Origin of the sequence: Streptomyces sp. NPDC093795 (assembly GCF_044764665.1) — a bacterium.
Taxonomy (GTDB): domain Bacteria; phylum Actinomycetota; class Actinomycetes; order Streptomycetales; family Streptomycetaceae; genus Streptomyces.
The window spans coordinates 180,172-236,630 of sequence record NZ_JBIWIO010000013.1 but is presented as its reverse complement, the minus strand read 5'-3'; the positions used below and the strand labels follow the sequence as shown (position 1 = coordinate 236,630).

49 protein-coding genes, 1 tRNA gene and 3 pseudogenes (2 of these 53 only partly in view) are annotated in these 56,459 nt (G+C 70.0%); 20 read left to right on the top strand and 33 right to left on the bottom strand.

Features of this window, described 5'->3' with window-relative positions:
• Positions 1-558 carry the 5' portion of a VOC family protein gene (locus ACIRB7_RS30355; protein WP_403604901.1) on the bottom strand. 15 nt of this gene lie to the left of the window's left edge, so the window shows 558 of its 573 coding nt (coding positions 1-558); it begins with the start codon at positions 556-558; its stop codon lies off the left edge, out of view.
• 107 nt (positions 559-665) lie between these two features.
• On the opposite strand from ACIRB7_RS30355, the gene ACIRB7_RS30350 reads away from it, so the two are divergent.
• On the top strand, positions 666-1,220 hold the full coding sequence (locus tag ACIRB7_RS30350; protein WP_403604899.1) for a YdeI family protein: 555 nt from the start codon (positions 666-668) through the stop codon (positions 1,218-1,220).
• 47 nt (positions 1,221-1,267) lie between these two features.
• Here ACIRB7_RS30350 and ACIRB7_RS30345 read toward each other — a convergent pair whose 3' ends face one another.
• On the bottom strand, positions 1,268-1,714 hold the full coding sequence (locus tag ACIRB7_RS30345; protein ID WP_403604897.1) for a hypothetical protein: 447 nt from the start codon (positions 1,712-1,714) through the stop codon (positions 1,268-1,270).
• Between the two features lie 919 nt (positions 1,715-2,633).
• The gene (locus tag ACIRB7_RS30340) at positions 2,634-3,296 is read right to left on the bottom strand and encodes a TetR/AcrR family transcriptional regulator (RefSeq protein WP_403604894.1); all 663 of its coding nucleotides are present in this window, start codon (positions 3,294-3,296) and stop codon (positions 2,634-2,636) included.
• Between the two features lie 108 nt (positions 3,297-3,404).
• Between ACIRB7_RS30340 and ACIRB7_RS30335 the strand changes: the two genes are divergently transcribed.
• Positions 3,405-3,980 (top strand): class I SAM-dependent methyltransferase, encoded by a 576-nt coding sequence (locus ACIRB7_RS30335; RefSeq protein WP_403604891.1) that lies wholly within the window; start codon positions 3,405-3,407, stop codon positions 3,978-3,980.
• A 699-nt stretch (positions 3,981-4,679) separates the two neighbouring features.
• On the opposite strand, the gene ACIRB7_RS30330 is transcribed toward ACIRB7_RS30335, so the two are convergent.
• Positions 4,680-5,666, bottom strand: a complete 987-nt coding sequence (locus ACIRB7_RS30330) for a GNAT family N-acetyltransferase (protein WP_403604888.1) — start codon at positions 5,664-5,666, stop codon at positions 4,680-4,682.
• A gap of 52 nt (positions 5,667-5,718) precedes the next feature.
• On the opposite strand from ACIRB7_RS30330, the gene ACIRB7_RS30325 reads away from it, so the two are divergent.
• The 3 genes from ACIRB7_RS30325 to ACIRB7_RS30315 all read left to right on the top strand — a co-directional run bounded on the left by ACIRB7_RS30325 (position 5,719) and on the right by ACIRB7_RS30315 (position 7,788).
• A complete protein-coding gene (locus ACIRB7_RS30325) occupies positions 5,719-6,363 on the top strand; it encodes a TetR/AcrR family transcriptional regulator (RefSeq protein ID WP_403604885.1) in 645 nt (214 codons plus the stop codon).
• 136 nt (positions 6,364-6,499) lie between these two features.
• Complete coding sequence (locus tag ACIRB7_RS30320; RefSeq protein WP_403604882.1) at positions 6,500-7,048, top strand: putative immunity protein; 549 nt, start codon at positions 6,500-6,502, stop codon at positions 7,046-7,048.
• A gap of 398 nt (positions 7,049-7,446) precedes the next feature.
• Entirely contained in the window at positions 7,447-7,788 is a 342-nt protein-coding gene (locus tag ACIRB7_RS30315) for a hypothetical protein (protein ID WP_403604879.1), read from the top strand.
• Between the two features lie 363 nt (positions 7,789-8,151).
• Here the strand turns inward: ACIRB7_RS30315 and ACIRB7_RS30310 are convergent.
• A pseudogene (locus ACIRB7_RS30310) lies at positions 8,152-8,628 on the bottom strand (ATP-binding protein); the annotation flags it as partial.
• A gap of 213 nt (positions 8,629-8,841) precedes the next feature.
• Here ACIRB7_RS30310 and ACIRB7_RS30305 point away from each other — a divergent pair.
• Positions 8,842-9,294 (top strand): hypothetical protein, encoded by a 453-nt coding sequence (locus tag ACIRB7_RS30305; protein WP_403604876.1) that lies wholly within the window; start codon positions 8,842-8,844, stop codon positions 9,292-9,294.
• Between the two features lie 104 nt (positions 9,295-9,398).
• Here ACIRB7_RS30305 and ACIRB7_RS30300 read toward each other — a convergent pair.
• The 3 genes and pseudogenes from ACIRB7_RS30300 to ACIRB7_RS30290 all read right to left on the bottom strand — a co-directional run.
• Positions 9,399-9,557 (bottom strand): annotated as a pseudogene (locus ACIRB7_RS30300) (SMI1/KNR4 family protein); the annotation flags it as partial.
• Positions 9,558-9,676: 119 nt separating this feature from the next.
• Complete coding sequence (locus ACIRB7_RS30295) at positions 9,677-10,780, bottom strand: NAD(P)H-dependent flavin oxidoreductase (protein WP_403604873.1); 1,104 nt, start codon at positions 10,778-10,780, stop codon at positions 9,677-9,679.
• A complete protein-coding gene (locus tag ACIRB7_RS30290) occupies positions 10,777-11,391 on the bottom strand; it encodes an NAD(P)H-dependent oxidoreductase (protein WP_403604870.1) in 615 nt (204 codons plus the stop codon). Before ACIRB7_RS30290 ends, ACIRB7_RS30295 begins: the two co-directional genes overlap by 4 nt.
• Positions 11,392-11,509: 118 nt before the next feature.
• Here ACIRB7_RS30290 and ACIRB7_RS30285 point away from each other — a divergent pair, with 118 nt between their 5' ends.
• Complete coding sequence (locus ACIRB7_RS30285; RefSeq protein ID WP_403604867.1) at positions 11,510-12,109, top strand: TetR/AcrR family transcriptional regulator; 600 nt, start codon at positions 11,510-11,512, stop codon at positions 12,107-12,109.
• Here ACIRB7_RS30285 and ACIRB7_RS30280 read toward each other — a convergent pair.
• Positions 12,106-13,287: a serine hydrolase domain-containing protein gene (locus ACIRB7_RS30280; RefSeq protein WP_403605078.1), complete on the bottom strand. Its 1,182-nt coding sequence runs from the start codon at positions 13,285-13,287 to the stop codon at positions 12,106-12,108. The genes ACIRB7_RS30285 and ACIRB7_RS30280 overlap by 4 nt on opposite strands.
• Positions 13,288-13,498: 211 nt before the next feature.
• On the bottom strand, positions 13,499-14,401 hold the full coding sequence (locus ACIRB7_RS30275) for an alpha/beta hydrolase (protein ID WP_403604864.1): 903 nt from the start codon (positions 14,399-14,401) through the stop codon (positions 13,499-13,501).
• Between the two features lie 107 nt (positions 14,402-14,508).
• Between ACIRB7_RS30275 and ACIRB7_RS30270 the strand changes: the two genes are divergently transcribed.
• Complete coding sequence (locus tag ACIRB7_RS30270; RefSeq protein WP_403604862.1) at positions 14,509-15,543, top strand: helix-turn-helix domain-containing protein; 1,035 nt, start codon at positions 14,509-14,511, stop codon at positions 15,541-15,543.
• A gap of 639 nt (positions 15,544-16,182) precedes the next feature.
• On the opposite strand, the gene ACIRB7_RS30265 is transcribed toward ACIRB7_RS30270, so the two are convergent.
• A complete protein-coding gene (locus tag ACIRB7_RS30265) occupies positions 16,183-16,551 on the bottom strand; it encodes an STAS domain-containing protein (RefSeq protein ID WP_403604859.1) in 369 nt (122 codons plus the stop codon).
• On the bottom strand, positions 16,548-17,966 hold the full coding sequence (locus tag ACIRB7_RS30260) for a PP2C family protein-serine/threonine phosphatase (protein ID WP_403604856.1): 1,419 nt from the start codon (positions 17,964-17,966) through the stop codon (positions 16,548-16,550). The genes ACIRB7_RS30265 and ACIRB7_RS30260 overlap by 4 nt, the downstream gene beginning before the upstream one ends.
• A gap of 1,313 nt (positions 17,967-19,279) precedes the next feature.
• Between ACIRB7_RS30260 and ACIRB7_RS30255 the strand changes: the two genes are divergently transcribed.
• Positions 19,280-20,776 carry a hypothetical protein gene (locus tag ACIRB7_RS30255; RefSeq protein WP_403604853.1) on the top strand — a complete coding sequence of 499 codons (1,497 nt, stop codon included), beginning with the start codon at positions 19,280-19,282 and terminating at the stop codon, positions 20,774-20,776.
• 75 nt (positions 20,777-20,851) lie between these two features.
• Positions 20,852-21,732, top strand: a protein-coding gene (locus tag ACIRB7_RS30250) for an IS5 family transposase (RefSeq protein ID WP_403605075.1) whose coding sequence is annotated in 2 segments (ribosomal slippage) — positions 20,852-21,215 and positions 21,215-21,732 — 882 coding nt in all. Because the reading frame shifts where the segments join, the coding sequence is not laid out codon by codon here.
• Positions 21,733-21,746: 14 nt separating this feature from the next.
• Here the strand turns inward: ACIRB7_RS30250 and ACIRB7_RS30245 are convergent.
• The 8 genes from ACIRB7_RS30245 to ACIRB7_RS30210 form a co-directional block, all read right to left on the bottom strand.
• Positions 21,747-22,262: a DinB family protein gene (locus tag ACIRB7_RS30245; RefSeq protein ID WP_403604850.1), complete on the bottom strand. Its 516-nt coding sequence runs from the start codon at positions 22,260-22,262 to the stop codon at positions 21,747-21,749.
• A gap of 391 nt (positions 22,263-22,653) precedes the next feature.
• Positions 22,654-23,391, bottom strand: coding sequence for a hypothetical protein (locus tag ACIRB7_RS30240; RefSeq protein ID WP_403604847.1), 738 nt, complete (start codon positions 23,389-23,391; stop codon positions 22,654-22,656).
• Positions 23,392-24,154: 763 nt separating this feature from the next.
• Positions 24,155-24,228, bottom strand: a tRNA-Met gene (locus tag ACIRB7_RS30235).
• Positions 24,229-24,436: 208 nt separating this feature from the next.
• On the bottom strand, positions 24,437-24,955 hold the full coding sequence (locus ACIRB7_RS30230) for a hypothetical protein (RefSeq protein ID WP_403604844.1): 519 nt from the start codon (positions 24,953-24,955) through the stop codon (positions 24,437-24,439).
• 929 nt (positions 24,956-25,884) lie between these two features.
• Entirely contained in the window at positions 25,885-26,463 is a 579-nt protein-coding gene (locus ACIRB7_RS30225; protein WP_403604842.1) for a hypothetical protein, read from the bottom strand.
• Positions 26,464-26,605: 142 nt separating this feature from the next.
• Complete coding sequence (locus tag ACIRB7_RS30220; RefSeq protein ID WP_403604839.1) at positions 26,606-27,910, bottom strand: hypothetical protein; 1,305 nt, start codon at positions 27,908-27,910, stop codon at positions 26,606-26,608.
• 1,043 nt (positions 27,911-28,953) lie between these two features.
• Entirely contained in the window at positions 28,954-29,970 is a 1,017-nt protein-coding gene (locus ACIRB7_RS30215) for a hypothetical protein (protein WP_403604836.1), read from the bottom strand.
• 512 nt (positions 29,971-30,482) lie between these two features.
• On the bottom strand, positions 30,483-30,824 hold the full coding sequence (locus ACIRB7_RS30210; RefSeq protein WP_403604833.1) for a hypothetical protein: 342 nt from the start codon (positions 30,822-30,824) through the stop codon (positions 30,483-30,485).
• 457 nt (positions 30,825-31,281) lie between these two features.
• On the opposite strand from ACIRB7_RS30210, the gene ACIRB7_RS30205 reads away from it, so the two are divergent.
• Positions 31,282-31,701 carry a hypothetical protein gene (locus tag ACIRB7_RS30205; protein WP_403604830.1) on the top strand — a complete coding sequence of 140 codons (420 nt, stop codon included), beginning with the start codon at positions 31,282-31,284 and terminating at the stop codon, positions 31,699-31,701.
• A gap of 36 nt (positions 31,702-31,737) precedes the next feature.
• Here the strand turns inward: ACIRB7_RS30205 and ACIRB7_RS30200 are convergent, their stop codons facing one another.
• The 7 genes from ACIRB7_RS30200 to ACIRB7_RS30170 form a co-directional block, all read right to left on the bottom strand.
• Complete coding sequence (locus ACIRB7_RS30200) at positions 31,738-32,604, bottom strand: IS5 family transposase (RefSeq protein ID WP_403604827.1); 867 nt, start codon at positions 32,602-32,604, stop codon at positions 31,738-31,740.
• 7 nt (positions 32,605-32,611) lie between these two features.
• Positions 32,612-33,025: a hypothetical protein gene (locus tag ACIRB7_RS30195; RefSeq protein ID WP_403604824.1), complete on the bottom strand. Its 414-nt coding sequence runs from the start codon at positions 33,023-33,025 to the stop codon at positions 32,612-32,614.
• A gap of 3 nt (positions 33,026-33,028) precedes the next feature.
• The gene (locus ACIRB7_RS30190) at positions 33,029-33,928 is read right to left on the bottom strand and encodes a DUF6192 family protein (RefSeq protein WP_403604821.1); all 900 of its coding nucleotides are present in this window, start codon (positions 33,926-33,928) and stop codon (positions 33,029-33,031) included.
• A gap of 669 nt (positions 33,929-34,597) precedes the next feature.
• Positions 34,598-35,626 carry a hypothetical protein gene (locus ACIRB7_RS30185; RefSeq protein WP_403604818.1) on the bottom strand — a complete coding sequence of 343 codons (1,029 nt, stop codon included), beginning with the start codon at positions 35,624-35,626 and terminating at the stop codon, positions 34,598-34,600.
• Between the two features lie 663 nt (positions 35,627-36,289).
• Positions 36,290-37,597, bottom strand: coding sequence for an MFS transporter (locus ACIRB7_RS30180; RefSeq protein WP_403604815.1), 1,308 nt, complete (start codon positions 37,595-37,597; stop codon positions 36,290-36,292).
• A gap of 126 nt (positions 37,598-37,723) precedes the next feature.
• Positions 37,724-38,893: an acyl-CoA dehydrogenase family protein gene (locus ACIRB7_RS30175; protein WP_403604812.1), complete on the bottom strand. Its 1,170-nt coding sequence runs from the start codon at positions 38,891-38,893 to the stop codon at positions 37,724-37,726.
• Positions 38,894-38,911: 18 nt separating this feature from the next.
• Complete coding sequence (locus tag ACIRB7_RS30170) at positions 38,912-40,468, bottom strand: long-chain fatty acid--CoA ligase (RefSeq protein WP_403604809.1); 1,557 nt, start codon at positions 40,466-40,468, stop codon at positions 38,912-38,914.
• Between the two features lie 113 nt (positions 40,469-40,581).
• Between ACIRB7_RS30170 and ACIRB7_RS30165 the strand changes: the two genes are divergently transcribed.
• The 4 genes and pseudogenes from ACIRB7_RS30165 to ACIRB7_RS30150 all read left to right on the top strand — a co-directional run bounded on the left by ACIRB7_RS30165 (position 40,582) and on the right by ACIRB7_RS30150 (position 44,648).
• Positions 40,582-41,208 carry a TetR/AcrR family transcriptional regulator gene (locus tag ACIRB7_RS30165; protein ID WP_403604806.1) on the top strand — a complete coding sequence of 209 codons (627 nt, stop codon included), beginning with the start codon at positions 40,582-40,584 and terminating at the stop codon, positions 41,206-41,208.
• A 256-nt stretch (positions 41,209-41,464) separates the two neighbouring features.
• The gene (locus tag ACIRB7_RS30160; RefSeq protein ID WP_403604803.1) at positions 41,465-41,818 is read left to right on the top strand and encodes a hypothetical protein; all 354 of its coding nucleotides are present in this window, start codon (positions 41,465-41,467) and stop codon (positions 41,816-41,818) included.
• A gap of 792 nt (positions 41,819-42,610) precedes the next feature.
• Positions 42,611-43,183: a HutD family protein gene (locus ACIRB7_RS30155; protein ID WP_403604800.1), complete on the top strand. Its 573-nt coding sequence runs from the start codon at positions 42,611-42,613 to the stop codon at positions 43,181-43,183.
• A gap of 248 nt (positions 43,184-43,431) precedes the next feature.
• A pseudogene (locus ACIRB7_RS30150) lies at positions 43,432-44,648 on the top strand (IS110 family transposase).
• On the opposite strand, the gene ACIRB7_RS30145 reads toward ACIRB7_RS30150, so the two are convergent.
• Positions 44,645-45,067 (bottom strand): hypothetical protein, encoded by a 423-nt coding sequence (locus tag ACIRB7_RS30145; protein WP_403604798.1) that lies wholly within the window; start codon positions 45,065-45,067, stop codon positions 44,645-44,647. The pseudogene ACIRB7_RS30150 and the gene ACIRB7_RS30145 overlap by 4 nt on opposite strands.
• 320 nt (positions 45,068-45,387) lie before the next feature.
• Here ACIRB7_RS30145 and ACIRB7_RS30140 point away from each other — a divergent pair, with 320 nt between their 5' ends.
• A complete protein-coding gene (locus ACIRB7_RS30140) occupies positions 45,388-45,801 on the top strand; it encodes a hypothetical protein (RefSeq protein WP_403604795.1) in 414 nt (137 codons plus the stop codon).
• Positions 45,802-46,086: 285 nt separating this feature from the next.
• Here the strand turns inward: ACIRB7_RS30140 and ACIRB7_RS30135 are convergent, their stop codons facing one another.
• Positions 46,087-46,809 carry a DUF4230 domain-containing protein gene (locus tag ACIRB7_RS30135; protein ID WP_403605072.1) on the bottom strand — a complete coding sequence of 241 codons (723 nt, stop codon included), beginning with the start codon at positions 46,807-46,809 and terminating at the stop codon, positions 46,087-46,089.
• Between the two features lie 170 nt (positions 46,810-46,979).
• On the opposite strand from ACIRB7_RS30135, the gene ACIRB7_RS30130 reads away from it, so the two are divergent.
• From ACIRB7_RS30130 to ACIRB7_RS30115, 4 genes are all read left to right on the top strand, one after another.
• Positions 46,980-47,654: a VanZ family protein gene (locus ACIRB7_RS30130; protein ID WP_403605069.1), complete on the top strand. Its 675-nt coding sequence runs from the start codon at positions 46,980-46,982 to the stop codon at positions 47,652-47,654.
• A gap of 230 nt (positions 47,655-47,884) precedes the next feature.
• Positions 47,885-48,430: a 2Fe-2S iron-sulfur cluster-binding protein gene (locus tag ACIRB7_RS30125; RefSeq protein WP_403605066.1), complete on the top strand. Its 546-nt coding sequence runs from the start codon at positions 47,885-47,887 to the stop codon at positions 48,428-48,430.
• On the top strand, positions 48,427-49,431 hold the full coding sequence (locus ACIRB7_RS30120; protein WP_403604793.1) for an FAD binding domain-containing protein: 1,005 nt from the start codon (positions 48,427-48,429) through the stop codon (positions 49,429-49,431). Before ACIRB7_RS30125 ends, ACIRB7_RS30120 begins: the two co-directional genes overlap by 4 nt.
• Positions 49,428-51,554 carry a xanthine dehydrogenase family protein molybdopterin-binding subunit gene (locus ACIRB7_RS30115; protein ID WP_403604790.1) on the top strand — a complete coding sequence of 709 codons (2,127 nt, stop codon included), beginning with the start codon at positions 49,428-49,430 and terminating at the stop codon, positions 51,552-51,554. The genes ACIRB7_RS30120 and ACIRB7_RS30115 overlap by 4 nt, the downstream gene beginning before the upstream one ends.
• 43 nt (positions 51,555-51,597) lie before the next feature.
• Here ACIRB7_RS30115 and ACIRB7_RS30110 read toward each other — a convergent pair whose 3' ends face one another.
• The 4 genes from ACIRB7_RS30110 to ACIRB7_RS30095 form a co-directional block, all read right to left on the bottom strand.
• On the bottom strand, positions 51,598-51,987 hold the full coding sequence (locus ACIRB7_RS30110; protein WP_403604787.1) for a VOC family protein: 390 nt from the start codon (positions 51,985-51,987) through the stop codon (positions 51,598-51,600).
• Positions 51,988-52,025: 38 nt separating this feature from the next.
• Complete coding sequence (locus ACIRB7_RS30105; protein ID WP_403604784.1) at positions 52,026-54,158, bottom strand: PE-PGRS family protein; 2,133 nt, start codon at positions 54,156-54,158, stop codon at positions 52,026-52,028.
• 185 nt (positions 54,159-54,343) lie between these two features.
• Positions 54,344-55,204, bottom strand: coding sequence for a hypothetical protein (locus tag ACIRB7_RS30100; protein WP_403604781.1), 861 nt, complete (start codon positions 55,202-55,204; stop codon positions 54,344-54,346).
• A 270-nt stretch (positions 55,205-55,474) separates the two neighbouring features.
• Positions 55,475-56,459, bottom strand: the 3' portion of a protein-coding gene (locus tag ACIRB7_RS30095) for a sensor histidine kinase (RefSeq protein ID WP_403604778.1). It continues 449 nt past the right edge of the window; the window shows 985 of its 1,434 coding nt (coding positions 450-1,434); its start codon lies off the right edge, out of view; it ends in the stop codon at positions 55,475-55,477.

Sequence of the window (56,459 nt, the reverse complement as noted above, 5' to 3'; positions counted from 1 at the left end):
TTCCTCATTCTCGTCGGGGTGAGTGGTCGGGCCGGTGATGCCGATCTCGGCGAGGTTTCGCGCCTCCTGGCTGGCGGGGTCGTACGGCTTCGCCGCCGTGAGGACGACCCGGGCCTTCTCCGGGGTGCTCACCTCGACGTCGCGGGTGTTCCAGGGGGTGTCCCGGGGGCTGTCGGCCGAGACGGAGTCGGGGCGGACCGCCCGGCAGGCGTCGACGATCCCGTCGATCTGGCCGAGTACGCACGCGAAACTGACGCTCATCGCCGGGGCCTCGACGGGGGCCGAGTCCGCCGCGACGAGCAGGACGTCCTGGAATGCCCAGCGACGCAGGTGCACCAGGGTGCCGGGGACCGAGAACAGCTCGAAGAAGCCGAGGCCACGGGTCCAGAAGTCCAGGGAGGCGGCCAGGTCGGTGGTGGGGACGGTGACGAAGGCCGGCATGCCGTAGATGCCGTGGAAGGGCTCCGGCGGCACGGCGTCGGGGCCGGGGGCGGGTACGGGGCTGACCTCGAAGGCGTCGTAGGGGTTGCCGTTGGTGTTGGTGTTCTGGTCGGTCATGTCCTTCACCTTTCAGCCTCACGTTGCGTGAGGGTCAAGTCCGGGAATGACCGGCCTCGTCCCCGTCGGTGTGGTTGGCTGCCGGGGTGACTCAGGAGCTGGAGACCATGGCGTTCGATTCGGCCGAGGCGTTCGCGGCGTGGCTCGCCGAGCACCACTCCCTCCGGCCGGGCATCTGGCTCAAGATCCGCAAGAAGGTGCCCGGAGTCGTCGCCCTGGACTACGCCCAGGCGCTCGACGTGGCGCTCTGCTACGGCTGGATCGACGGGCAGAAGGCGAAGTTCGACGAGGAGTGGTGGCTCCAGCGGTTCACCCCTCGCAAGCGCACCAGCAAGTGGTCCAAGATCAACCGCGACAAGGCGACTGCCTTGATCGAGCAGGGCCGGATGCGTCCGCCCGGGCAGGCCGAGATCGACCGCGCGAAGGCGGACGGCCGCTGGGAGGCGGCGTACGACGGCGCGAGGGCCGCCACGGTGCCGGACGATCTCGCGTCGGCCCTCGCGGCCGAACCTGCCGCCGCGGCTTTCTTCGAGACGCTCGACCGCCAGAACCGTTACGCCGTCCTCTACCGGATCCAGAACGCCAAGCGGGCCGAGACCCGGGCGCGCCGGATCGAGAAGTACGTGGTGATGCTGGCCAAGGGGGAGAAGCTGCACCCGTGACCCCTGCGGTCTGAGCGCGGGCGACGTCCGGAACCCGGACCGGTGGGTCAGAGCTTGGTGAAGCACATGGTGTAGTCGAACCCGCGGGACGCCGTGTGCTGGATGCCGTAATCGAACTTCGGCCCGCACGACATGCCCTCGCCGGGCAGGATCTCGCCGGTCTTGTACTCTGCCTCCGCCGAACCGCAGTCGACGATCGTCGGCACCGGCTTGCCCTGCGGGTCCTGCACCTTGACGCAGTCCCCGACCTGCGGCTCGTGAGTCTTGTCTTCCTTGTGCTGGGCGACAGCCTCGGCTTCCTTCTTCGCCTGACCGCCGTTGGGGTTGGTGTTGTAGTCGTACACCCAGTAGCCGCCACCACCGACTATCGCCAGGAAGATGACCATAGTGAGGAGCAGCTGGAGCACGTTCCCTTGCCGCGGCCGGTTCGGGGCCCCGGGCGCCGGCTGTTGGGGCTGTCCGTAGGGCTGCTGGTAGGACGGCGGTGTGGACATGGTGACCCCCATGGATCGGATACGGCAAGGGAAGGGTCGCAGCGACGACCGCTCGCAGGCTACAGCCCGGGGACTTACGCCCCGACCAGCCGCCCTTGGCCCAACTGCGGTGTGCGGACGCAGCGGTTGGCCCAAGATCGGTGCGCGGGAAGACGTAGGCGCCGGGGCGCCGGCGCCAGATGCGTGATGACTAGTTCCGCCGCTGCCAGGCGTAGCCGAGCGACTCGGCCAGCTCCCGGCCCCCGCCCGTCAGCGTGGCATACGTCGTGGGGTCGGTGCTCACCAGCCTCCACCGCCGCCGCGGCCTGTGCTCGGCCGGGCGGCCGTCATCGGGCAGCCGCCACTCGAAGACTTGGCCGGGGCCGTCCCCCTCTCCCGGTCCCGGCGGCGCCGGGACGGGCGTGCGGAGGAAGGTCACGCTGACGGTGTCCGGGTCGCGCCATCCGGTGGCCGCATCCGCCGGATGCCCCAGCGGGCCGTCAGCTCCGGCCGCTCCCGCAGGGCCGCCGTGATCCGCCGGGCGGTGCCGCGGGCCGGCCAGCACCACGCGTCATCGTCCGGGCCGTAGGACCTCGACTTCGTAGGCGGCGGTGTCGAAACGCAGCTCGGGCGGGGCGGTCCGGCCGCCCCGCGCCAGCCGCCCCAGACGGCCTCGTCGCCGTCGCGGCGGACGTCACGTAGACCACCGAGTAGTACGTGAACATCGTCGGATACGCCCAGTCATGGGCGAACCTGCGCGCTTTCCACCACCACAACTCCGGCGGACCGCTCTCCCGGCTATGACGTCCCACGGACCCCACGCCTGCTTCAGACCACCAGGACGGGCCAGGCGCCCCGGGCACCGGTTCTTCGGACCCGACCCGCGCCGAGCCCGGAGCGTTCGACCTCCCGGAAGGAACGGAAGCATAGTCCCGGTGGCCTACTCGTGGTCTGTGCAGAGGTGGGCGCTCAGGGCCGCACATGCCCACTCTTCCCAGGCGTCGGGGGACCAGCCCCGGTCGCGGACAAAGATCAGGTATAGCTCCGGACTGAGCAGCCCGTACAGCAGGTCGGCGGCGCGGGCGGTATCGACGTCGGGGCGCGCGTCGGGCTTGGAGGTCAAGGCCTTCGCTGCGGCGTGCTGGACGGTATAGCGCGGGTCAGGGCCGACGGGCCACTGCGCGGCGATCTCCGGGTCCGTGGCCGCCGCAGCCGCGATCAGCGGCATGATCGGGGCGACCCGGCCGAGGATGTCGCGTACGCCCCGCACGTGGATGCGCAGCTGCCCGGCCGCAGTGGGTTCGGCGCACGCCGCGCGGAACCAGTCTCGGTCCATCGTGGCGACCGGCTCGGCGTCGCCCGCGATCGATGTGTCGACGACGTCCTTGAACAGCGCGCGCTTGTTACGGAACACGAAGTACACGGTCTGGACTGCCACGCCCGCGCGATCCGCAACCTCCTGAAGGCTTGTCGCACCGTACCCCTGCGCGACGAACAGCTCCCGCGCCGCCGCAACGATCTTCTCGCGGGTACGCCGCGAGCGCTCAGCCCTCTTGTCGGGGCGCTTGACGTTCTGTCCGTCGGATCCCTTGACCACATCCATGCCGAGAGTCTATCTCTAGAGTCAGACATTAGAGATGGACTCTAATTTCTTGGAGGGGTAACGATGAGTGAGACTCGGACTGCTGCAGAACTCGACCAAGAGGCCTCTGTGCGCGGCGTGTTGGAAGACTTCTACCGAGACGGTAAGCCGCCGTGGGACAGCGGTGTCACGCCGCCCGAGCTCGTGGCCCTGGTAGAGGGGCCCGGCGCGATGACGGCGGGCCGGGTGCTCGAACTCGGCTGTGGCACCGGGACCAACGCGGTGTACCTGGCCCAGCACGGCTGGCAGGTGACCGCCGTCGACCTGGTCGACCGCGCGGTCCGGCAGGCGAGGGAGAAGGCGGCCGCGGCCGGAGCGGACGTCACGGTGCTGTGCGCGGACGCCACCCGGCTCGACGAGGTGGGCGTGCCCGGGCCGTACGACCTGTTCTTCGACCTGAGCTGCTACTGCGGGATTCCACCGCACCGCCGCGACGCCTACACCGCCGGCGTCACCAAGCGCGCCGCCCCCGGTGCACGATTGCTGATGTTCGGATACGGGCCCGGGGCGTTTGACGACTCGTGGTCCGGCGTCACTGCGGACGAACTCAACACCAGGTTCGCTGGATGGCAGCTGGTCGACGTGACGCCGGGCACGAACCCGGTCCCGACTTTCTGGTTCACACTGCGCCGCGCCGCCGCATGAGTTGGGGCTGGCCGCGCCGCTGTATGAGTTGGGGCTGCAAAAGAAGCAGCGTGACTCCGATCATGGCGGATTACACCTGTGACCAGCGGAAACATAGCAACACCGTCCGAGGCGGGGGGGGCCGCGTCGGCGGGCATGGATGACCGGTTCCCCAACGAGCTTCTGGCCGTGCCGTCTGTTGTCAGGCTGCGGCGACGCGGGTGAGGGCGGCTTGGAGCCGGCGGATCGCGGCTTCGCTGCCGTGTACTGCTGGAGGGCCGACGGAACGGCGCCGAGGGCGGGGCCGTCTGCGGCGGGCATGGCGCGCCAGTGCAGGATTGGCGTGAGGACGGTGACAGCTGCCCCGAGGAACCAGGCCAGGCATCCGTGGACGTGGGCGATGGCGACAGCAGCGAATGCTTCCCCGCAAGTGTTCCAATCGGTCAACTCCTGGGAGCGTCTGCCGGGACTGCGGGGGGCCACCGACACCGTGCAGATCGGCGGCGGCCTTTGCCGCGACGGTACGGTCAGCGGGTGTCACGGCCCACGCCTGATCCCGAATCAGCCGTCCGGCCTCCTCCACCAGTCCTTTGATATCCGACCACCATGTGTCCGCGGCCGTCACGCACGCAGTCGGTGAGCGCGCTCACCGACTGGCGGGCTGCCGGTGCGCTCACCGGCGCCGCTGGCCGGGGAGCGCACGCGCACGTGACCGTGTAGTCATGCCGTAGTGGTTGCCGCCACGTCGTCCCAGGCCAGCGAGGCGATACGCCATCCTGCCGGAGTTCGAAGGAACTGGGTGGTCTTGTGGCCGGAGCCCTGGAACGCCTCACCATGGTGGATGCCGGACTTGCGGTATCGGCTGAACCGGTGCGCAATCGATCCGAGGATCTCGGTACTTTCGGATACCTCCCATTCGGAGAACTCCGTCAGCGTCCCGTCCGTGAGCATCTTCCGCCGGGGCTCGATGAAGGCGTCGAGGTCGTAGATCACGGGCTTGTCGCCGACGTTCGAGATGATCCTGCCTTGGGGGATGAAGACGTCGCGGATGACGTCGAGATCAGGGCGGTTGCCGCCGGTGTTGGTAAACGCGCCGGCGAACACTGCCATCAGCCGATCGAGCTCGGCCTTGACACCGGCCTCGGGCGCTTCGGACGCCTCACCGGGGCAGGGCCATTCCTCGGAAAGGACCGACCAGACTTCGCTGTCGTGCCGCACACCGCGGTGGGCAGAGCGCCGCCGCAGCACTCCTTCACGGGCCATACCCAACCGCTGTGCGACATCGATGCTGCGGGTGTTGCCCGCCGCGACCCACCATTCGACGCGGCTCATCCCGCGTGTACGGAAGGCCCAGTCGATCAACGCCCGGCAGGCCCGGGTGACCAGACCCCGCCCCTCCGCCGCCCGTTCCAGCCAGCAGCCGAGCTCGCAGACCCCGGAGGCACTGTCGAAGCGGGTGAACATCACCCCGCCGACCAGTGTGCTGTCGAGCCAGATCCCGTAGATCCGGCCGGTGTCCAGGGCCGCACGGTCGGCATAGCGCTGGAGGGTGGCCGTAGCCGAGTCACCGTCGGTACTCAACGACGCCCAGGGTATCCACGGATCCACGGTGTCCCGCGCGCGGTCCATATGAGCGAGGAACTCCTCGGCCTGCCAGGGCTCGAGCGAGCGGAGATGGGCCCGGTCGCCGAGCGGCATGGTGAACATGGAAGCCTCACTCTCGGGTGCGTAACAAGCGTTCGGTACGTAAGCTAGCAGCATGCCACCCGCACCCGGAGACCGAGAAGCCCGCCGCCAGGACGTTTCCGAGGCCGTCTGGCGCGTCATGGCCGACAAGGGATTCGGTGGCCTGACCCTGCGTGCGGTCGCCGCCACCATGGACGTCTCGACCGGAATGCTCATGCACTACTTCCCGACGAAACGAGCCCTGATCCAACATGCCTTGGACCTGCTGGAGCACCGCACCGCACAGAGGCCCCGCCGCGCACGTCCCGGACCCGGCCTCGCCACCGTACGCGCCGCCCTCCTGGACATTCTGCCGCTGACCTCGGACGACACCGCCCGAAACCGCATCTGGGTCAGTTCCTGGGACCTCTCCCTCGCCAACGATGAACTGGCCAGGCAACAGGCCGACCGATACACCCGCCTCCGCTCGGCCATCAGCCCCCACTTCGAGGTCGCGCGCGACCTCGGCCAGCTGCCCGCAGCCGCCGATCCGGAACAACTGTCGGCAGGCGCCGTCGCCTTCACACACGGCCTCGTCGTGCAGACCCTCTTCGACCCCGGCCGATTCCCTGAAGACGTACAAATCGCCATGCTCGACGACTTCCTCACTGCGATCGCACGGCCACGGGTCGACAGCGACGGCAGCCGAGCCGCCCCGGATGCCTTTGAACGGCCCTGACGTGGGACGGTCAGTTGATCGGATGTGTCTGTCCGGTTGGTGATCACCGAGCCTTTGCCACCTTGAATTCGCTGGTGAAATGCCGCCGGAGCCGCCCCTACCTTGCGGTCCAGCGCAGTCGATGAAGACGGAACCCATGACAGAGGACCGAAGCGAGATCGTTCTGACCAAGCAGGACCTTCGTGAGATCGCCGCGTTCGCTGCGGCCTGTGCTGAGGCGGCGCTTGAGGTGTTCGAGGCCGATCAGCCGGACGACTCCCGGCCTCGAGACGCTGTCTGTGCCGCGTGGGAGTTCGCTCGGGGCGGCGAACGCGGGAAGTCTCTGCGCGACACAGCATCCGCCGCCCTCAAAGCGGCCAAGGACGCGGACACTGCCGCTGCCCGAGAGGCAGCGTGGGCTGCGATGTCCGCGGCCGGCGCCGCCTACCTGCATCCATTGGCCAAGGCCACCCAGGTCAAGCACATCCTCGGAGCCGGCGCCTACGCGGCCAGAGCAGCCGAACTCGTCGCCGGCGAGGACCGGAGCGTTGGCGCCGAAAGCATCGAGCAGACGGCGCGTCGTGCGACACCAGTCGTCATCGACGTGCTCAAACGCTTCCCGGCGGCGCCGCGTGGCGGCGGACGGGTTGGCGAGTTGATCCGCATGCTGGACGCCGACCTTCGTTCACTCACCATCGCTGAGTGACTTTCAGCGCACGGCGCCCTGATCCGCCCCGTGATGTGGGTACCCGCCTACGGCTTCACCACCGCGATACACACCTGGGGCGGCGTGACGGCTGGCACCGCGAAGTTGGTCTACCGGCCCGCCGCCACCCCGCTCCCATCGGCCGGCAGCGGCGTCTGGCGTTGGCCGAGCGCGACCGCACCTGTCGCGGGTCAGCAGGGGCAGGGTCGTGGTGGCCACGGTGAGCCGGTAGTTCACGCTCCCCACCCTGCGGCGATGCCGATCCCGAATCTTCCTCAGAGCTACTCTTCGCCCCAGTTGGTTCACGGAGTGAACCAACTGGGGAACGTGGGGAGCGGAGAGCCGGCGTGACGTGCGTTTCTTCGACTGGTGTCAGAGCTGTGGGGCATGATCGGGCCATGCTGCAAGCGAGAGACGAGCACGGTCGTCAGGTGAGGAGTCCGGGGCCCACGGCCTTGAGCCGGATGGTGGCGAACCTCGGGCGGGGCAACGCCTTCGTGATCGTCGAGCGAGTCGGCGATGAGGCGGCCGGTGATTGGTATGTGCAGGTGTGGCTGAGGGATGACAACACCTATCAGCTGGAGTTCCGTGACGGGACGGCGGCAGAGCACTACCAGACCCGGACGATCTCCCAGGAGAAGGTGATCGTCGCGCTGAGCGGCTGGGCCAAGGGGCGTCCGGACTGGCAGGACGCCTTCATGTGGAACAACATCGGGGCCTCGTTCGAAGACGCCGACTGACCCTGGGGCCGACAAGGTCAGTGACGTGCGTCCGCTCAGCTGAGACGCATGGGGAAGACGTCGGGACTTGCTGCGGGGATGGTGGGCCGCGCGGCCTCGGGGGTGGCGAGAAGCGCGACGATGGTGACGGGGTTTGTCGCAGTGCGGGCAGTTGCGGATAGCTGTGGGCGCCAGGGGTGTGGGCGCAGGTGACTGCCGCGTGACCACCGCGGTTTCCGCTGTATTGATGGCTTCGTCGCGTTCACGGCGTCGCCGCCTGGCCGCTTCGGCTTTGCAGCGGGGGGTGCAGTAGGTGTGGCGGGTTGCCTGGGGAGTGACCTGGAACTGGGTCCAGCAGATGGGGCAGGCGCCTTCGGCGACGGTCGCGTCGCCGAAGGCGCCTGCCCAATCTGCAACACCGACATTGGTCGTGAGGATCGTGCTCGACTTCAGATACCTCTGGTTGATCACCTGGAAGAGGGCCGAGGCGCCGTCGCCCGGCAGCGGGAGGTATCCGAGTTCGTCGATCACGAGCAGGCGGGGTCCGGCGAAGAACCTCATGATGCTCGACCAGCGGCCTTCGAGTGCGGCCTTGTGGCACTCGGCGGCGAGTTCGGCGGCAGTGGTGAAGTAGACGCGGTGGCCGGCATCGACCGCGGAGCGGGCGAGTGCGACGGCCAGCATCGTCTTGCCGACGCCGGGCGGACCGACCAGCAGGACGTTGGAGGCATTGTCGAGGAACCTCAGGGTGGCCAGGTCGCGGATGAGTTTCTCGTCGACGCCTGGCTGGGCGGCGAAGTCGAAGTCGTTGAGGGCCCATGGTTCTGGCAGGCAGTCAAATCGCAGCCGGGAGGAGAGTTTGCGTGCTTCGGTGTTTGGGAGGCGGGAAGCCCACGAGACGGGGCGGAATGTTCACGAGATTCAGCAGCACCACCAGGGGGAGGCCGGGGCGGGCACCGAGCCCTGACGTACGTGTGAACCTATGACGCGCACTCCGAGATCCCGGCTGGTGGCCCAGTGAGCGGCTGAGGGGCCTACCTGGAGGAACGGACCTGCCGAGAGGTCGATGCCGACGTGCTGCGTGACAGCCGGCTGTCGGCGGGCAGGTCCGTCTGGGAGGCGCTGCGCCCGTTGGGGCTGGGCCTGCACGAAGCCGAGCGGGTGGTCCACGCGCGATACGAGGCCCTGGGCGACCGCGTGCAGCGCACGCCGCCTGATCCGCTGGACCTTCCCTCGCTCGCAGCCCGCGCCGCCACTCTCCCGGGCCGTGTGGCAGCGGTGGAGGCGCTCTGGGACGGCGATACAGTGCGCGACTGGTTCGTGCTCCTGATCGCCCCGGACGGGGAGGGCCACCTGGCGACCGTCTACCACCGATCCGACGGCCCTCCTCCTGGTGCTGCCGCCGCCGAGGCCGGCCGGGCGCTGGCCGGCTACCTTCGCGTGCCCTTCCACTTCGCGTCTCCGGATGTCCCTGATGACGACGCCCCGCGCTGGAGGACGATCCAACGGTTGGCGGAAGGCCCGTGACTGGGGGCACGGACGGAGCGCGGTGACCACAAGGAGGCCGGACCACCTGATGCCTCCCGTTCTCCGTTCTGGCTCACATTCCGTGTAGTTGTTACGGAGAGTCGGATCTTCGGCGCCATGCGATGGCGGTTTGGATGGGCACGAAGCCGCGTTGAGGTGAGTTCCAGGGCCCGGTTGTCACGGCCGGTGCTCATGTGGTTGAGCCAGCGTTCGTACCAGTCGAGGAATTCGGTGGCGGAGGAGACGTTGGGGCCCCAAAAGCCGCGGTGCGGTAAGCCGGTCGAACCGGTCGCCTGGCGCCGACGTCGTGATCGAGTGCCCGTGCAGGGCGCCGGCACTCGATCACGGCGGCACGTGGCCGCACTCCACTACGCGGGCTTCCTCAACGGGCTCGAGGTGATCCGAGGGGGACGCCCTGACTTGGGAGCTCCTTGACCAAGTGGGCCAGGTACTCCCTTGCACCCAGGTCATCGCCAGCCAGCGCTGCCGCCTGTCCGGCCCACAGATTCACGTACTCCGGCCTTCCCTGGGCGGCGGCGGCCCGGCGGATGGGCTGCATCAGGGCGTTCTGGATGGGATAGGGAGGCACGGCGTCCTCGTACGCCGCCATGTCGCGGACGAACCGGTTGGGTATGCCGCGGGCGGTGCGGCCGGAGAAGAGCCGGGTGAGGACGGTCGTACGGGCCGCTGGGGTCCCGAGCTGACGCTTGTGGGCGTCGCTCGCGCCGGATTCCCGGGTGGCGAGGAACGCGGTGCCGATCTGCACGGCGTCGGCGCCGAGGGTGAGGGCGGCCCGGATGCCACGGCTGTCGGCAATACCACCAGCGGCGATGACGGGCGCGGTCACGGCGTCAGCGATCTGCGGCACCAGCGAGAAGGTGCCGACCAGCGACTCCCGTACGGGTGCGAGGAACGCCCCGCGGTGCCCGCCCGCGTCACTGCCCGAGGCCACGATGGCGTCGAGGCCCGCGTCGTCGAGGGCGACGGCTTCCTCCACTGTCGTCGCCGTGCCGATCAGGACGATGCCTTTACGGCGCGCCTCGTCGACGACGCGGCGAGGTGGGATGCCCATGACGAAGCTGATGACGGGCGGCGCGGCGGCGAGGAGTGCGTCGATCTGGTCGTCGAAGTCAGGCAGGGCTTCGACTCCCTCGTAGGCGGGGGCCGCGGCGCCGAGTTCGTTGTAGTAGGGACGGAGCCGCTCGACGTGAGCGGAGAGTACGGCGTTGTCCGGCAGTGCGGAGCGCTCGCCCTCCAGTGGCACCCAGAGGTTCACGGCGAACGGCCGACTCGTGGCGGCTTTCAGGGTGGTGACGAGCTCGGTGATCGCGGTGGGGGTGAGAATGTGCGCGCCGTAGGATCCGAGGCCGCCGCCCTCACTGACCGCGGCGGTGAGGGCGACGGAGGAAAGTCCGCCGCCGAAGGGGCCCTGGACGATGGGGTGCTCGATGCCCAGCAGATCGCCGAGCCGGCCCGGGCCGCTCATGCGGTCACCACCAGAGCGGCGGCCTCGCGGCCGTGGGCGAACTGCAGGGCGGTGCGGGCGACGCGGGCGCCGAGGTGATGGGCGGTGCGTAGGTCCGAGTCGGTGGGGGCTTGGTCGGGTCCGAGGTCGGAGGAGGACTGGGCCATGGCGCCGACGAAACCGCCGAGGCGGTTGAGGTCGTCCGGGCTGCCGATAGAGGTGTAGGCCCAGCCGGGGAGCAGGCCGAGCGAGACCCAGGTCATGCCGTGCTGCGCGGCGAGGACGGCCAAGGACAGCAGCACGTTGTCCTTGTTGCCGTTGATGCCGGCGGAGTTGGTGAAACCGGCGGCGAGCTTGCCCTGCCAGCCCTGCTCGGCCCATACCTTGCTGCTGGCCTCGGCGAACCGCTGGAAGACAGCAGAGGTGGACCCCATATAGGTGGGCGAGCCGAAGATGATCGCGTCAGCCTCCTCGAGAGCCGCCCAGAGGCTGTCGTCCAGAGTGGCGACGTCCCGCAGGTCGGCGCGCACGCCCGGGACCGAAGCGACGCCGGCCGCGACGGCGGCGGCCTGGCGCTTTGTGTGGCCGTAGCCGCTGTGGTGAGCAATAACGACGGAGAGTGGCGCGGACATGGATGTCCCTTCGTTCTCTGTGAAGCGATACGCGGAGCAACAACCCCGACACTAGACGACCGGTCAACTATTTACTAGCTCGCCAGTCGGATAGTTGACCGGACGTATACTCAGCCTCATGGGACGCACCAGCACGGCACGCGAACGCCTCATCGACGCCACCGGTGAACTGATGCAGAGCCGCGGCTACAGCAACCTCGGCGTTGCCGAAATCTGCGCCAAGGCAGAGGTGAAGAAGGGCAGCTTCTACCACTTCTTCGAATCCAAACAGGCGCTGACGGTCGAGGCCGTCAACGCCTACTGGAACGCCGAACGCAGATGCTGGACCACCGAGCTGGCCGCCACCGGCCCCGCCCTCGACCGCCTGAAGGGACTCCTGGACACCATGGCGCAGCTCCAGCGCCGGATGAAGGAGACCTCGGGGACGGTCGACGGCTGCCTCCTCGGCAACCTCGCACTGGAGCTGGCCACCCAGGAGCCCGCCGTGCAGACCCGCCTGGAAGAGATCTTCGACGAACAGATCGCACTCGTCGCCGCCACCCTCAACGACGCTGCCGACGAGGGAACCGTCCCCCGCGAGCGAGCCACAGCGGCCACCGCGCGAGCCGTGGTCGCCCACCTCGAAGGACTGGTCATGTTCGCCAAGCTCAAGAACGACCCCACTGTCCTCGACGACCTGTGGCCGCACACACTGCTGCTGCTCGGAGCCGCAGGCTAAGAAGTCGCTTCTTTTGGCGGTTGAGTTCGTCGTGCTGGGCATGACGAGTCTTGCCGAGCGGTTGGTGCCGGATGTCCGTACGGGGTGTTCTCGGTCTGGGCGCCGCTGCCGCACATCGCTTGCTGGTACAGCGCCTTGAGCGCGTCGTCGATGGGGTGGTGCTGCGGCGTAACCGAGGAGTCCATCTCGTTCCACCTCTGAAGGTTGACCGCGACGGACATCTGGCGTGTGCCGTCGGCCGAGGTAAGGGACACCGTTCCGGCCCCCCAGACCGTTCCGTCGTGGCCCCAGAAGGTGCCGCAGCCCCCGTTTTCGACCTTGTGTAGACCGAGGCCGTACTGGATCGTCGTTCCGTCCAGTGCGATGACCGGGACGGTGCGCTGCATCTCCGCCAGCGACGATCGGTTGACGATCTTGCCGTCGAGCAACTTGCGGTAGAAACGGTTGAGATCCTCCATAGTCGAAACCAGAGCGGCACCCGTCCCCGTCCAGGACATGTTGTAGACGCTGTAGTCCCGCGGCGGGTCGAGCAGGCCCCACAAGGCCTCGTACATCCGCGAGTGCGGCCCCGCGATGCGGGGCCCGGCCGGAAAGCCCGTGTGCCGGAGGCCCGCGCGTTCGATGACGTTGCGGGTGATGTACTCCTCGGCGGGGATACCGGTCACCTTCTCCAGCAGCTGGCCGAGGAGCAGGTAGTTGGTGTTGGAGTACACCCCCGGGGTGGCTCCGGGCTCGGCGGCGGGAGGCGCGTTGACGCCCATCTCGATCAGCTCGGCCGGGCGGAACTGCCTGAACCGGTTCTCGTCCAGGCTCTTGGACGACATGTTCTGCAGAGAAGGAAAGGCATAGCGGATGTAGTCGGGGAAACCGCTGGTGTTGTTGAGCAGCATGCGGACCGTGATCTTCCTGCCACGTTCTCCCGGTACCAGCTGCGGCAGATAGTCGCCGATCGGCGCATCGAGTCCGATCCGGCCCTGCTCGACCTGCTGCATGATCGCGGCGGCGGTGAAGGTCTTGGTGATGCTGCCGACGCGCTGCCGCATGTCGGGCCTGACGGGACGTCCGGTGCTGACATCGGCGACCCCGGAGGCCCCACGCCATATTCGGCCGGCGTCGCGCACCTCGGCGTACACCCCGGGGATCCCCGCACCGTGGACATCGTCCAGGGCGGTCTTCAGCTCCGCGGGATCGAAGCCGACCGACGGCCTCGCGTCGGCGGCCGGCACGGGCCTCGTCTCATCGGGCGCGGGAACCGCCCCCACCGTGCCCGCACAGACACTCAGCGCGGCCACACTTCCGCATACCGCCAGTCGGATCTTCAAGACGTCCGTCCTTTCATGATCGGTGAGTGCACCGGGGACTCTCCCCGAGCGGGTCGCCATCCACGACTCATTCGGCCAGCGCGCGGCGCAGAGCGGCGCCGAGTTCGACGTTCTGCCGCTGCGAGACATCGGCGGAGAGGATCGCCTGGGATCCGTGGAATGTGCCGGGCCACTGATGGAGTTCGACCGACACGCCCGCCTGCATCAGGCGCAGCGCGTAAGCGATGCCCTCGTCCCGGTTCGGACAGAACTCCGCTGTGGCGATATAGGCCGGCGGCAGGCCGGACAGATCGGCCGCCCGCGCCGGGGCGGCGTACGGGGTGGCGGGCCGGGACCCCAGGTAGTGCCGCCACGCCGCGGCAAGCTTGTCGCGATCGAACCAGGGGGTGCTGGTGAAATTCCGCGCCGACCAGGACTCCTGCCGATCGTCCAGTCCCGGCTGGTTGAGCAGCTGGAAGCAGATCGCCGGCCCTCGCTCGTCTCGCGCCCGCAAGCACACCGCAGCCGCGAGGTTCGCACCTGCACTGTGCCCCCCGACCGCGATCCGCGCCGGGTCGATGCCGAATTCGTCCGCGCGCTCATCCGTCCAGGCCAGTGCGGCGTAGGCATCGTCGAGGGCGGCCGGGAACGGGTGCTCGGGCGCCAGGCGATAGCCCACCGAGATCACCACCGCCCCGGAGAGGTCCGCGATCCGGGCGGCCCACGGATGCTCGGTGTCCAGGTCACCGAAGACTCCGCCGCCGCCGTGCAGCCAGACGACGGCGCCTTGGGCCCGGTGCGGGCGGTAGACCCGCACCGCCACATCCGCACCGGTATCGGCGGACACCGTACGGTCCTCGACGTCCATGCGGGAGGTGTCCGGTGCCGGCGTCGCCGCCGCCCGTTCGGCGAAGTCCTTACGCGCGGCGACCGGGTCGTTCATGTCCATGTACGGCAGGAAGGGGATGAACGCTTCGAGTTCGGGATCCATGGCGACCATCCTTGCGGCCGAGCCCCGAGGGGTCGTCCGACATCCGTCGCGCATCCCGCACTGATCACGCACCCATCGGCGCGTCCTCGTTCTTCTACCCTTCTGCCATGGAAGCACTGGCCGTACGGCTGTCGGGACTCGATCCGTACGTCGACGGAGCAATCCGCATCATCGCCTTCTACGACACGCTGATGCGCCGACGGGTAGATCTCCCGGCGCTCGCTCGGGCGTCGGCGGGCTTGGCCGAGTGCGTGACCGGGATCCGGCTCCACGACACGGGCCGGGCGACCCGCTTCACGGCCGACGGCAGGCAGGCCTCCGCCCCGCCGTCGCCCGCGTCCACCACCGTGCCGATCATCCTCGACGAGGAGGAGATCGGCACTGTGTGGCTGGAGCGCCCCGGGCCTCCCAACCCTCTCGACGAGGTACTCCTCGACCGGCTCGCCATCGCCACCGCAACGGCCGTCGAGCGGTACGGCCCGGCTCGCACGACCATGGCCGACCCCGCCCTCGTCGAGCTCGCCGTCGGCCCCGACGGCGACGAGGTGACCAGGGCGCGCGCGTTGCGGCTCCTCGGTTTCGCCGCCGAGCTGCCGGTCCACGTGGCCGCCGTGCGCTCACATCTCCCGCTCGACCAGATCGGCGGCCTGATCTGCCCGGCCCGCCCGGTGAAGGCAGCACCTCTCGCCGACGTGGGCGTCATCCTGGCCACCGCGATCGACCCCGCCCGGTTTCCGGCAGGCGTACGCGCGGGCATCGGCGCCGCCGGAAGTCCCGGCCGATCCTGGCGGGAAGCCCGCACCGCTCTGCGCTTCACGACCCCTCGCGCGCCTGTCGTCCACTACGCCGACCTGGGCGCGCTGGCTCTCCTGGCCGAGATATCTCCGGACGTCTCACGCGACAACACCGACGTGGCCGCCATCGCCCGCATCGCCGACAGCCCGGAACACATGGAAACCCTGGACGCATACTGCGCCACCGGCTCCATACGCCGGGCCGCCGACCTCCTCCACCTGCACCACAGCAGCGTCGCCCGCCGACTCGAACACATCGCCAAAACCCTGGACGTCGCACTCACTGAATCCACTGGGCTGACACGGGTCAGACTCGCCCTCACCGCATGGCGGCTACTGCAGGAATGAGGGGATGCGCCTCACTGAGCTTGCAAGGACGCGGTCGCGCCAGGCAACGGGGATAGCCGGACTACGCCGGACACCGTCGACCCGGTCTTCTTCGACAGGCCCGATCGAGGGGTGGGGCCAGACGAAACCGTTCCGGTGGGGCCACTGGAGGCCGTCGCAGACAGACTCCCCGTTGTCGTATCGGGAGTTCGCGTTCAACACGATATGCAGGGGGCGCAGACCTGCCCCAATCCGCAGGGCTAGGCTCGCCGAGGGCTTTCGGGCGGCAAAGGCCGGAGAAACCTGGCCCGGCGACACCGGGTGCGGCGCACCGGGTGCGGCGCACCGGAGGGGTGCGCGCACCACGGTGGCGTCCATCGTCACCCAGCGCACCAAATGCCGAAGCAACCAGACTCGGCGATCAGGACAACGCCATCTGTCCTGCTTTGAGCGGCACTGACGCCAAACCAGATGGGGCCGCCCGCATTTCGGTAGCCGCCTGCGTATCCGTGCCCCTGACCAGCAACGACTACTTCGCACTGGTGCCGGTGCGCTGGCAGGCCATCACCGAACGCGGTATCCGCCTGGGCCACCACACCTGGAAAGGCCGGGCCGGGCAGCGCCAGTCAGCTGTTCGTGCCGCCCCGGCGAGCGAGAGGTTCAGGCGGTGGTGCGGTTGCCTTGGCGTGCGGCAAGCGCGGCCTCGGCGCTGGGGTAGGCGGGCAGGAAGGTGTCCATCCCGGTGACGCTGAGCAGGCGGCCCAGCCGGTCGGGGATGGCCGCCAGGGTCAGGGAGCCGTCGGCGTCCTTGGCGCAGCGCCAGATGCCGACGAGGGCTCCCAGTCCTGAGGAGTCACAGAAGGTGACGCCTGAGAGGTCGGCGACCAGGTCGGCGTGTCCGATCGCAATGAGGGCCAGGGCGCGGGTCCGGACGGCGGGCGCGGTCGTGATGTCGAATTCACCGGACAGTGCGATCACGGCCAGGGTGCCGTCGGTGTGCGGGACGTCGATGTGGAATGCGTCGGTCATGGGCGTCGGTTCTCCTGCCCGACGGAGGCGTCGGCGGTCGGGGCGGCGGCGCTGTGAGCGGTGGTGGTGATGCCCGCGGGAGCGGCATCGGGGGTGGGGACGGACAGGGCCAGCAGGGCTACATCGTCGCGTTCGGTGTCGGGCAGGGTGTCCAGGAGCGCGACGGTGTCGTCGATCAGGCGGCCAGCACTGACCGGCGCCGGCTGCCGGGCGAGGAAGTCGGTCAGGCCCGTGTCGGCGAGCATGTGGCCATCGGCGGTGCGGGCCTCGGTCAGACCGTCGGTGTAGAGGAGCAGGCCCTGGCCGGGTGCCAAGTGGAGGGTGCGTGCGGCGAAGGAGGCTTCGGCGAACGCGCCGACCAGCATGCCGCCCTCGGCGCGGACCGCCTCAACCTGCACGCCGCCGCCCTCGGCGGGGCTGAGGTGGTAGGCGGGCGGGTGGCCGCCGGTGGCCAGTGTGACTGTGAAACCGCCGTCCCGGGCGGGATCGAGCAGGCCGAAGATGGCGGTGCAGAAGCGGGTGCCGACCGCCGCGTCCAGCAGAAGCGCCGTGTTCAGGGCATTCAGCGCGGCCGTCGGGTCCGCGTCGACGAGGGCTGCGGCCCGCAGCGTGTAGCGGGTCAGTGAGGTGACCGTAGCGGCTTCGGCGCCCTTGCCACACACATCGCCCAGGAAGAACGCCCACCGGCCTGCGCCGATGGGGAAGACGTCGTAGAAGTCGCCGCCCACTTCCTGCGGGGAGGCGGTCTTGTAGTGGCAGGCGAGCTCCAGCCCGGGTACCGCGGGCAGTGCGGGAGGCACCAGGGTGCGCTGCAGTGTGGAGGCGAACGCGGCGATGGCCGCCTTGTCCCGCTCCGCACGCTGCCGGGCCTCTTCCTCAGCCTGGCGCCTTTCTTGCTCGACCTTGCGGCGTTCCTGCTCGGCGCGTACCACGTTCAGCGCCGACAGCCGCAGCTCCAGCTGGTCACATACGACGGCGGCCAGGTCCCCGAGGGTGGAGGCGTCGGCCTCGCTGATCTCGCGGGGGCGGGTGTCGAGGATGTTGACCGTGCCCAGCCGGTACCCGTCTGCGGTGATGATCGGAGCGGCGGCGTAGAATCGCACCCCCATCGGGCCGGCGACCAGCGGGTTGGAACAGGCGACCGGGTCGAGCTGGGTGTCGGGGATGACGGTGGTGTCATCGGTCAGGACCGCCGAGGCGCACAGCCCGGGATCGCGGCCGATCTCGGTGACGCCTTCCAGCCCGTGCGTGGCCTTGAACCAGATCCGGTCCTCGTCCACGATCGTCACCGTCGCCACCGGCACCTCGAACAGGCGCGCGGCCAGCGCCGCGACCCGGTCGTAGGCGCCGTCCGGAGGTGTATCGAGAATGTCGTAACGGCGCACCGCTGCCATCCGCGCTGCTTCGACCGACACGGCCGAAGGCTCGCTCGGTGCTATCGCAGGTGCAGGCATGATCGCTTGTTCCGGCATGTCCCTCGTCTCGTCGTCCCCCCAGGAAGGCACCGACCGGACAGCCAGCACCTCAGAACCCTACCGAACACCCCCGCGCCACCCCATCCGGCGACGAGCGAGGAACGTGTCTGCACTCGTGGCTGCCTTGAGTGGGGTGCCACGACCGCACTCGCCGGATGCCGCAGTGCAGGCCGCCAACCGACAGGCAGCCGCTGCGGAAGCTACTGGCCGCGCCCAGGCCAGCGCTCTCATCACCACGGTGCAGGCCACCCTGGATGAGCAGCACCGAGCCCGTGTGGATGAACGACGCCGACAGGCGTATACGGACCTACTGGTCGCGGGCTTCGACTATCTGGTCAGCGCCGACTCCGAGGGCACAGCTCGGATGCTGCACGCCTCCACTGCGGTTCAGGTAGTGGGCCCGGCCGAAGTTTCAGCCGCCGCGTTCGAGTACGCCCACGCGGTCAGGCGCGCCGTTCAGCACCGACACGCTGGACCGTCCGATGAATCGGGATTGTCCCCCTCCTCAGCGGCCATCGTTGCCCATAACAGATTCCTCGAGGCTGTACGTCGTGCCCTCGACGAATCCTGAAGGGCGGCGGCAACCTCTGTCTTGATGTGCGCGAGGACGGCGAGGCCGAGGAGCTGCTCGTAGCGCTCGTGGATCTCGTGTGCGCTGCTCATGCGAGGCGCGGTCTGGGTCTCGAGGTCTCTGTTCGCCATGTGCTGCCCAACGAGGCGCACAGCAATGCATCATGCACCCGATGTCGACGAACGCCAGCGCCCGACCCCGCGGCTACGGCACGGTGAACGCGACGAGTCCACTGCCGTTCATGCTGACCACCGACGGCTCCTGGATCCAGTGAGAGGCTGACCCGCTCAAGCCGTACGAGGAGCTCGACGACTGGGACAAGGGCATCGAAGCGGCCGGGTACTACAAGTGGGGAACGTTCGGTCGGCCGGACGAATCCCCACTGTGGTTGGAGATTTACCGCCGGAACACAACCCCGGGTCTCACCGTGCCGTTCTCTATGATCGTGATCTCGAACCATGGCTACTACGAGATCGTGTACGCGGAAAATCTGCCAGCGATGATGGACCTTCAGACTCGGTGGGCGCCGGCTCTTCAGGCTGCCGCAGTGACAGATCTCCTCGGCCGACTGAGCGACGGCTCGACGGACGACGGAATCGCAGGTCTGATCCGCCGCGCCTTGAAGTAGGACGCGGACACGGTGGGCCCACCGCTCGCGAGTGGCGAACCCACGCGATCCAGGGTGGTGGTCTCCGCTCACACAGCCGAGCCCACCACCCAGTGCTTCGCCTCCGAAGTCACGCGCCAGCGAGATCACGGCAAGGGCTACGAGGACCGCAAGGACCACGTCATCCCGATCACGGAGCAGGACCTGGCGAACATGCCGCCGCCCACGGCGAAGGCGATCGAGATCATCGACCGGATCTCGGTCGACCCGGTGCAGTTCGGCGCCGGGTCGTACTACGTGAGGCGGGTGGTCCCCGCCGCCAGGAGGCGTGCCCGACCGGGCCGGTGCGGCCTGGTGGACTACGCCGCCCGGGCCGCGGACCATACTGGTCGAGCCCCGATCACCCACCTGGACGGTTCCATGGCCAAGAGCAGCTCTTCCTCGACCCCTGTCCCCGACACCGTGTGGCTCGGGCGTGGGCGTCACCTCGGGCCCGAGGCCGAGCGGGACGTCCGGCGCAACCTGCTCGCCCTCAAGGCGGCCGGGGTGATCGACGACTTCCTGGACCTCGATCCGATCGAGGCGGCCCGCTCGAGCGACCTGTTCCCCCGGGACGAGTCCGCCGATGCCGGCCCGTCCGCCCGCCGGATCTTCGAGGCCCGCTGGCGCGTGGCCGACGGCGTCACCGTACGCGCTCAACTGACCACGTACGGGCCGGAGTCCCGCCGCGTCGAGAGTGAGGGCGTCACATGGGTGCTCGCCGCCGAGGCGGAGCGGGCGTGGGAAGCGAGCTGGCCCTCGCCCGCCACCGCGTTCTGGCCCGACAGCGACCAGGTCGCCTGGGATCACGAAAGGGTACCGGGCGTGCGTCTGCGCAGGGCGAACCACCTGCCGAAGGACGACGGCGAGCTGCGGCGCCTGCTGCGGGACTGCACCCGGCAGAGCTGGGCCATCCATGTCGTGGTGCACGAGGCGATGACGCCGGACGCGCGGGGGCGGCGGCCGATCACGGCGTTCCTGCCGCCGAGCCTGCAGCACCAGGTGGTCGAGCACCGGGCCACGCCGGACCAGGCGCTGATCGCCGACTTCGCGATGAAGCGTGAGCTGGGCGTGGGGCTACCGCGCGGCGGGGCCGTCGTCCTGTCCCCGACGCCGCAGGTCCCGGGCTACGACGCGGAGCGCTTCACCGTACGCGATGTCTTCCTGGACGGCACGGAGCCGACCGAACTCCTCCACAGGATCGCGGAGTTCGCCTCGCTGCCGCGACCGCTGCCGGCCGACGCCGAACAGGCCCTGACACGACTGCGCCAAGGCTGGCACCTGCTCACCCCGGACGAGGAGCTTGTCCACGCACGGGCCATGGTCACCAGGTACGCCAAGGCGCTCGAGGCCATGACGGCATCCTGTGACCTGTACCGTGAAGCGGCCGAGTCGGCGCTCGCCGCGCTCGCCGAGACGACCAGCGGCAACGACGCGTCCCGGACGCCCACGCCGGCTGCGGCCGCGCAGGGCACCTCACCGCTGAAAACCCTCACGAAGACGCTCGCCCTCTTCCGCAGCCCGAACCGTTAGGGGGCCGGACGGGAGATCTAGGGTCTGTCCGACGGATCTTGTGACCGTCTCGGTCTCCGGGTCGTTGACATGCGCATGGGGCGGGGAGATTTGACACATGTTGCGTGGGCCCGACTGAAGCCGCATCGGCCGAAGTCCAGTAAGCGTGGCGGCCGTTGGGTCAATCACCGCAAGGTCATCAACGGCATCCTGTATCGGCTGCGTACCGGGGTGCCGTGGCGGGATCTGCCTGCGCGCTTCGGTCCGTGGAAGACCGTGTACGAGCGGCGTCGACGCTCGTCGGCGGACGGAATGTGGGACAGGATCTTCGCGGTCGTCCTGGCCGACGCCGACGCGGAAGGCCGGATCGACTGGTCGATGGTGAGCGTCGATTCGACCTCCTGCCGGGCCCACCAGCACGCCGCCGGGGCCCGTAAGACGGCGCCGGTGCTGCCGGGAAAAGACGCACGCCCCGGCAGCACCGCCCCGACGAGGGGCTCGGTCCCTCCCGGGGCGGCCTGACCTGCAAGATCCATCTCGCCGGCGGGGGTGGACGCCGCCCCCTGGCCTTGCTGATCACGCCGGGTCAGTGGGGCGACGCCCCGCAGCTCATCCCGAGCATGGAACGCATCCGCGTCGGCCGCCTCGGCGGCGGACGCCCGCGCACCCGGCCCGACCACCTCGGCGGCGACAAAGCGCATTCCTCCCGCCGCAACCGCCGCTACCTGCGCCGACGCCAGATCAGGCTCACCATCCCCGAGCCGAAGAACCAGCGGGCCAACCGCCAACGCCGGGGCAGCAAGGGCAGCCGACCCGTCGGCTGCGACAAGGCGATCCACAAGCGGAGGAACGAAGTTGAGCGCACGATCAACGCTCTCAAGAACTTCCGAGCCGTGGCCACGAGGTTCGACAAACGCGCCTACGTCTTCCACGGCACCGTCACCCTCGCCTCGATCAGACTCTGGCTCCGCCCATGAATGCCAGGCAGAAGCTAGACGCCGGTCTGTCCGTCGACGAGTTCACGCACGACATCGAGGTGACCGTTGTGGCGGGAAATCTCTTCGATGAGGTGGAGGACCACCCAGCGCAGGTCCACGTGGCGGCCGTCGCTGATGGAACGTTCGGCCGTTGAGTTCAGGTCGCGGTCGGCCACCAGGCGGCGATAGCGGGCGCTCTGTTCCTCGTACTCGGCGAGAAGCTGGGGCAATGGGATGTCGACCGCTGTCCGCATCTCGGGGTCGGGGTCGTCGTCGGTCGCAGCCGTGAGCGGCCCCTCGGGCTCCTCACCGAGAAACATCACCTGTACCCAGTAATGCTCGACCCATCGAAGGTGGCTGATCAGCCCGCACATCGTCATCAACGGTGAATTCGGGAGCGGTGCCTTGCGGGCATCTTCCTCGGACACGCCCTCACACTTGGCTCGCGCCGTGTCACGGGCGTAATCCAGGAAGGTGGCCAGCTGCGTACGTTCGTCCCACATAGCGGGTGTATCGGTTCGTTGTGTCATCGCGGGTGAGGTTCCCACAGCTCGGAGGCGGTGTCGCGTGATTTAGATGCCACGCAGGCAAACGTGCAACCACCGCCCTGCGCCAGCACGGCCTGCAAGATCCGCCGGACAGACCCGAGTGACCTGAGTCGGAGATTCGTCGTTGGTTGGGCATGAGTCGTCCGGGTCCGATGATTCCGCCGTTGTCGGTCACTGATGCCCAGCGGGCGGTGCTGGGCCGCGGCCTCGGACGCCCCTGCCGGCCGGCCCCTGGCCCGTAGCTCGGCGATGTCCGGGTGGGCGAGTGGCGGTCGGCTGCGCAGCCGCAGGGTGGCAGCTTCTTGTCCGCTTCCCGCTGTTGCCTGGCCACCTCGGCGTCCACGCCTGCGGTAGTCCCCTGCGGCCGCGCTGCTCAGACTCCGGCCGAGGCCGTCTCGGCGGACGCTTCGTCCTTCGCCTGCTCCGCGACGGCAGCAGGGGCAGGGGTCTGGGCCGCGGGCCAGGTGTAGAGCACGACGCCCTGCCGGGTGTCCTTCTCCAGACCGTCCTTCGTCACCAGCCTCTCCAGGGTGTTGCGGACGACCTGGTCCGACGTCGCGCGGCCGGGGTGGGCCGCCTTCAGCTCGGAACCGATCTCGCTGACCTTCTTCGGCTCGCCGGGCTGCAGGGCGAGGAGTTCCTTGAGGAGCGCACCGAGCGTGGGGGCCGCGGACTTCACGGTCTTCTTGACCGCTGCCGGCTTCTTGACCGCTGCCGGCTTCTTTGCCGCCGGAGCCTCCTCGGCGGGCGTCTTCCTGGTGGCGGGCGCCTTCTTGGTGGCACGCTTGGCCTCGGTGGCCTTCTTCGCCGGCGCCTTCTTCACCGAAGCGGTGCCCGCGGGCTTCTCCGCCCTCGGCTGCGGCACGGCCGCCTCCTCCGCGCCTGCCCCGTCCACAGCGGTACTGCCCACCGACTCGGCGGCTGCCGCCGGTTCGCCCCCGGTGGCCGTCGGCAGGGACTCCAGTGTCGTGGTGAGCCACTTCGCCTCCTGCTGAAGCCGGCTCAGCCGAGCGGTGAGAGTGGCCTGCTCGGCCCGGTTGGCGGCAAGATCAGCAGCGAGCTGCTCCGCGTACTTGGCCTGGATCGAGGTGTTGACCGGCTCACTCGCCATGCAATCCACACTCCTTATGGGGGACGGGCGTTGTGGCCGGATGCTACTTGCCGCAGGCCGGAATCGTCCTGTGGTTCCCCAGGCCACCACCCGGCAGGCCCAGCACACCGCCGGCCCCGTCGGCGTACCGCCGGCCGGTCCGGAGAGGTACGAGCGAAAGCACGCCCCCGGCGGGCGGCCGCGCCTGATCGCCGTAAGCAGGGCTCCTGTTGGGCAGGTCAGCGGCCCGTGCCGGCGGCCGAGCGTCCCCGGCTCGCCACGCCCCGCATACCGGGCCCCGCGGTCCAGCAGCACATAAGGGTGTGATGCCGTACGCGCCGGCCCCGCCGGCACCGCCGCCGCCTTGGCGTCGGTCCACGAGGCCGGGGTGATCCACCACGGTCCGCGTCTGCTCGACTTCGGAACACCCACGTTCTGCCATGGCACGATTCGGCACACGCGCTGGTCGACGGTCTGGTCATCGAGCGCTGGAGCCCGCCGCTACGGCGGTCGGTGTCCTGAGCGTCGCTGCCGCGGCCGTCTACGCGTCCACGGTCCGGGAACGGCAGGTACCGCCGGCCGCCGCTTCCCCTTCTTCCTCTGCCGTCACTGCTCCCGCCGCCGTTTCCGGATCGCCGGCGCGTACCGGGCCTGCGGCCGTCGCGGTCAGTACCCCCACCGTCGCCACGCCGGCGGCCGAACCGCGGCCGCGGAGGAAGGCGCCCGCCGGCAACAGCACGCATGAGGCCCGGATCCACAGGATCCGGGCCTCATGTCACTTCAGTAGCGGGGACAGGATTTGAACCTGCGACCTCTGGGTTATGAGCCCAGCGAGCTACCGAGCTGCTCCACCCCGCGTCGGTAGGCACAACACTACGCCACCCGCGGCGCCCTCAGGACCAGGCTGCTTTCAGACGCTCGCGGGCCTCGTTTGCGGTGCCGGTCGGGGCGGGGCTTCTTGGGATGACGGGCAGGCCTGCCCGCTCCGGCTGTCCCCCTCCCGTGCCGGGAGCTGCTGTGCCGAGGTGCGGCGCGGCCGGCGGCCTTCAGGAGGTCCGTCGGCCTCTCACGGGAAGTACAGGGCGGCCTTCTGCAGTACGTGGCTGGTGAACATGCCGCCCCAGACGACCCGGCCCCGGTACATCGTGGTCCGCGGAGCCGGCCCGGTGGTCTCGACCGTGAGGGGGCGGCTGATCAGCGTCGTGTCGAGGATCCGGGCGTCCTGGGCGGCCCACTGGGCCGCCTCGGGCCGGACTCGCGTGCTCACCAGGGCGGGGAGCACCAGGGCCGCGTTGCGGGCCCCGGGTTTGCCGCCGCGCAAGTTCTTGGCGTAGCGCATGGCCCACGCGGTGAACTCTCCCAGGGTGGCCGCGTCGATCTCGGGGACGGCGGTCGCGAAGACGAACAGCTCGGCCTTCGTCCCGAACCAGCGGGCCTTGCGGTCGGCGCGGCAGCCGGTCACCACCGGGCGGTCGCTCCAGTGCGGCAGGGTCACCGTGCAGCCGTCGGCCGTCAGCCGTTCGTGGAGCTCCGTGAGGTACGTGGCCGCCGCGTCAGCGGTCGGTTCGGTCGCATGCGGGTTCATGCGGGGATCCTGCAACTGCCTTGTCCGGTAAGGGAAGAGGCGTGGAAGAAGCCGTGCTTCACGGGCCGGGTGCGGGGCCGGGAACCGATGAGGGGCGGGCTTTGGGCCCTGTACGGCACAGGTTGCGGCAGGTGGCTTCTCCTGCTCGCGGGCGCGGGGGCGTCCGGCCGGGAAGTCGGCCCTGCCGGCCGGATCTGTCGCAGCCGTGGTGAGGCCCTGGGGCGGTCGGTGCCCTGCTGGAGGAGTCCGCGGCCGGGGCCGTCGTGGTCGGGCAGGCCGTGACGGGGCCGGGGGCCGGTCCGGTGTCCGTACCCGCTCGGCCCCGGGGTCCGGGCGGTGCGCGCTGCGTTCGGCCGCGAGGAGACCGCATTCAATGGATTCCGGCGTGTGGCCTGGTATTTCTTGTGGGTGGGCAAGCCGTAGGTACCCCTGGGCAAGCCTTGAATGAAGGCCGTACACGAGGTAGGGGCAAGCCCCGCAACCCGTACGAGGACTTCGGGTACGCGGGGAAGGCGGTGGGCCGTGGCGGCGGGCGAGGTCGACCGTTCCACGATCCGGTGCTGCCCGGCACACGGTCCTCTTTCGCCCGGGCGCCACGGGCCCGCACGCCGAACGGCCCGCACCGTCACCCGGTGCGGGCCGTTCGTCCACCCAAGAGCCCGCCGGAAGGGGGAGTACGGCGGGCCCTGCATATCCAGAGCGGTCCCATGCGCTCGATCCCCGCATGCCCCCGATCCCGCGACCCACACCCAGCCATCCGATCGAACAGTCCGAACAGCCGGACCGGGCCTGCCAAGGGCCGGGAACGCGCTGTGCCCCCGCACCGAAGGCTTGGGTTCTCAGGAGCAATGCAACGTGGCGGTGCTCCGGTAAGGCACGGGTTCGGGCGGGCGGCGGACACGGCCCCTGGCCCTCGGCCCCGTGGTAGCTCAGGAGTAGGTCATGGGGCAGCCGTGGCGTATGGAGTACTGCGCGGCGCGCAGGTAGAGAGCCACGTAGAAGGCCGTGTCCCGGTCCTCGGCCCTCGGTCCTGTCCGCGCCCGGGCGGGCCGCTCCGCCCCACCCTCCAGGAACCACAAGCTCAGTGTGAGGTTCTCGCCCGCCGGTATCGCGTCCACGGGCAGTTCGACGGCGTCGGCGAGCCGCTCGGCCAGGGCGAGCACCCGCGGGGCCCCGGCGACCACTGTCTCTTCGCCGGAGTACGCGGTGCCGACGGGGAGCACGATCTCCTCCTCCAACGCGAACGGCACCAGCACACTCCAGTCAAGGAGGGCCGACAGCTCCGCATCGGTCAGCCGCGTCCTGCACAGCGCCACGAAGCCGTCCATGGACGGGCTGACCTTCTCCTCGAACCAGCCCGGTGCCTCCCCTGCGACCTGCCGCAGCTCGTAAGGGGGCAGCCCGCGCCGCTCCAGCTCGGTGTTCAGCGCGGCGGCGACGTCCCCGTACCCGTCCTCCCCGAGTTGTGACCAGTCCTGCGCGGTGACACTCACCAGATAGACACCCATGATCGCAACGTACCGGCCGCCACCGACAACGTCCCTGCCTCTCGTAGGAGCGCGGTGGCCGTGCCCACCGGTTCAGCGCCGCCTGAGGCGTGTATCAGGGCAGAGGCGCCGACCGCTCGACCGTCCGGCAGCCAGCGCCCTGTCAGGCTTCGCCGCGCCGGGCCCAGGTCCCTCTTCCACCCGCCGTCATCAGCGTGTTGACGATGTGCGACCGGTTGCGGCCGCCCCGAAGCAGCCGCTCGGCCGCCAGGCCGAACGCCAGCGCAGGTCCCACGAGACCGAGGGTCTCGCCGGTGCCGAGCGCCAGCCCCGCGCCAGCGAGTCCGAGGCCGGTCTCGGCCGCGGCCCAGGCGAGCCGCCCGGGCCGCTCTCCGGAGGCCGGCAGCTTCCGCCGGACCGCCCGGAGCAGTGCGGGGAGGGCGTCGTCGGCCGCCGCCGCGTCCCCGGCGCGCAGCGCCGCCTGGAAGGCGTCGCGCCGACGGGTCACGACCTCGTCCTGATGGATCTTCGCGATGTCCTGCCAGCCCAGTTCGGCGACCGCCGCCAGGTTGCCCGGAGCCATCCCGTGTTCCGCGGGGGCTGTGGCCCCGGGGCCGGCGGGCTCGAAGAGCGCGTCTGTCGGACGCCCGAGGTAGAGCCCGATGTCGGCCGCTTTCGGGAGCGACCGCGGGGACGCCCCGTCGGTGCCCAGCGTCCGCTGCACCGCTGCGTTCCAGGCCTGCGTCGCGGTGTTCCACATTGCCGTCCTGTGTGGCGGGTCCGTCGCGTCTAGATGGGCGAAGAGCACGGCCCTGCGGTGCCGGTTCGACGGCTCCACGTGCTCGTCGAGATAGGCGAGGGTGCGTTCCACCGGGGCGTAGTCGTGGCCGGGGAGCCCTGGCAACTCCGCCACCTCCTCCAGCACGTCTCGGTACGAGCAGGGGCGCGTCACGGCGCTCGTGCCCAGCGGCACTCCCGCCTCGCGGGAGAAGTGATGCAGGGTCCAGGCCACGGCCTCCAGCCTGCGCCGGATCACCCCGCCCTCCTCGTACCGTGCGCCCAGCGCGGTACCCCGCGCGAACAGCGGCCCGGGATTCGCCTCCCCGCGCTCCAGAACGGCTTCGGACAGCCTGACCAGGGGCTCCGCCGTGTCGAACGAAGACGAGAGCCAGCCGGGCTCCAGGGCGCGGTGCAGGCCGGTGGTGACCAGGGCGAAGGGGTCGCTGCCGGCCGGAGCGGCGGTGGTGCAGCGCAGGAACGACGGGCAGCCGCGCACGAAGGACCGGAAGTCCTCCGCCTCGAACAGCGCCTGTACCGCATGGCTGTCGATGAGCTGCACGTCGCTCAGCACCACCGTGTGCCCCAACAGGGCCTGGATCTTCAGCATGACGGCCAATGACGTGTCCTGCGGACCCCAACCGGACACGCGCAGATGCTCACCATCAAGCCAGTGGGCATAGATCTCCATGGTTCCCCCTTCCCCCGCCGAGCGAGGGGCTCCCCCTCGGCAGCAGACCCTACGGTGAAGAAGCCAACTGCGCTAAGTGCCTGGTCGGTTGGGGCCCGGCCGCACACCCCGCACTGCCCCAAACCGAGACCGCGATGGCACAGCCACAGCGCGGCGAAGGTCTTTGGGTGGCTTTGTCCACGAGAACGGGTTCTGGCACAACTTCTGTGGAGCTGCGCGGACCGGGCTTGTTTCTTTCTCAGGGCCTACCGCTGACCTGTAGGTTCCCGGCGTGCCCCGGCCTCGGAAACCAAAGGCTCGCGAACTCCCGCAGCGCGTCCGCCATCTCCCGGTAGGCGTCTTCGTCGACGTTGGGCCAGTTCACCCCCACCAGGTCCAGCAGTGTGTCAGCTTAAGCCGGCACCGTGACAGCCATGACTCGCAATCCCCCGTCAGGTAATGCTCCGTCAATCGAACAGTCGTACCACGGCGCCTGGACGGCGGGTAATCCGCTGCGGCAACCTGTCTGGATACGTGGCGAAAAAGTCATCAGTCCAGTGAAAGTCACAGGTCAAACGCCTGCGCGTTCGAGGAGACCGGAGCGTGAGCAGTTGACGTCGTCGCGAATGCGACTGTGCTTCAGGACACGGGACGGGCCCCAGAGTCCGGCCAACTCCTGCTCGGGCTCGTTCGGCAGGCCCAGCCGTCGACGGGCCGTGAGGTGTACACCGAAGGACCGTGCGAGCCCACCGTCGTCCACTCCACCCTGACCGCGTAGCCGCCCCTCGGGAACGCGCTGTGCCCCACACCAAGGTGTGGGGCACATAGGAGGCGCATCAGCTTGACCAGTCGGTTCGGCCACCGGTTGGCACCCACCGAGTGCCTCCGCAGGGGAGTCCATCGCCGTTGGCCTTGTTCACGAGACGGGATAGGCCACAGAGGGCGTGAGCGCGCGGTCCTGGCGGCGCGGCCCCCAGGTACTCCCCCGCTTCTTCTCGGCCCGTGGGCGTCCAGGTGCGCCTCAGCCGACTTCGCGCGGCGGCGGAAGCCTGCCCAAGGCTCACTTATTTCAGGGGGGCCTTCGGGGCTTGAGACAGTGTGTCAGGTGGTGAGAGCGGCCAGGAGGTCGGTGGGGCGGGGTTCGGTGCTGTCGGGGAGGAGGGGGTGGCTTCCGGGGGCGGTGTACGGGTGAGGCGGCGGGTGGCTGTGCGCCATCCTTCGCCGTCTTCCCAGACGAGTGCGGCCGGCGTCGCTTCGGGGGTGAGGAGGACCGCGGTCCGGAGTGTGTCGCGGTTCTGCTCGACGTCCGGTGCGGTGGGGGTGGCGGTCAGGCCGGCTTCGTTCAGGGCGGCCGTGACCGTGGCCAGGTAGGCCCCGGCCGCACGGGCGCGGAGCTCGGTGAGGGCCTGGTGCACGGCGGTGCGCACCTGGCCGGTGGGGTAGCCGAGCTCGGCGGCGGCCTGGTGGGGGGTGAGGTTGGGGTCGGTGGCCAGGCGGTCGGCGATCCGGCCGGCGCGCAGGTGGGTCAGGGCGCGCTGTGCGGTGTCTCGGTGGACGCCGAGGGTTTCGGTGACGCGGGCTGCGGTGATGGCGGGATCAGCGTCGAGGAGGGGTGCGGTGAGCGAGAGGAGCTGGTCGCGGGGGATCTGGTCGCCGGCGTTCCTGGGGCGGCCTCCGGTGGCGGGGCGGCTGGTCCTGGCGTCCCGGTAGGCGCGGATGATGCCGCGGGGCCAGTGCTCGACGCCGGCGACGACGACCGTGTGGTCGGCCAGGGCGGGGCGTTTCTTGTAGGCGCTCCAGCCGGTCAGGGCGCTGCCGAGTTCGGCAGCGGCTTCGCTTCGGTCGAGGAGGTCCTCGTCGCTGTCGGTGCTGGGCAGTTCCGGGACGGCGGCGCCGGCGAGATGGGCGTCGACCTGGTCGGCGTCGAACAGGAGGGTGCGGGCGCCGTCCGAGCTGACGGGAGCCGGGAAGCCTTCCTCGGCGTACGGTTTCACGACCTGGTAGCGGCCGAGGCTCAGTCCCTGCTGTGCGGCGAGATCGGCGAGGGTGCGGACCTTGTCGACGCGGCCGGCGCGGATCACGGCGAACTCCCATACGGGCGAAACGAAACGGGCAGGCGCGGCCGTACAGCAACCGCGATCACGCCCCTGGACAAGAAACCCGAACTCCTTTCGCGTCACCGCGGCGCTGCACTCACCGGCAAGCCTCGCGGGTCCCTGGATCAGCGGGTGTCTTGGGAGGCCGACGCCCGTGCCACCCGCCCTTCGGGCGGACCGAGGGCGCCGGCCACTGGGGGCAATGGTCGGCAACCAGCGGAGCAGGGCCGCCACGCTGTCCCCGGAGTAGGTGGAGCAGCTGTCCGAGGTCGGGATGCGCTGGTCGTGATGGTCATGGTCGTCACCGCGGCCGTCGTGCTCGCGGCCGGCTGTCCGCAGCCCGCAGTCGTGCGGCAGGTGGGCCACCACCAAAGCGGCCGCCTCATTCGGCCTTTCCGGGCTCCGGCAACTCGACTTGCCGGATCACATGACCATCGCCGTCCAGCTCGATAGAACCGGACGGCTTCCCTCGTTCCAACAGCAGCGAACCCTAGTCGTCACGGGTTCACCGTTTCGAAGGGTTCGTCGTACCAGCGCCAGCCGGCGGTACCGTCGTCGTGGATGTGCAACATGAACTCGGCGACCGGGCCGCCGTCGGGAAACGTCAACGTGAGGGCACTGCGGATCTGCGTATAGCAGGCGTCAGCCCGCTCCCAGTCCTCCTCGTCGACCGCCCGCTCTTGCGCACTGAAGAGGGGACGGAACTCTTCAAAACCAGGAAGTGTCTCGACTTCGGCGTGCGTCCAGGGCATATCGGTGCCCGTCACGACCAGCCGGGCAATCTCCTGGTCGCCGCGGTGGAGCCGCCAGATACTGCCAGTGGTCAGGTGGTTGGTCATGTCCCCATGATGACGAGCGACACTGACACGCGGGAGTGAGATCGCGCCGTCCCTTCTTCAGGTCGCGCCAGCCACAGGCGACAGACCGGGCGGCGCCGTGGCTCGATGACCTCCTCGGTGGCGGACCGAAGGTGTCGGAGCGCTGTCACCGGTCACCGGCGGACTGGTACTCCCGGCGGCTGCCGCCCCGAAGCAGACCCAGGGCGCGGACGTCGCAGTTCGGATCCCCTGCCGTGCAGGGCGCTCCGTCGGCCGCCGTCGTCCCAGGCCGGCCTGGTCGTCTCCGGAAGGCCCTCAGTAGGTGTTTCTCAACGTCGACCGGTGCGTCCCTCTGACGAATCTCACCGAAGTTTGCCTGATCGATCTTGATCAGGCACGGGCGTCTTGCGGTCGATTCCGTCAGAGGTTGCGGCTAGCCTGCGTGAAGCCGAGGGTCGGCGACCAGGGAGGTTCTGCAGTGGGCGGCAACGAGTGGACGGCGACCGGGCCGTACCGGGCGGATCTGGCGGCGGCGTTTCGGCACGCCCAGAACCAGGAGTTGGCAAAGGATGACCACGGCTTTCCGGGGCGGGACATCGTCGAGCTGTGGGAGGACGAAGGCTGGCGGGAGTACATCCTGACCGGAGGCACCTGCACGGTGCTCGACTTCTACGCGCTGATCGACGCCGATGCAGGCGACGAGTTTGCCATGATGCGCCCCCTGACCGAGGACGAGGTCCGCAGCTGGGCTCCCGACGGTCGACCCACGCGCGACCAGTGGGACGCCGCGATACGTCGACTGCTCGACCCGATCGACCGTGGAATCGGCCGGTGCACAGTGCTGTATCGGGACGGTGAACCAGCCGAGATCGCCTACTGGGGCTGTACTGCGGACTAGAGTCCAGCGCCGGTCACCGGATCGGCTGAGGAGTAGTCAGCCGGCGGTCCGGTTCTTCTTCGTCCAGCTGCCGGTGCGGGGGCCTTTGCGGGCCAGGCGCCTGGTCATGAGCGTGATGAAGGACCAGTTCAGGTGGGCTTCGGAGTGCTGGCGCAGTCGCTCGTAGTCGCGGCAGTTGCGGCGGGCGTTCATGATCCAGCCGATCGATCGTTCGACCTTCCAGCGCCGGGGCAGCACGACGAACCCCTTGGCGCCCCTGGGGCGGAGGACGGGCCGCAGGGTCAACCACAGGTGGTCCGCGGTCCAGGCGGGCAGCAGGTCACGGGAGTAGGCGGAGTCCGCCCAGACCTGGGTGATCTGTGGGTGGGTGAGCCTGAGGCGCCAGAGCAGGTCTCTGGCCACGATCTCGTCCCGGGCGTCGCCGGGCGTCACCGTGATCATCACGGGCAGTCCGAGCGTGTCGACCACGATGTGTCTCTTGCGCCCGTTGATCTTTTTGCCCGCGTCGTATCCGCGGCCGTCCTTGCCTACGGTGGAGGCCGCCTTGACGGACTGGGAGTCGACGATCAGCGAGACCGGGAAGGGGCAGCGGCCCTTGTCGGTGCGGATCTGCCGGCGGAGCTGGTCGCGGATGAAGGTGACCACCCCGGCCCGGTTCCAGCGCCAGAAGAAACCGTAGACGGTCTGCCAGGGAGGGAAATCCGCAGGTAAGGCCCGCCATTTGGCGCCGTTGTCGACGATGAAGCGGATCGCGTCAACGATGTCCCGCCGCGGCCACTTCTCCGGGTGCCCGCCGGTCTTGGTCCGGCAGGCCGGGACCGGCAGCAGCGGCTCGATCAGGGCCCACTCGGCGGCCGAGGTGTCGGAGGGGTAGCGGCTGGGGCGGCGGGATGTGTGACGCATCGAGGACCTACTTGGTGAGCTGGGCCAGGGTTGCGCGGACCCCTGTGAGCTGGGCGGGTGCCAGCTGGGCCCATTCGTCGTCCGGGTAGCGGGCCAGGTGTGGATCCAGCGTGCCGGTGATCATCCGGGTGAGCCGGCCGAGGATGAGGCGGAACTGCTTCTTCTCGTATTCGATCCAGTCCGCTGGGTCGTCGGAGAACATGTATCCGTCCCGCCGGCGCCAGATAATCGGGGTGAGGTGTTCGGCCGCACCGACGTTCCGAAGGTGCCGGATCCCCCGTTCGACCTGGGATTTCGTCAGTCGGGTGGCGGTGATGAGTTGCCGTGTTTGGAGTCCGGAGGGGCGGGCTTCCATCAGGGCGACGCGGACCAGGTCGCCGTAGTGTTCCGCGAGAGGCCGGGCCTCCCGGCGCCGGGCCATGGCTTACTCGCCCTTGAGGAGTTTGGCCAGCTGCTCGTCCAGGGTGAACTCGCCGTTGTCGATCGCGGCTTCGAGCCAGTCGGCCGCGGCCCGGACCTTGGAGATGCCGCGGCGGACGGTCTCGCGCTCGTCGTCGGTGAACTCCTGGCCCCGCATCCTGGGGACGAGCCGGCCGAGGGTGGCGACGAACTGGTGGCAGGAGCCGACCAGGTCGAGGTATTCGATGGTGTGCTCGATCTTTCGGACGGCCGGGGTGCGTTCGCGGATCGTCTCCCTGACCTGGGCGGAGTTGTCGAACTGGGCCCGGTTGACCAGGAAGCGGGCGGTGTCGTCCCGCATCGTCTGCCTTGCGACGTCAGCGCGCTTGAGCAGGTCGCAGGTCACCTCCTTGGCGACCTCGTCGTCTCGGGTGAGCTCGCGGACGACCCGGACGCGGTCGGCGGGGGCGATCCGGGCGGCGGCGGCCGGCCGCGACAGCAGGTCGACCGTCACCCGGGAGGCGACCTCCTCATCTCGGGTCAGGTCGGTGACGGCCTGGACCTTCTCCTCGACCGTCACCGGCCGGTCGACCCGCTGCCCGACCAGGCGCTTCGCCGCGTCCGGGGTCCACTGCCGCTTGCCCGTGCGCGCGTTGAAAGGGGCGTCCTCGATCGCCGCCCACCGCTCGTTCTCGTCCTGGAGTCGCGGCCAGGACCTTGTGGACGGTGAACGACACGCTGTCCTTGCGCTTGGCCGCCGGCCAGCGCGAGGAGGTCCACCGCCAGTCCTCGACCGTCGAGCGGGCCACCCCGATGTCGTCGGCGAACATCTGCAACGACTCCTCGACGGTGAACAGGTCGTCGGTGCCGTTGGGCATCGACCCGCCCACCGGCCGCATCGGCTCGATCTCCAGAGCCTTGTCACCCAGCGCGAACTGGGCCTTCGACATCTGGTTGATCAGGTCGCGGGCCTCGGCGACGAGTTGTTCGTAACGGGTTCGAGTGACGTTGCCGATCCGGTCTGCCACGATGATCACCGCCCCCGCCCCGGGGCCGGATCAACCACCCCGTGGCGGCTGAATGAGGGGCTCCGGCCCAGGCCGGCTTCCGCGGTGACGCGGACCCGATGTGATGGGGCAGAGCGCGAACTGGGGGCGCTCGAAGCGCGGATTGTCCGCCCCGGAAGACCGTGCAAAACGGCGGTGACCTGTGATGTCGCGATGCCGTTCGCCTACGGCGTTTCGGTAACACCGTTGCGCGACGCCGCCCTCTGGCGGCAGGCACGGACCCGGCACCGCGACGAGCAGTAGACCGCCGACCGCGACCGCTCGACCCCCACCGTCCACGACAGGCCGCAAACCGGGCACTCGACCTGATCCCCACGCTGCATCAACGCCACACGCTGCCGAGTCTGCTGAAGCCTCCGCCACCGCCTCGACCTGCACCGACCCCAGCAGAACACCGCCTCCGCCGCCATCAGCGACGCAAGTGGATCACCACACTCCCGGCAGTACCGCCGGCCCACTCCGCCAGACGCCACAACCCAGATCATCCAGCCGTACGCACCTCACGGCCAGCGTTCAAAAACACCTACTCAACTGGCCTTCCGGGGACGGTTGCGTGCCCGCTGCCTCGGTTGGTCGACCCTGTACAGGTACTCCGCGCCCTCCTTGCCGGCAGGACCGGGGAACTCGGGGTCGTTACGGCGGGCCCAGCACAGGCCGGCGAGGGTCATGCCGTCAAGCTCCTGCTGCGCGGCCCGCAGCCCGACCTGCTCCACTTCGTTCCCGGCCGGTTCGGCCGTTTCCGGGGTGGTTCCGCTCTCCTCGTCCGGCGGGTTGTCCCCGGTGGTGCCCGGCTTGTGGAGGGTGAGGGGGTGGTGGTTGCCGGGGGTGCCGGCCATGGCCCAGGCGCGGGCTTCGGCTTCGGCTTCGGCTTCGGCTTCGGAGAGGTTGAGGACCTGGGTCTCGCGGGCGGTGCCGCCGAGGACGACCTGGACGCGGCCCGGATGCCGGGTCGGCTTGGGTGCGGCGTGGACTTCGGGGACGAGCACCTTCCAGGCGTTGAGGGTGTAGCGGACGAGGATGCGGGTGGAGAAGTTCTCCCGCATCTCCGGGCCGCCGAGGGCGCGGGCGGTGGCGGACTGTGCGACGAGCAGGATGTGGAGGCGTACCTGGCGGCCCATGAAGAGGATCTCGGGGAGCGCGTCGATCGCGGGTGAGGTCTTGGGGTCGTCGCTGCTGCGGATCTCCTCCCAGTAGCGGCGGAGCTGGGCCATGGTCGCGTTGATCTCCTCGAGGAGGATCACCATGTGGGGGCCGACCCGGTCGGGTTCGGCGGCCAGGACGTCGTCGCCGAGCTGTTCGGCGAGGCGGATGCGCCGGTGTCCCTCGGCGCCGAGTTCGATCAGGGCGTCGTGGATCTCGGCGATGTCCCGGCAGTAGTTCACGCCGGGGATGCCGCGGGCCCAGGTGTGGCTGATCCGCTTGAAGTCGAGGATGTGGGCCTGGGCGCCGTTGTGGGAGAACTGGCAGGCGATCGTCCGCAGGATGGTGGACTTGCCCCCGCCGGTGCCCGCGGAGATCAGGGCGTGTGGGGAGTCGTGGTCCCGGTCGACCGACACCTTCTGCCTGCCCGCTCCCAGGCCGATGAGCGGTGCGGATTCCGGTACGGAGGCAAGCAGCTCGCGTACGCCGGGGTCGTTAAGGCCGAGTGAGGCCGGCGGCCGGTCCTCCTTCTTGACGATGAGGTGCGGGTCGCGGCCGGCCGCCAGGAGAAGGACGCGTTCTGCAGGGCGAGCTTCTGCATGACCAGCTCGGCGCCGGTCTCGCGGTTGAACCGGAGGTGGAGCGGAAGGTCGATGCGGATCTCGGCGTCGTCGTCGGTGAAGCCCGCCGGCACGTGGAGGTAGGTGCGGGGTCGGTGTGTTCGGAGATCTGGAGCGGTCCGGCGAGCGTCTGGTGCGGCCATCGGAGCGCCGGAGGTGAGGGCCTGGGTGACGATGTCGGAGTGGTGGAGGTAGCCGTACGCTCCGCCCATAGCCGCGGCGACGGCGCCCGTGCGGACCCTGAGCCGGTGCCATCCGGCCCGGTAAAAGGCGCGGCGGACCGGGCCGTCGGCGTCCTTCACCACGACAGGGCGGCCCGGCTGCCAAAACGTCGCGTCCGTACGACGCACATCGTCCGGGTCCTGGCCGGCGAATGGTGAGATGCGCGCGTCAGCCTCGATCTGCCCATCGGCTGATCGGATGTGCATGACCGGTCGGTGGCCACTGATGCGATGCGGTTCAGGGCTGGGGCCTGACGTCGAGCCCCAGTCGTCGTGCGTCCTGCTCCGGGCGGATGGCCGTGAGGGCGCAGGTGCCCGCCATGAGCATCACCGCGCCGGCAACGAGGAAGGCGGTGGCGTAGCCGGCGGCCGGGGTGGCGGCCGTGTCGATGAGGTGGCCGGTGAGGAACGGTGCCACGAGGCCCGGGAGGGTGCCGATGCCGGCGACGATGCCGAAGACGGCTCCACGCTGGGCGGGAGGGACGACCTCTGCGGTCGTCATGTAGTGGAGGGGGATGGCGATGGCGGTGCCGCCGAAGGCCAGCGCGATCAGCACCAGCCGGGGGCCGGACGCGTCGACGAACGGGAACGCCGCCATCGCGCACCCCGCCACGCACACAGCGATGCTCTGCACCGCCCCGCTGGACCAACGGCTGCTCACGCCACGGGACTTCAGCGCGTCAACGAACGGGGAGACCGTCAACAGGAGCAGTAGTCCGAAGCCGGACATGGCGCTGATGGCGGTCGCGGAGCCCGCCGCCGACATGTCCAGCTGCGTCCTGAGGTAGGCGGGCAGCCAGGCATGGCTGAGGGACAGTGCCCACGCCGCTCCGAAGGCGCTGGCGATGCTGCCGAGCACGGTGCCGGTCAGCAGGATTCTGCGGTACGGCAGCCGAAGCCCGCTGGATCCGGTGGCCGTGTGCTTGTGGTCGTACGGTCCGTCGTGGCCCACGCGCCACCACAACAGCGCCCAGCAGGCGCTGACGACCGCGAGGACGGCGTAGGCCGAGCGCCAGCCGAAGTCGTCGATCAGCCAGGTGACCAGGGGTGCCGCGATCAGCGTGCCCAGGGCCGCGCCGCCGATCTGGAGCGCCGAGGGCAGGGCGCGGCGCTCCGGCGGGAACCACTTGTAGAGGGCGTGCATCGACATGGAAGCCGCCGGGCCCTCGGCGGCACCGAGCAGAATGCGGCCGGCCATCAGGGTCGGGACCGAGGCCACCACGAGGACCGGGAGCTGGGCCACGGCCCACACCACGGTCATGACGAACAGCAGGACTCGGCTGGAGATGCGGGTGGAGAGAAATCCGACGAGGAGTCCCGAGACGCTGAAGAGGAAGAAGAAGGAGCTGGATATGAGGCCGTAGGTGCTGTTGCTGAGGCCGAGTTCCTCCATGATCGGAACGGCGGCGAGGCCGAGGACCGACTTGTCGGCGAAGTTGATGACCATGAAGGCCACGATCATCGCCATGATCAGCCAGGCTCTGCGGCGGTCGGCTGCCGGGGTGACGAGGTGCCGGGACTGCGCGGTGGCGGTACGGGGTGTCATGGGGCGACTCCTGCGGGTGCGGGTGGAGCTGGGGGTCGTACGGGTAGGCGGTCGTTCCCCGTCGCCGCGGGCCCCCGCTCGTGGAAGCAGGGGCCCGCGGCACCGCCCTGGACGCCAGGGGGTCGGTCAGAAAAGGCCCTTGGCGATGGCGTTCTTGTGGATCTCGGTGGTTCCGGTGACGATCCGGAACATCCGCAGGCTGCGGAAGATCTGCTCGACCTCGTTGCCGCGGGTCAGCCCGGCCTTGCCGTGGATCTGGACGGCCTGGTCGGCGACGCGGAAGCACGCCTCGGAGGTGAACAGCTTGCACATGTTGGCCTCGACGGAGACGTTGTCGCCCCGGTCGGCCTTCGCGGCGGTGGTCATCACCATCGCGCGGGCGGCGTAGATCTCGGTGGCCATCTCGGCGATCTTGTGGTGGATGGCCTGATGGGCGAGGAGCGGCTGGCCGAAGACGACGCGGTTCATCGCGTACTCCACCGACAGGTCCCAGGCGCGGCGGGCGGCGCCGATGAGGGACGGGCAGTGCAGGAGGCGGTTGAGGGTGATGCGGCCGATGCCGATGCGCAGGCCCTGGCCGATCTCGCCGAGGAGGTTCGCGGCGGGGATCCGGCAGTCCTCGAAGAGGAGGTCGCCTTCCATCTGCTGGCCGGACATGGGGACTTCACCGTCGAGGACGCGGCAGCCCGGTGTGTCCAGGTCGACGAGGAACGCGCTGTACGCCTCCTCGGTGCCGGCCATGCGGGCGACGACGATCGCGAAGTCCGCGAAGGGGGCAGCGGAGCTGAACACCTTCTTGCCGTTGAGGACGTAGGTGTCCCCGTCCGGGGTGGCGGTGGTCGTCATGCGGCGTACGTCGGAGCCCGCGTCCTCCTCCGTGATGGAGAAGCAGCAGGCCCGCTCGCCCCGGACGACGGGCATCAGGTAGCGCTCCCGCTGTTCCTCGGTGGCGTACTTCACGATCGCGCCGACACGCAGCGGACCGCCCATGTCGCCGAGCACCGAGTGGGAGAGAGCGGCGCCGGAGGCGGTCAGCTCCTCCTTGAGGGCACAGAGTTCGTAGAAGCTCAGGCCCTGGCCGCCGAGCTCGGGGGGCAGGCTGATGCCGTAGAAGCCGAGTTCCGCGCTGCGCTTCCAGACGTGTTCGAGGGTGGTGCGGTCGAGCTTTGTCTCCGCGGTGATGCCGTGCTCGCGCTCGTAGGGGATGAGCTCGTCGCGGAGGTAGGAGCGCAGTCGGACGACGAGGTCCTGGAGGCGGGGGTTGTCGTCGTAGGAGGGTTCGAGGGTGAAGGGCATGCCAGGGGTCCGTCCTGTTCAGTTGACGCGGCGCTCGGCGCCCGCCCAGTAGCGGTCGCGGATGGCGCGGCGGTCGATCTTGCCGTTGGGGTTGTGGGGCAGGGCGGCCACGAAGTCGACCGAGCGGGGCTTCTTCATGCGGGCCAGGTGCCCGGCGCAGAAGTCGACGAGGCCGGTCTCGGTGAGGGTGGCGCCGTCGCGCGTCACGACGACCGCCTTGACGGCCTCGCCCCACTGCTCGTCGGGGACGCCGACGACGGCGGCCTCGTAGACGTCGGGGTGCTGGTGCAGGACCGCTTCGACCTCGACGGCGTAGATGTTGAACCCGCCGGAGACGATCATGTCTTTCTTGCGGTCGACGATGAATACGTAGCCGTCCGCGCGACGGCGGGCGAGGTCGCCGGTGAGGAACCAGCCGTCCCGGAAGGTCTGCGCCGTGAGGTTCGGCTCGTTGTGGTAGCCGGGGACGACGTCGGGGCCGCGGACGGCGATCTCTCCGATCTCTCCGTCGGCGACGGGCTGTCCGCTGTCGTCGACGATGGCGACCTCGGCCTCCGCGAGCGGACGGCCGCAGGACAGCAGCAGCTCCTCGTCCTGTCCGTCGATCGCGCGCCGGTGGTCCTCTGTGGAGAGGAAGAGCACGCCGGAGGTGGTCTCGCCGCACCCGTACCCCTGGGAGAGGACAGGGCCGAAGAGGTCCCAGGCGGCCCTGATCCGGGCAGGTGACATCGGCGCGGCGCCGTAGATCAACTGGCGCAGGCTGGAGACGTCGTAGTCGCGGGCGTTCGGCAGCGCGAGCACGGTGTTGACCATCGTCGGTACGACGAAGGCGTGGGTGGCACGCTCGCGCTGGACGGTGGCGAGGAACTCCTCGGCGTCCCAGCGGGGCAGCACGATCGCGCAGCCTCCGGCGAAGAAGATGCCCATCAGCGGCATGCCCGAGGCGTGGGTGACCGGCCCGGCCAGGATCTGCCGGTCACCGGGGCCCACCCGGGTGTCGGCGCTCATCACCGACTTGCGCATCAGGGCGAGCCGGTTGCCGTACGTCTGGACCGCCGCCTTGAGTTTGCCGGTGGAGCCCGAGGTGAAGTGCAGTACGGCGATGTCGTCCTCGTCGCACTCCGCCTCGACAGGTTCCGGCTCGGTGCCCGCCAGGGTCTCGGCATAGCCCGGGCCGAGATCGCTGGGGCCGTCGTAGCCGAGGACCGTCTCGACCCCCGTGCCGGGCACGGCGGCGCGGGCGGTGTCCAGGTGGGCGGCGTCCGTCAGCAGTACCCGCGCGTCGGACTCCGTGAGCAGGTGGGCCACCTCGGCGGTGCCGAGCCTGGCGTTGATCGGCGCCCGGGCCAGGCCGGCCTTGTAGAGGGCGACTTCCGTGACGACCAGTTCCGCGCGATTGCCGGCGAGGGTCGCCACGCGGTCGCCCCGGTTCAGGCCGAGGGCGCGCAGGGCCGTCGCGAGCCGGTCGCTGTGGTCGTCGAGTTCCGCGTACGTCAGCCGCACGGGTCCGCAGACCACCGCCTCGGCATCGGGTTGGTGGCCGGCAGTCCGGCGTACGTACCGCCCGAAGTTCATCGCACCTCCAGAGTTTCCGAACAATGTGTTCAGTAGCAAGCTTGGTGTGCGGCAACGTAAGGGCAGCGTTAGGGTCAGGTCAACGGTCCGGACGAGAAGGAAACGATGTGGACATGAAGCCCGCAGGAGATCGCCGCGTCCGCAGGACACGGGCCGCACTGCGCCAGGCCCTGGTCGAACTGGTCCTGGACAAGGGGTTCCAGGCGATCACGGTCGAGGAGATCACCGAGCGCGCCGACGTCGGCCGGGCCACCTTCTACGCGCACTACCGCGACAAGGAGGACCTGCTGGTAGGCATCGTGCGCGACCTCGCCGAGGACCGTGAGCGCCTCCTGCCGGCGGTCCGGCAGGCGCACACGGCGGGGTTCACCGGACTGCCGGTGAAGTACATCTTCGAACACGCCGAGCGGGAGAGGCCCGTCTACCGGGTCGTCCTGCGGGGCGAGGGCGACGGACGGGCCCTGCGGGAATTCACGGACCTCATCTGCGCCCACGCCGAGGCCGCCTTCCGCGCGCGGACCGAACAGCTCGGGGTGACACCCCGCATTCCCCTCGATGTCGTCGCCCGGGCGTGGACCGGGGAACTCATCGGCCTGCTCACCTGGTGGGTCGAGAACGACACCGGTTACAGCGCGGCCGAGATCACCGCCCATCTGCGGGACCTGTCGGTCTACGGCCGCGTCTGGGCCACCGGACTCGCCCCGTCGGACGCCCCCGGAGCCCTCGACCTCACCCCCTGAGCCGCGCCTGACCGCCCGGCTCCCTCGCTCCTGTCCTGAGGCGCCTGATAGAGATACCAGACAGCGTGTACGGTATCGAGCCCACAGGGCACACGACTGCGGAGCGGAGCGAACGTATGACAGGCCCTTCCTCACTGGCTGATCTTGTCTGGGCGCGGGGAACACGGATCCGGCCTGGGCTCGACGGCACACGACCTCGAGTCGGGAACTCGTTCCGAGCCGTCGTGTCTGGCGCGGCTCCGGCGACGCGTCCGTGTTGCCGACCGCGTCGGCCGGCGCCCTCGACGGCCTGGAGTTCACCGGACCGCACGGCGGGTCCCTCACGCTCACGGAGCTGCTCTCCCGGGCCGAGACCGACGCCCTGCTGGTCATGCACCGCGGCCTCCTCGTGCACGAGGAGTACCTCCACGGGTACGAGCATCATGTCCCGCACAACGCCTCGGCCGCCAAGTCCTACCTCGGCCTCGTCGCCGCGGTCCTGGCCCACAAGGGGCAGCTCGACCGCGGCACGCAGGTCGCCACAATCGTCCCCGAGCTCGCCGGCACCGCCTTCGGAGACGCCGAGGTCGACCACCTCCTCCACATGGGCACGCAGATGAGTCGCCCCTAACACGGGCACGCGCGTGCGATGGGCTCCTGCACCCTCCCACCCAGCGCCACAGCCCTACCGTCAAGGAGCTCCCCAGCGTCCGGAGGCCCGTGACGGCTCCAGGCCATCGGGCGCGCTTCGTCAGCCAAAGCCCGCCCGCTCGAAGGAGCTGTGGCCCTCCCGCGGGCCCCACGGCCTCATGACACCTTGTGGCAGGAGAACACGGCCCATCCGGACGGGGGCAAGGTCGTGACTTCGCCTGAACGAAGGGGGAGGTCACGCGATGTTCGAAGCGGCGATGCGGGAGCCGAAGGGGTATGGAAAGCGTTCGAGGGCTTCGCGCGCGAGATCCCCGGCTCCATGACCCGCTCCCCACGGTGCATGCGGCCTCGACCCGGCCATCGGCGCCACGGCTACCATCGTCAACCGCTGCGTCCGCGGGTACGCCTACGAGTACAACTCCCCTGACGGCCGCCCCTGCTCCAGCACGACGTCGGCCGGGCGGATCGCCATCGTCACCGCCGGCCGCGACGCGGAGGCGATGGCTACCCCCACGCCGCCTTCGACCCGGCGATCCGTGCGGTGGCCCAGCCCACCCGAACCGGCCCCGTTTCATCGCTCCGCTCCGCTCCGTGCCCAACGGTCGCACGTCGATCGACGGACGCGGCGGCCCTGGACCTCTCTGAGAGCCGCATACACTTCGTCGACGATGCCGCCCCGGGAGGCCGTTGACGCCGCCGGCGGGAAACCTCGGCGAGCGTCGCCGCTCAGGTGTGACCCCCACCCCTACCGACACAGGTCAGGAGCCCTCCCATGCGCCACTTCGATATCGAGACACTACCTGCGGGCCAGTGGCGCAACGGCGGCGGCGCGACCAGGGAGATCACCTCCCAGCCGCCAGACGGCCAGCAGTTCGGGTGGCGCGCCAGCATCGCCGACATCGACCGGGACGGGCCGTTCTCGCTGTTCCCCGGAATCGACCGGACGCTCACCCTGCTGGCGGGCGACGGCGGCGTACGGCTGACCTGTCCGGGGACGTTCGAGCGGCTGCCGGTACGGACAGGCGAGCCGTTCGCGTTCTCCGGCGACCTCGCCATCACCGCCGAACTCCCCAGCGGCCCCTGCCAGGTCCTCAACATCATGGTCCGGCGCGGCCGTTGGACCGCCCGCGTAAGCCGGGTCGCCGGCCCGGTCGCCCCGCCGTCCGCACACGCCGGGGTGTTCCACGTCCTGCGCGGACGCTGGCAGGCCGGCCACGACGAGCATGTCCTGGCGCCCGGCCAAGGCCTGTGGTGGGACCAGAGCGACCACACAGCGGGCCAAGGCATCACCCCGCTCTCACCCGACGCCGCAGCCCTGTGGGCCGACCTCACACCAGCAGCCTGACATCTGCCCCCCGTTACCCTTTTCATGGCTCCGCAATGGGGCCTCCGGCCTTCGGGTACGGCATGACTTCCCCCCTTGTTGTTGATGATCCGGGGGGGGTGGTGTCACCGGGCCCGGAGGCATCGACGGACCGCTGACGAGGGGTTGAGCACCGGTTCACCCAAGGCCGGGAGAGCTCTCCATAACGTGGATGTGGCAGCTCGGTGCCGAGGCAAGGCCGGACGAAAGCGTGATGGAGGGGCCTGCACGTGATCGACACCGGCGACCTCGACGTCTTCCTCGGCCTGGACGTCGGCAAGGGCGAACACCACGCCACCACCGTCACCCCGGCCGGCAAGAAGGCCTTCGACAAGCGGCTGCCCAACACCGAACCCAAGCTCCGCGAGCTGTTCGCGAAACTCCAGCCCAAGCACGGAACGCTGCTGGTCGTGGTCGACCAGCCGGCCTCGATCGGAGCCCTGCCGCTGGCGGTCGCGAGGGACATGGGCTGCCCGGTCGCCTATCTTCCGGGCCTGACGATGCGGCGGATCGCCGACCTCTACCCGGGCGAGGCGAAGACGGACGCAAGAGACGCGTTCATCATCGCGGACGCCACCCGCGGGATGCCTCACACGCTGCGGGCGATCGACGGCGAGGACGAGACGATCGCCGAGCTGGAGATGATCGGGGGGTTCGACGACGACCTGGCCGGCGAAGCCACCCGGGTCGCCAACCGGCTCCACGGCCTGCTGACCCAGATCCACCCGTCGCTGGAACGGGTGCTGGGGCCGCGGCTGCAGCATCCGGCCGTCCTGATGCTGCTGGAACGGTTCGGGTCCCCGGCCCAGATACGCAAGGCCGGACGGCGGCGGCTGGTCACCCTGTTACGCCCGAAGGCTCCGAGGATGGCCGAGCGGCTGGTCTAGGAGATCTTCGACGCTCTGAACGAGCAGACCGTCACCGTTCCGGGGACCGAGGCGGCCGCGCGCTGATCGTCCCGAGCCTGGCCGGATCTCTGGCCGCAGTCCTTGACCAGCGCAAGCTCCTGGCCGGGCGGATCGAGGAACTCCTGGACGCCCACCCACTTTCGAAGGTCCTGACATCGATGCCGGGAGTCGGCGTCAGAACCGGAGCCCGCATCCTGATCGAGGTCGGCCATGGCAGTAATTTCCCGCCCGCCGGCCACCTCGCCGCCTACGCGGGCCTTGCTCCCGCGACCCGCAGTTCAGGGTCGTCGATCCGCGGCGAACAGCCTTCCCGGAGGGGGAACAAGCAGCTCGAACGGGCCTTCTTCCTCTCCGCGTTCGCCGCCCTCGAGGACCCTGCATCGCGGGCCTACTACGACAAGAAGATCAGCCAGGGAAGGCACCACACCCAGGCCCTGCTCTGCCTCGCCAGACGCTGGGCCGACGTCCTCTTCGCGATGCTCCGCGACGGAACCTTCTACGAACCCCAGTCCGCCCGGGCCGTCGCGCCGCAGACCTAGACCGTGGCCAGGAGGTGATCCGTGGGGCCGTAGTCGATCTTCCAGTCGGCATAGGCCCCCACGGAGCCGTCCTTCTGGCACCGCAGCCCAACGGTCACCCAGCGGACCGACCCGTCGCCAGCGAGCGAGAACGCGACCGCGGTCTCGAACTCCTCGCTCCCGCATGGGCAGCAGGCCCCGCCAGGATCCGCGTCCTCCCAGAACTCCTCGCTATCCGCGATGAACGCGCGGACGCCGCAACCAGTGCATACCCGTTCGGCTCCGCCCTCGACATCGTCAACGAGCACGAAGAACACGCGCCCGCCGCACCCGCCGCAGGCCGAAGGAACGATCTTCACCGGACGGCCGTCGTCAGCGTTCCGGAGAAACAACGCGAGGTCCGCAGACACACCCTCGCCAACCTGATCATCAGCATGCACAGGCACATCGTTCCAGAGGCCCGAACCAGCACCCATTCACCTTGACCAAAGAGACAGGGGCACCCCCAGCGGACACCGGCCCCTCCTCGAACAGCGAACCAAGCAGACACGCCCGCGGCGGCAGACCCGAGCCCGAAACACCCCCGACACGGTGGCAAGCCCCCGACACCCCCCCCTGTCGCCGCCAGGGCTGCTTGGGAACGTTTAGGTGGACGGCAGCGCGGGTCGTCGGGCCGGACACGATCGGTGACCCTTCCCACGGAACTCTGCTGACTGGGTCCCCTTGCCTGCGATCCGGGCGAGGGTGCAAGGATGCGTTCGTGGTGACGGACGCTGAATGGACTCGGATTCGGAGTGGGCTGCGCTTCGGGCAGGTCTTCGAGGGCACCGTTGTGAAGGTCCCTCAGCCCGGCGCGGTCGGGATTTTCGTCGACATCGGCCTGAGCGTCGGAGGGTTCGTCGACGTTCTGTTGCTTCCGGAACAGAGCGATGACTGGCCGGTGGAAGGCACGGTTACCGAGTTCGGGATCTGGTGGGCCGACAGCCGTCAGCAGATCCGGCTGAAGCCTTCCGACTCCCGGTATCTGCGAAGCGACTTCACAGACTTTGTGGGACGCGTCCGCCCCCATTGGTCATCCGAGGTCGGCCAGCCCGTCCGTGACCCCGGGGCTCCGGCCCTGGATGAGATACGGACCGCACTTCGGCGTGATGGACCGCCCGCCAACTCCCCATGAAATGTGGTGAAGTGGCCGGCTATCGCGGTGGAGGCTGGCTCGCTTCGGCGCGAGCTCGGGTGCCGGCGAGGCGGTGGGAGTCTGTTGAGCTGTCTCTCGTCGGCCGCCTCTGCCAGTTCGTTCACCAGCTTGGTGGCGATGGTGTGGCGGACGCCGTAATCCTTTATCGCGGTACGGGCGGTACGGGCGGTACGGGCAGTGGGGCGTGGGGGTACCGCGCGGTTGCGGGGCCGGTCGCCGGATCGCTGGAGTTGTCGTCGCTTCCTGTTCTCGGGCTTTCTCTGCTCAGGTGTAGGTGACGGTGACCTGTTCGAAGCCGAGGGCGAGGAGGAGGCCTTGCAGCATGCTGGTGGTGTTGCGTTCGGCGCGGGTGGTGATGTCGCTCTCGCGGGCGGCCTCGCCGATGTGTTGGGCGGCGAGGGTGTGGACCGCGTGTTCGCCGGCGGGGTTGTCGGAGAAGAGGTCCCCCAGCCGGTCGAGGAGACCACGTTGCTTCGAGACGGCGTAGGACCGCTCGGGATTCAGCGAGGGTTCGGCGAGCCGTGCGTGCGGCAGGCGGAGGGTGGCGGTGGTGCGTTTCTCGTCGATCGTGACGGCGTCGCGTCCGAGGCCGGCGAGGTCGACGTACGCGCTGACGCTGCCGGTGGCCACGTACAGGGTGCGGGTGCCGCGGATCGCGTCGGGCAGGAACCGGGCGTCCTTCTCCAGGTCCACCACGACCTGGTAGGTGCCGACGGCGCCTTCGTGGCGGTTCATGTCCTGGATGGACTTCAGTACGGCGGGGCCGGAGCGGTCATGAGTCTCGGTTGCGAACAGGTCTCCGAGGCTTGGTAGTTGGAAGAGTCGCCCGAGAAGGAGCAGCGCCAGGGAGAGCGTGAGGAGTACGGCGGCGACGGCGGGCCATCTTCGGGTGCGGTGTCCGTGTCGCCTCCTCGGGCTCAGGGGTCTGCTGTCTGTGTCGTCTTGGCCGTCTTCGCCGTCTTGGCGGTTGTCTGGGTCGGCTCGCATAGAGGTCTGCTGCCCGTCGTTATGCGTGGCCATTCACCTTTGGTTCCAACTTGCTTGCAGGCAGGATTAGTTGGGGTGTCATCGCGGTTTGACCGGTGCCTCGGGTTACCGAGGGCCTTGCCGGGTAGCCGCATCCTTCCAGGAACGCGGAGTGGGGGGCGGACATGAAGATGTGGAGAAGCAGCCGGGGCAGAGGCAAGGTGGCCACCGGTGAGGCACCCGGAGCCAAGGCGTCCGGAAGCACGGTCGGCGGCGGAGCTTCGCGGGGCGCGGTGGCGGAGGAGGACGCCGACGGCGTGCAGGTCGTGCCAGGGCAGGACGGGCCGGCACAGACCGAGCAGGAGTACCGGCGGCGCGGTCCCGGCCGGGTGGTGCGGGCGCTCGTCGCACTCGTCGCACTCGTGGGCATGGTGGCGTTCGCGATCGTCCTGGCCGGACTCACCCTGAAGGCGTCACCCGCTTCCGTGCCCCTCACCCACAGCAACCTCACGCCGGGCCGTTCGATCCGCACCTATCTCGAGCAGCCGGGTTTCGTGGAAACGGTCAAGCAGCTCGGCGGGAACCTGGCGCTCGGCGTCCCGTTCGGCATCCTCCTGCCGCTCCTGTCACGCAGGACGCGCGGTCTCATGCGCGTCGGCCTGCTCACGGTGGGGACGATGCTGATCGTCGAACTGATCCAGGGCGCGCTCATCACCGGACGCGCCTTCGACGTCGACGACGTCCTCCTCAACACCACCGGGGCGCTCGCGGGCTATCTGGCCGTCGGGCGGCGCATAGGCCGCGCGGTGCACCCCCGCACCCGCCGCCGGTGGTGGCGACGGCACCCTGCCCGGCCGGCCTCGTAGACCTCGCGGCTCCGGCGGACCATCCGCGTCCGCGAACCGACAAGGCCGGGCAGTGGGCCGTCCGCCGGACGGGTGGGGTCTGCGCCGTTCGGCGGACAGGAAGGACATGGGACGCAGGAGGCGGGGAAGGGGATGTCGGGCAGAACGACAGCCGATCCACCGCCGAAGGAGCAGTCACCGTGGACCGTACCGCAGGGGCCGACGGGAACGCGGTCGTAGGGGAAGGGGAGGTGCGAGGGCGTCAGGACCTCACTTCGCCGCTTTCGCTCCAGGTCAACGGAGTCACGCACGCTCTGCGGCTCGACAACCGCACCACCCTCCTGGACGCGTTGCGCGAACACCTGGACCTCACCGGCACCAAGAAGGGCTGCGACCACGGGCAGTGCGGCGCCTGCACGGTGCTCGTGGGCGGGCGGCGCGTGAACAGCTGTCTGCTGTTGGCCGTCACGTGCGACGAGCCCGTCACCACGGTCGAGGGCCTCGCCGCCGAGGACGGCCGGCTCCATCCGCTCCAAGAAGCGTTCATCTCCCATGACGCCCTCCAGTGCGGCTACTGCACACCCGGCCAGATCTGCTCCGCCGTGGCCATGCTCGACGAGGCCGCCGCCGGGCACCCCTCCCACGTGACACCACCGGACCAGCTCCACCGCGGGGGTCCGGCGGCGCTCACCGCCGAGGAGATCCGTGAGCGCATGAGCGGCAACATCTGCCGCTGCGGCGCCTACCCCAACATCGTCGACGCCATCGCGGGCGCCGTCGAGGAGGCCTCCTCGTGAAACCCTTCGGATACCTGCGCGCCCTGCACACCGACCAGGCACTCGCCGCGTACGCGGCCCACCCCGGCGCCCAGTACCTCGCCGGCGGCACCAACCTCGTCGACCTGATGAAACTCGGTGTGGCCGGGCCCTCGTTCCTCGTCGACATCAGCCGGCTGCCGCTGGACGGCGTCGAGGAGACGCCGGAGGGCGGCCTGCGCGTCGGGGCGACCGTACGGAACAGCGACCTGGCCGTCCATCCGCTCGTACGGGCCCGCTACACCGTCCTGTCGCAGGCGCTCCTCGCCGGTGCCTCCGCGCAACTGCGTAACACCGCCACCACCGGCGGGAACCTCCTTCAGCGCACCCGCTGCCCGTACTTCCAGGACACCTCCAAGCCCTGTAACAAGCGCCGGCCGGGCACCGGCTGCCCCGCCCGCGAGGGAGTCCACCGCGACCTCGCGGTGCTCGGCCACTCCGCACAGTGCGTCGCCACACACCCCTCCGACATGGCGGTCGCGCTCGCCTGCCTCGACGCGCAGGTCCACCTGCTCGGACCCGACGGGGAACGCGCCGTGCCGGTCACCGACTTCCACCGTCTCCCCGGCGACCGGCCCGAACAGGACACCGTCATCCGACCCGGCGAGCTCCTCACCGCCGTGACACTCCCCCCGCCCGCCGGAGTCCGCAGCACCTACCGCAAGGCCCGCGACCGCGCCTCCTACGCCTTCGCGCTCGCCTCCGTCGCCGCCACCCTCACCATCGAGAACGGCGTCGTCCGCCACGCCGCCCTCGCCTTCGGCGGCCTCGCCGCCACCCCCTGGCGGGCCCGCGCGGCCGAGGACATCCTGCGCGAAGCGCCCGCCACCCCACAGACGTACGCGCGGGCCGTCGACGCCGAACTCGCCGCGGCCCGGCCGTTGCGTGACAACGCCTTCAAAGTGCCGCTCGCCCGCAACCTCGCCATCCGCGTTCTCACCGAACTCACCTCCCGACCTGAGGAGACCCGGACACCGTCATGACCTCTCCGACTCCCCAGCCCCAGACTGAGCCTGGCCACCGCACCGGCGCCGACGGCGACGTCCGCCGTGACGCCCGGCAGAAGGTCACCGGCCAGGCGCGCTACGCCGCCGACCACACGCCGCCCGGTTGCCTCCACGCCGTCCCCGTACCCGCCACCGTCGCCCGCGGCACCGTCACCGCCGTCCACGCCGACGAGATCCTGCGGCGCCCCGGCGTCCACGCCGTCCTCAGCCACCACAACGCGCCCCGCCTCGGCCAGGCCGACGATCCCACCCTGGCCCTGCTCCAGGACGAACGCGTCCCACACCGCGGCTGGTACGTCGCCGTCGTCGTCGCCGACACCCCCGAGAACGCCCGCGCGGCCGCCGACGAGCTGCGGATCGAGTACGCGACCGAGGAGCACGACCCCGGGCCCGCCGCCGGGCACCCCCGGCTCTACACCCCCCAGGAGGCCAACGGCGGCCACCCGGCCCTGCGTGAACGCGGCGACTTCGACACCGCCTACGAGGCTTCCCCGGTACGCATCGACGCCACGTACACGATGACCGCACAGCACAACCATCCGATGGAGCCCCACGCCTCCACCGCCTGGTGGCAGGACGGCGACCTGACCGTGCACGACTCCAGCCAGGGAGCGACGACCGTACGCGACACCCTCGCGCAGCTGCTCCAGGTCCCCCCGGACCGCGTCACCGTCCACTCCGCGTACGTCGGCGGCGGCTTCGGCTCCAAAGGCACCCCGCGGCCCCAGGTGGTCCTCGCCGCGATGACCGCCCGCCACGTCGGGCGCCCCATCCAAGTGGTCCTGCCCCGGCGCGAACTCCCCGCCGCCGTCGGGCATCGCGCCCCCACCGTCCAACGCGTCCGCATCGGCGCGGACACCCACGGCCGGATCCACGCCCTCGCCCACGAGATCACCACCCAGACGTCCACCGTCAAGGAGTTCGTCGAGCAGGCGGCCGTACCCGCCCGAACCATGTACACCTCGCCCCACAGCCGCACCAGCCACCGCGTGGTCGCCCTCGACGTGCCCACACCGTCGTGGATGCGCGCCCCGGGCGAGGCATCCGGCATGTACGCCCTGGAAACAGCCATCGACGAACTCGCCGTCGCCACCGGCATCGACCCGGTCGAACTCCGGCTGCGCAACGAGCCCCGCACCGAACCCGACAGCGGCCGGCCCTTCAGCAGCAGGAACCTCGCCTCGTGCCTGCGCGAAGGCGCCCGGCTGTTCGGCTGGGCCGACCGCGACCCCCGCCCCGGAACACGCCGGACCGGCGACCGGGCGACCGGCACCGGAGTCGCCGCGGCCACCTACCCGTACCTCCTCAGCCCCTCGACGGCCACCGCGCACGCCGCACCCGACGGCAGCCGCACCGTACGGCTCGACGCCACCGACATCGGCACCGGAGCCCGGACCGTCCTCGCGCGGGTCGCCGCCGACGCGCTCGGCGTCCCCGCGGCGTCGGTCCGCATCGAAGTCGGCAGCAGCGCCCTGCCCGCGGCGCCCCTCGCGGGCGGCTCCTCAGGGACCTCGTCCTGGGGCTGGTCCGTCCACAAAGCCTGCACCGCCCTGGTCGGCCTGCTCCAGGCCCACACCGGTCCGCTCCCGCCCCAGGGCCTCACCGCCTCGGCGGACACCACGGAGGAAGCCGGTCGTACCTCCCCCTACGCGCGACACGCCTTCGGCGCACAGTACGCCGAGGTGGACGTCGACACCGCGACGGGCGAGGTACGCGTCCGCCGGCTCCTCGGAGTCTTCGCCGCGGGCCGGATCCTCAGTCCCCGCACCGCTCGCTCCCAGTTCATGGGCGGGATGCTTATGGGCCTTGGCATGGCGCTGACCGAGCACAGCACCCTCGACCCCGCATTCGGGGACTTCACCGAACGCGACCTGGCCTCCTACCACGTCCCCGTCAACGCCGACGCGCCCGCCATCGAGGCACATTGGCTGGACGAGGAGGACCCTCACCTCAATCCCATGGGCAGCAAAGGCATCGGGGAGATCGGCATCGTCGGTACAGCCGCCGCGATCAGCAACGCCGTGCACCACGCGGTGGGCGTACGGCTGCGGGAACTGCCCCTCACCCCCGACCGGCTCATCCCCCACCTAGGGGGATGAGAGGGTTACGCCACCGGTGCGATCGGGCCGTGCCGCATGGCGCTTACGAGGGCCGGCCGCCGTACGGCACGGTGATGAGCTCGAAGAGGTGGCCCACCGGGTCCACGAAGTACACGCCGTGGCCGCCGTCGTTGTGGTTGATCGTGCCCGGGTGCTTCCGGTGGGGATCGGCGTAGTGCTCGATGCCGCGCTGTCCGATCTGCGCGTACGCCGCGTCGAACTCCTCCTCGGAGACCAGGAAGGCGTAGTGCTGGGGGGTGATCCTGTCCTCGGGGATGGCGGCGAAGTCAAGGGTGACGCCGTTGTTCAGGTCGACCGCGATGAACGGGTCCCACTCGGCGGTGATCTCCAGGCCGAGGAGGTTCGCGAAGAATTCCGCGGACTCCCGGTTGTCCCGGGCGTGGACGATCATGTGGTTCAACTCGACTGGCATGGGATGCCTCCGAAGGCATGTCCCGACACCTCCATGCCTCACCCGGACGGTGACCGGCACGCGGTGTCGCCGTCGATTCTAGTCGCTGCCGCTGCCTGTTCCGAGAGGGCGGTGTCGATCATCCAGTGCATCACGGACTCGGGCAGCGCAGGGTTCAGGACGGCCTGCTGCCGGAGGTCGTTGTCGCGCAGGGCGCGGACCAGGGGCCGTGCGGGCAGTGCGGGATGGCGCGCCGCCGCGTAGCGGACCGCCGCGCTCCCGTCGTCGAGCAGCCGGACAGCCGAGGCCCCCGAGAGCCGGGGGTCCCTGGCGGCCCGGTGGCGGACCTCGCTGTTCTCGTCCCGGCTGAAGCGCTCCACCAGGTCGGCGGTGGAGTCGGGATCGTCCAGTGCCAGCTGGCGCAGCCGCGGGTGCGGGTCGGTCGCGTACGGGAGCAGGCCGGTACGCGGGAAGTTGGGGTGGGTGCGGGGGCGTCCGGGAGAGCTGAAGCTGCCGTTCCACCAGAGCCAGACCTTCAGGAGCATGTCGGCCGGCGCGTCGTCGCAGGACTCGGCGAGGAAGAGGCGTACGACCCGGTCCTCGTCGCGGGCGAGGCGGGCGACGACGTCCGGCGGGAGGTGCCGGGCGCGGGCCACGGTGCAGCGCAGCAGCGGGTGGCAGGAGGTGGAGACGCGGCGCATGGCCTCCGGGTCGCCGTGGAGGTCTCGTACCCAGGGCACGTCGTGCCGCATGCCGTCGAGGTCGAGGTGCGCCAGGCATTCCGCCCGTTGTGCCTCGGGGAGTTCGAGGTGTACGGACGCGGTCCGGCGTACCCGCTCGCTCGAGTCCGTGGCGAGTGCGGCGAGGACGTCGGCCGGCAGGTGGCGGTGGGCGGCGACGGTCAGCCGTACGTCTTCGTTCTCGTCCGCGGCGAGCAGCGCGAGCGTCTCGGGTCGGGTGTGCGGGTTGGTCGCGAGGGCCTGTCGTGTGGAGGGGTCGTCGTGCGCGGCGAGGAGCGCGGTGACCTCGGGGGTGAAGCGGCGGGACGCGACGGCCGCACGGTCCGGGGCGAGGGCCTCGTAGGCGGCGAGGTCCATCGGGTGGTCCTCGCGGCCGTCGTGGTCCCGCTGCCGGGCGGCGGTCCGCACGTCGTCGGCGGGGTCGGTGAGCAGGGCCTGCCGTGCCGGCGGGTCGAGGTGCGGCCAGGCCCTGTCGCAGGCGGCGGCCCGTACGGACGGGGCCGGATCGTCGGCGAGGGCGGTGGTCAGGCGTACCGGGAGGGCGGGGGTACGCGCGGCCTGGACGCGCACGAGGGGGGACGGGTCCGTGGCGATCCGCTCGTATCCGGCCTCCGTCAGGCCGCCGCCGCGGCGGGTGGCGAGTTCGGCCAGCAGGGCGCGCCGGGCGGGGCTCTTCTCGCCCAGGACGAGCCTGGTCCACCGGTCCGGGGTCATGGACCGCTGGTACTCCGCGAGCATGCCCCGGATCTCCCGGTCGGGGTGGGCGATCGCGGCGTCGAGAACCGCGGTGGACAGCGGGCGGTGCAGGAAGTAGCCGGCTCCCAGGTCGAGCAGCCGGATCAGTACCTGGTCACTCGCGGCGTCGTTGAGACCGAGCCACCCGATCCAGGGCCTCCACAGGTGCCTTGTGGGCCGGAGTCTCGGTGTGGTCAGTCCTTCCCACGCTGCCTCCCGCTGCTCGGGGCTCTCCTGTGCCGTCGCCCGTGCGTGGCGCTCGCGCTGTTCCAGAAGTCCGTCGACGGCGACGAGCCAGATCTCGTACTCCTCGCAGGTCACTCCCAGCAGGGTGTCGCCGTCCACGGAGAGGGTGACGAACTCGGGCTGCCCGGGGCGGTTGCCGAGCACGCCCGCGAGGTCCCAGGTGGGGGTGAGGCGGACCCTGGCCCAGGTGTCGTGGCCCTGGGCGTGGATGAGGAACTCGCCCTTCTCGTCGATGATCCCGTGCTCGCGCGCGAGATGGTGCCAGCGGGCGTTGAGCTCCGGGACGAGGTCGGGTCGGTCTTCGCGGACGGCCGCGGTCGGCACGGTGTCGTACGAGACGACCGGGCGCCAGGCGGCCGCGGGGGTCAGGACGTTGTCCGGTCCCCACTCCCCCACGATCTCCAGGCCCGCTCGCTCCAGTTCGGCGACCAGTTCGGCGCGTGTCCGTGGTGGTGTACGGCTGTGCCTCATGGACGCCGTCCTGACGGGGCCTGCGGGAGGGGTGGGTGGGGTTCTGGCTCAGCCGCCGGTGGCCGCGCATGCACGGTTGTCGCCACGACGGCCGGGGCCCCGACCACGCCGGGCTGTGACGAGACAGCCGCCCAACGGGTCGGGGCTCACCGCCCTGGCCGCCGTACGAGGGACTTTCGCGGAGGTCACCCCTCGGCGAGTTCCTCCTCGGGCATCATGGCGCCGGCGAAGCCGCCCAGGAGCTCTTCCAGGTTCAGCTCGGTCGCTCCGGCCGGGGCGACGGGCTTGGTGCCGCCGCTCATCTTCAGGACCAGGCCGAACTTCTTGGCCTTCGCGCTCTCGGCCAGCTTGGCGAGGTCGACGTTCACCTCGGTCAGCTCGCCGTTCTTGAGCGTGAAGTCGGCCGTGACCTTGGTGTCGGGGGCGTCCTTCAGATCCGCGTCCGACGGCAGGCTCATGCCGGGGGGCAGGTCCTTGGCCAGCGGACGGATCTCGCCCATCATCTCCGTGATCAGTGTGCGGAACGGGGCCGTGGCGGTGATGTGCTCGGTGCCGTCCTCGCCCCCGGCGGTCTTGAATTCGACCTCACGGGCGATGACCTCGCGCAGGGCCTCCACGACCTTCTTCTGGGTCGCGGGGTCCAGGGAGGGCTCCGGCGACAGCGCGGCGCCGGGCGCCTGGCCCAGCGTCTGGCCGGCCTTCTCCATCTCCTTGGTGTCGAACTTGACCCACTGGCCCTCCAGCGCCTTCTTGAGGCCTCCGGCCTCCGGGGGCAGTTCGTCGGCGGGCGGCATGGGGGCGCCCAGCGCCTTGGTGAGGGCCTTCACGTCGGAACGGAGGTAGGTGTAGTCGCCGATGACCCGGTACTCGACGAGGTCGCCGTCGGGGCTGCTGACCTTCATGGCCATACCGACGAGATCCTTCTCCTCGGACTCGGCGATCGGCTTCTTCGACTCCACCGTGACGGTGATCTTCGCGCCGCTGATCAGCTTGGCGGCCTCGTCGGGGATCTCGTCGCCGGGCTCCGGGTCCGACTCGGCGTCCATCTCCTTGATGGTCGCGGCGTCGACGTCCAGGCCCAGCTCGAAGGAGATCGACTTCTCCTTGCCCAGCTTCTCGAAGGCCTTGTCCAGCTTCTGGCCGGCGGACAGCTGCTCGACCGTGCCGCAGGCGGCCGAACCCGCCAGGACGGCGCCGACGACTGCGGTGGCGGTGAGGGTCTTGCGTATGGCGGTGATGATGGTCTCCTCGTAGGTCCGATCACTGTGTGATCGTTCAGGAGACTCATACTTCCGCCATAAGGTTGCCCCTGCCCCTCATTTTTCCCTGTCCCTCGCGCGGGGCAGGCGGAGTTCGAAGCGTGCGCCTCCGGCGGGGGCTCGAGTGGCCGTCAGGTCGCCGCCGTGGCGGCGGGCGATGTCGCGGGCGATGGCCAGACCGAGGCCGGCTCCGCCGTCGTCGCGACTGCGGGCGTCGTCGAGGCGTACGAAACGTTCGAAGACACGGTCGCGGTCGTCCTCCGGTACGCCGGGGCCGTCGTCGTCCACGCGCAGCACCACCTGGTCGTCCTCGTGGCGCACGGTTGCGGTGATCCATGTGCGGGTGTGTCGCTGGGCGTTGTCCAGCAGGTTGCCGATCACCCGGGCCAGCTGGGTTCGGGAGCCGGTCACCGTCGTCTCCTGCTCCGTCTCGGCGCGGACCGGGATCCGGTCGGTGGTCCGGCGGTCGACGAGCGCCGTCAGCAGGTTCGTCAGGTCGACTCTCGTGGTGTCCGGCTGTTCGCCGGCGTCGAGGCGGGCGAGCAGGAGGAGGTCGGTGGTGAGGTTCTGCAGGCGGACGGTGTCCGCCACGGCGCCGGGGAGGTCGAGGAGGGAGGGGTGGGCGGCGGCGACCTCGAGTTGGGTGCGCAGGCTCGCGAGGGGACTGCGCAGTTCGTGGGAGGCGTCGGCGACGAAGCGGCGCTGTCGTTCCACGGAGGCTTCGAGGGCCGCGAGGGTGGCGTTGGTGGTACGGGCGAGACGCGCCACCTCGTCGCGGCTGGCGGGCTCGGGAACCCGGCGGCTCAGGTCCGTCGACGCGGTGATCGCGGCCATCTCGCGCCGGATGTCCTCCACCGGCCTCAGGGCGCGGCGGGTCACCCGCCAGGTCACCGAGGCCACGACGCCGAGGAGCAGCGGCAGGCCTGCCAGCATCACGAGGGCGGCGGTGGTGACGGTGGACCGGCCCTCTTCCAGCGAGGCTCCGGCATGGACGACGACGGTCTCGTCGCGTGGGTCGGTGACCTCCAGCTGGGTGAACCGG

What these genes read in the sequence shown, in the direction of transcription:
- ACIRB7_RS30225 (WP_403604842.1), bottom strand. Translation starts at nt 26,463, where the DNA reads ATGGGTGTCTATCTGGTGAGTGTCACCGCGCAGGACTGGTCACAACTC.
- ACIRB7_RS30115 (WP_403604790.1), top strand. Translation starts at nt 49,428, where the DNA reads ATGACCTCTCCGACTCCCCAGCCCCAGACTGAGCCTGGCCACCGCACC.
- ACIRB7_RS30240 (WP_403604847.1), bottom strand. Translation starts at nt 23,391, where the DNA reads ATGGCGAGTGAGCCGGTCAACACCTCGATCCAGGCCAAGTACGCGGAG.
- ACIRB7_RS30275 (WP_403604864.1), bottom strand. Translation starts at nt 14,401, where the DNA reads ATGGATCCCGAACTCGAAGCGTTCATCCCCTTCCTGCCGTACATGGAC.
- ACIRB7_RS30195 (WP_403604824.1), bottom strand. Translation starts at nt 33,025, where the DNA reads ATGGCCCGGCGCCGGGAGGCCCGGCCTCTCGCGGAACACTACGGCGAC.
- ACIRB7_RS30350 (WP_403604899.1), top strand. Translation starts at nt 666, where the DNA reads ATGGCGTTCGATTCGGCCGAGGCGTTCGCGGCGTGGCTCGCCGAGCAC.
- ACIRB7_RS30105 (WP_403604784.1), bottom strand. Translation starts at nt 54,158, where the DNA reads ATGAGGCACAGCCGTACACCACCACGGACACGCGCCGAACTGGTCGCC.
- ACIRB7_RS30210 (WP_403604833.1), bottom strand. Translation starts at nt 30,824, where the DNA reads ATGACCAACCACCTGACCACTGGCAGTATCTGGCGGCTCCACCGCGGC.
- ACIRB7_RS30245 (WP_403604850.1), bottom strand. Translation starts at nt 22,262, where the DNA reads ATGACACAACGAACCGATACACCCGCTATGTGGGACGAACGTACGCAG.
- ACIRB7_RS30320 (WP_403604882.1), top strand. Translation starts at nt 6,500, where the DNA reads ATGACAGAGGACCGAAGCGAGATCGTTCTGACCAAGCAGGACCTTCGT.
- ACIRB7_RS30110 (WP_403604787.1), bottom strand. Translation starts at nt 51,987, where the DNA reads ATGCCAGTCGAGTTGAACCACATGATCGTCCACGCCCGGGACAACCGG.
- ACIRB7_RS30100 (WP_403604781.1), bottom strand. Translation starts at nt 55,204, where the DNA reads ATGGACGCCGAGTCGGACCCGGAGCCCGGCGACGAGATCCCCGACGAG.
- ACIRB7_RS30345 (WP_403604897.1), bottom strand. Translation starts at nt 1,714, where the DNA reads ATGTCCACACCGCCGTCCTACCAGCAGCCCTACGGACAGCCCCAACAG.
- ACIRB7_RS30220 (WP_403604839.1), bottom strand. Translation starts at nt 27,910, where the DNA reads ATGGAGATCTATGCCCACTGGCTTGATGGTGAGCATCTGCGCGTGTCC.
- ACIRB7_RS30270 (WP_403604862.1), top strand. Translation starts at nt 14,509, where the DNA reads ATGGAAGCACTGGCCGTACGGCTGTCGGGACTCGATCCGTACGTCGAC.
- ACIRB7_RS30340 (WP_403604894.1), bottom strand. Translation starts at nt 3,296, where the DNA reads ATGGATGTGGTCAAGGGATCCGACGGACAGAACGTCAAGCGCCCCGAC.
- ACIRB7_RS30285 (WP_403604867.1), top strand. Translation starts at nt 11,510, where the DNA reads ATGGGACGCACCAGCACGGCACGCGAACGCCTCATCGACGCCACCGGT.
- ACIRB7_RS30315 (WP_403604879.1), top strand. Translation starts at nt 7,447, where the DNA reads ATGCTGCAAGCGAGAGACGAGCACGGTCGTCAGGTGAGGAGTCCGGGG.
- ACIRB7_RS30175 (WP_403604812.1), bottom strand. Translation starts at nt 38,893, where the DNA reads ATGCCCTTCACCCTCGAACCCTCCTACGACGACAACCCCCGCCTCCAG.
- ACIRB7_RS30170 (WP_403604809.1), bottom strand. Translation starts at nt 40,468, where the DNA reads ATGAACTTCGGGCGGTACGTACGCCGGACTGCCGGCCACCAACCCGAT.
- ACIRB7_RS30325 (WP_403604885.1), top strand. Translation starts at nt 5,719, where the DNA reads ATGCCACCCGCACCCGGAGACCGAGAAGCCCGCCGCCAGGACGTTTCC.
- ACIRB7_RS30155 (WP_403604800.1), top strand. Translation starts at nt 42,611, where the DNA reads ATGCGCCACTTCGATATCGAGACACTACCTGCGGGCCAGTGGCGCAAC.
- ACIRB7_RS30295 (WP_403604873.1), bottom strand. Translation starts at nt 10,780, where the DNA reads ATGAGCGGCCCGGGCCGGCTCGGCGATCTGCTGGGCATCGAGCACCCC.
- ACIRB7_RS30165 (WP_403604806.1), top strand. Translation starts at nt 40,582, where the DNA reads ATGAAGCCCGCAGGAGATCGCCGCGTCCGCAGGACACGGGCCGCACTG.
- ACIRB7_RS30130 (WP_403605069.1), top strand. Translation starts at nt 46,980, where the DNA reads ATGTGGAGAAGCAGCCGGGGCAGAGGCAAGGTGGCCACCGGTGAGGCA.
- ACIRB7_RS30135 (WP_403605072.1), bottom strand. Translation starts at nt 46,809, where the DNA reads ATGCGAGCCGACCCAGACAACCGCCAAGACGGCGAAGACGGCCAAGAC.
- ACIRB7_RS30230 (WP_403604844.1), bottom strand. Translation starts at nt 24,955, where the DNA reads ATGAACCCGCATGCGACCGAACCGACCGCTGACGCGGCGGCCACGTAC.
- ACIRB7_RS30330 (WP_403604888.1), bottom strand. Translation starts at nt 5,666, where the DNA reads ATGTTCACCATGCCGCTCGGCGACCGGGCCCATCTCCGCTCGCTCGAG.
- ACIRB7_RS30290 (WP_403604870.1), bottom strand. Translation starts at nt 11,391, where the DNA reads ATGTCCGCGCCACTCTCCGTCGTTATTGCTCACCACAGCGGCTACGGC.
- ACIRB7_RS30180 (WP_403604815.1), bottom strand. Translation starts at nt 37,597, where the DNA reads ATGACACCCCGTACCGCCACCGCGCAGTCCCGGCACCTCGTCACCCCG.
- ACIRB7_RS30200 (WP_403604827.1), bottom strand. Translation starts at nt 32,604, where the DNA reads ATGCGTCACACATCCCGCCGCCCCAGCCGCTACCCCTCCGACACCTCG.
- ACIRB7_RS30265 (WP_403604859.1), bottom strand. Translation starts at nt 16,551, where the DNA reads ATGACCGACGCATTCCACATCGACGTCCCGCACACCGACGGCACCCTG.